The 55,320-nt window shown below is 66.4% G+C and carries 55 protein-coding genes and 2 pseudogenes; 18 read left to right on the forward strand and 39 right to left on the reverse strand.

Annotated features, from left to right (window positions below):
- Positions 1-100: 100 nt before the first annotated feature.
- The gene (locus tag F817_RS0111165) at positions 101-1,309 is read left to right on the forward strand and encodes an IS256 family transposase (RefSeq protein ID WP_024325948.1); all 1,209 of its coding nucleotides are present in this window, start codon (positions 101-103) and stop codon (positions 1,307-1,309) included.
- Positions 1,310-1,473: 164 nt separating this feature from the next.
- Here F817_RS0111165 and F817_RS0111170 read toward each other — a convergent pair whose 3' ends face one another.
- The 4 genes from F817_RS0111170 to F817_RS0111185 are packed head-to-tail and all read right to left on the reverse strand — an operon-like array spanning position 1,474 to position 5,778.
- Positions 1,474-3,120 carry a prepilin-type N-terminal cleavage/methylation domain-containing protein gene (locus F817_RS0111170; protein ID WP_024327731.1) on the reverse strand — a complete coding sequence of 549 codons (1,647 nt, stop codon included), beginning with the start codon at positions 3,118-3,120 and terminating at the stop codon, positions 1,474-1,476.
- Between the two features lie 53 nt (positions 3,121-3,173).
- Positions 3,174-4,373 (reverse strand): PilX N-terminal domain-containing pilus assembly protein, encoded by a 1,200-nt coding sequence (locus F817_RS0111175; RefSeq protein ID WP_024327732.1) that lies wholly within the window; start codon positions 4,371-4,373, stop codon positions 3,174-3,176.
- Entirely contained in the window at positions 4,370-5,248 is an 879-nt protein-coding gene (locus F817_RS0111180) for a PilW family protein (RefSeq protein WP_024327733.1), read from the reverse strand. Before F817_RS0111180 ends, F817_RS0111175 begins: the two co-directional genes overlap by 4 nt.
- Entirely contained in the window at positions 5,242-5,778 is a 537-nt protein-coding gene (locus tag F817_RS0111185; RefSeq protein WP_024327734.1) for a GspH/FimT family pseudopilin, read from the reverse strand. Before F817_RS0111185 ends, F817_RS0111180 begins: the two co-directional genes overlap by 7 nt.
- A 189-nt stretch (positions 5,779-5,967) precedes the next feature.
- Between F817_RS0111185 and F817_RS0111190 the strand changes: the two genes are divergently transcribed.
- Positions 5,968-6,399 (forward strand): type IV pilin protein, encoded by a 432-nt coding sequence (locus F817_RS0111190; RefSeq protein WP_024327735.1) that lies wholly within the window; start codon positions 5,968-5,970, stop codon positions 6,397-6,399.
- A 31-nt stretch (positions 6,400-6,430) separates the two neighbouring features.
- Here F817_RS0111190 and F817_RS0111195 read toward each other — a convergent pair whose 3' ends face one another.
- Positions 6,431-6,967, reverse strand: a complete 537-nt coding sequence (locus F817_RS0111195) for a Tfp pilus assembly protein FimT/FimU (protein ID WP_024327736.1) — start codon at positions 6,965-6,967, stop codon at positions 6,431-6,433.
- A 274-nt stretch (positions 6,968-7,241) separates the two neighbouring features.
- Here F817_RS0111195 and F817_RS0111200 point away from each other — a divergent pair, with 274 nt between their 5' ends.
- Positions 7,242-8,108: an SUMF1/EgtB/PvdO family nonheme iron enzyme gene (locus F817_RS0111200; protein ID WP_024327737.1), complete on the forward strand. Its 867-nt coding sequence runs from the start codon at positions 7,242-7,244 to the stop codon at positions 8,106-8,108.
- Positions 8,109-8,210: 102 nt separating this feature from the next.
- Here F817_RS0111200 and F817_RS0111205 read toward each other — a convergent pair whose 3' ends face one another.
- A complete protein-coding gene (locus F817_RS0111205) occupies positions 8,211-8,591 on the reverse strand; it encodes a type II toxin-antitoxin system VapC family toxin (protein ID WP_024327738.1) in 381 nt (126 codons plus the stop codon).
- Complete coding sequence (locus F817_RS0111210) at positions 8,591-8,833, reverse strand: type II toxin-antitoxin system Phd/YefM family antitoxin (RefSeq protein WP_024327739.1); 243 nt, start codon at positions 8,831-8,833, stop codon at positions 8,591-8,593. Before F817_RS0111210 ends, F817_RS0111205 begins: the two co-directional genes overlap by 1 nt.
- A gap of 203 nt (positions 8,834-9,036) precedes the next feature.
- Here F817_RS0111210 and F817_RS14335 point away from each other — a divergent pair.
- Together F817_RS14335 and F817_RS0111220 are read left to right on the forward strand one after the other, a co-directional pair.
- Positions 9,037-9,246 (forward strand): annotated as a pseudogene (locus F817_RS14335) (type II toxin-antitoxin system RelE/ParE family toxin); the annotation flags it as partial.
- 364 nt (positions 9,247-9,610) lie between these two features.
- A complete protein-coding gene (locus F817_RS0111220) occupies positions 9,611-9,910 on the forward strand; it encodes a HigA family addiction module antitoxin (protein WP_018144608.1) in 300 nt (99 codons plus the stop codon).
- A 58-nt stretch (positions 9,911-9,968) separates the two neighbouring features.
- Here the strand turns inward: F817_RS0111220 and F817_RS0111225 are convergent, their stop codons facing one another.
- Positions 9,969-10,508 carry a protein disulfide oxidoreductase gene (locus F817_RS0111225; RefSeq protein WP_024327740.1) on the reverse strand — a complete coding sequence of 180 codons (540 nt, stop codon included), beginning with the start codon at positions 10,506-10,508 and terminating at the stop codon, positions 9,969-9,971.
- Positions 10,505-10,936 (reverse strand): hypothetical protein, encoded by a 432-nt coding sequence (locus tag F817_RS0111230; RefSeq protein WP_024327741.1) that lies wholly within the window; start codon positions 10,934-10,936, stop codon positions 10,505-10,507. The genes F817_RS0111225 and F817_RS0111230 overlap by 4 nt, the downstream gene beginning before the upstream one ends.
- 136 nt (positions 10,937-11,072) lie before the next feature.
- On the opposite strand from F817_RS0111230, the gene nadA reads away from it, so the two are divergent.
- The gene (gene nadA / locus F817_RS0111235) at positions 11,073-12,155 is read left to right on the forward strand and encodes a quinolinate synthase NadA (RefSeq protein WP_024327742.1); all 1,083 of its coding nucleotides are present in this window, start codon (positions 11,073-11,075) and stop codon (positions 12,153-12,155) included.
- A 104-nt stretch (positions 12,156-12,259) separates the two neighbouring features.
- Here nadA and F817_RS0111240 read toward each other — a convergent pair whose 3' ends face one another.
- Positions 12,260-12,466: a hypothetical protein gene (locus F817_RS0111240; protein ID WP_024327743.1), complete on the reverse strand. Its 207-nt coding sequence runs from the start codon at positions 12,464-12,466 to the stop codon at positions 12,260-12,262.
- A 98-nt stretch (positions 12,467-12,564) separates the two neighbouring features.
- Here F817_RS0111240 and F817_RS0111245 point away from each other — a divergent pair, with 98 nt between their 5' ends.
- On the forward strand, positions 12,565-12,921 hold the full coding sequence (locus F817_RS0111245) for a hypothetical protein (RefSeq protein WP_024327744.1): 357 nt from the start codon (positions 12,565-12,567) through the stop codon (positions 12,919-12,921).
- A 206-nt stretch (positions 12,922-13,127) separates the two neighbouring features.
- Here the strand turns inward: F817_RS0111245 and F817_RS0111250 are convergent, their stop codons facing one another.
- Both F817_RS0111250 and F817_RS0111255 read right to left on the reverse strand, forming a co-directional pair.
- Positions 13,128-13,658, reverse strand: a complete 531-nt coding sequence (locus F817_RS0111250) for a hypothetical protein (RefSeq protein WP_024327745.1) — start codon at positions 13,656-13,658, stop codon at positions 13,128-13,130.
- A 127-nt stretch (positions 13,659-13,785) separates the two neighbouring features.
- Positions 13,786-14,367: a thioredoxin family protein gene (locus F817_RS0111255; RefSeq protein WP_024327746.1), complete on the reverse strand. Its 582-nt coding sequence runs from the start codon at positions 14,365-14,367 to the stop codon at positions 13,786-13,788.
- Between the two features lie 115 nt (positions 14,368-14,482).
- Between F817_RS0111255 and F817_RS0111260 the strand changes: the two genes are divergently transcribed.
- Positions 14,483-15,223, forward strand: coding sequence for a ferredoxin--NADP reductase (locus F817_RS0111260; RefSeq protein ID WP_024327747.1), 741 nt, complete (start codon positions 14,483-14,485; stop codon positions 15,221-15,223).
- A gap of 120 nt (positions 15,224-15,343) precedes the next feature.
- On the opposite strand, the gene F817_RS0111265 is transcribed toward F817_RS0111260, so the two are convergent.
- Complete coding sequence (locus F817_RS0111265) at positions 15,344-16,114, reverse strand: S9 family peptidase (protein ID WP_024327748.1); 771 nt, start codon at positions 16,112-16,114, stop codon at positions 15,344-15,346.
- 143 nt (positions 16,115-16,257) lie between these two features.
- On the opposite strand from F817_RS0111265, the gene F817_RS0111270 reads away from it, so the two are divergent.
- Positions 16,258-16,458 carry a YdcH family protein gene (locus F817_RS0111270; protein ID WP_017942660.1) on the forward strand — a complete coding sequence of 67 codons (201 nt, stop codon included), beginning with the start codon at positions 16,258-16,260 and terminating at the stop codon, positions 16,456-16,458.
- A gap of 306 nt (positions 16,459-16,764) precedes the next feature.
- On the opposite strand, the gene F817_RS0111275 is transcribed toward F817_RS0111270, so the two are convergent.
- Both F817_RS0111275 and F817_RS0111280 read right to left on the reverse strand, forming a co-directional pair.
- Complete coding sequence (locus F817_RS0111275) at positions 16,765-18,060, reverse strand: NAD(P)/FAD-dependent oxidoreductase (RefSeq protein WP_024327749.1); 1,296 nt, start codon at positions 18,058-18,060, stop codon at positions 16,765-16,767.
- Positions 18,061-18,077: 17 nt separating this feature from the next.
- Positions 18,078-18,389 (reverse strand): c-type cytochrome, encoded by a 312-nt coding sequence (locus F817_RS0111280; RefSeq protein WP_017942662.1) that lies wholly within the window; start codon positions 18,387-18,389, stop codon positions 18,078-18,080.
- Positions 18,390-18,614: 225 nt separating this feature from the next.
- Between F817_RS0111280 and F817_RS0111285 the strand changes: the two genes are divergently transcribed.
- Complete coding sequence (locus F817_RS0111285) at positions 18,615-18,923, forward strand: PilZ domain-containing protein (RefSeq protein ID WP_081644495.1); 309 nt, start codon at positions 18,615-18,617, stop codon at positions 18,921-18,923.
- Positions 18,924-18,947: 24 nt separating this feature from the next.
- Here F817_RS0111285 and F817_RS0111290 read toward each other — a convergent pair whose 3' ends face one another.
- Both F817_RS0111290 and F817_RS0111295 read right to left on the reverse strand, forming a co-directional pair.
- Positions 18,948-19,340 (reverse strand): DUF3775 domain-containing protein, encoded by a 393-nt coding sequence (locus tag F817_RS0111290; protein WP_024327751.1) that lies wholly within the window; start codon positions 19,338-19,340, stop codon positions 18,948-18,950.
- Positions 19,341-19,349: 9 nt separating this feature from the next.
- Positions 19,350-19,661: a DUF2288 domain-containing protein gene (locus tag F817_RS0111295; protein ID WP_024327752.1), complete on the reverse strand. Its 312-nt coding sequence runs from the start codon at positions 19,659-19,661 to the stop codon at positions 19,350-19,352.
- Between the two features lie 95 nt (positions 19,662-19,756).
- On the opposite strand from F817_RS0111295, the gene F817_RS0111300 reads away from it, so the two are divergent.
- From F817_RS0111300 to F817_RS0111310, 3 genes are read left to right on the forward strand one after another with little or no spacing between them, the layout of a single operon-like run.
- Positions 19,757-20,086: a PepSY domain-containing protein gene (locus F817_RS0111300; protein ID WP_024327753.1), complete on the forward strand. Its 330-nt coding sequence runs from the start codon at positions 19,757-19,759 to the stop codon at positions 20,084-20,086.
- A complete protein-coding gene (locus F817_RS0111305; protein ID WP_024327754.1) occupies positions 20,083-20,799 on the forward strand; it encodes a response regulator transcription factor in 717 nt (238 codons plus the stop codon). Before F817_RS0111300 ends, F817_RS0111305 begins: the two co-directional genes overlap by 4 nt.
- Positions 20,800-20,824: 25 nt before the next feature.
- Positions 20,825-22,159, forward strand: coding sequence for an ATP-binding protein (locus F817_RS0111310; RefSeq protein ID WP_024327755.1), 1,335 nt, complete (start codon positions 20,825-20,827; stop codon positions 22,157-22,159).
- A gap of 169 nt (positions 22,160-22,328) precedes the next feature.
- On the opposite strand, the gene F817_RS0111315 is transcribed toward F817_RS0111310, so the two are convergent.
- The 8 genes from F817_RS0111315 to F817_RS0111350 all read right to left on the reverse strand — a co-directional run bounded on the left by F817_RS0111315 (position 22,329) and on the right by F817_RS0111350 (position 35,472).
- On the reverse strand, positions 22,329-23,585 hold the full coding sequence (locus F817_RS0111315) for an FAD-dependent oxidoreductase (RefSeq protein ID WP_024327756.1): 1,257 nt from the start codon (positions 23,583-23,585) through the stop codon (positions 22,329-22,331).
- 25 nt (positions 23,586-23,610) lie between these two features.
- The gene (hrpA, locus tag F817_RS0111320; protein WP_024327757.1) at positions 23,611-27,552 is read right to left on the reverse strand and encodes an ATP-dependent RNA helicase HrpA; all 3,942 of its coding nucleotides are present in this window, start codon (positions 27,550-27,552) and stop codon (positions 23,611-23,613) included.
- Positions 27,553-27,554: 2 nt separating this feature from the next.
- Positions 27,555-28,139: an SPOR domain-containing protein gene (locus tag F817_RS0111325; protein WP_024327758.1), complete on the reverse strand. Its 585-nt coding sequence runs from the start codon at positions 28,137-28,139 to the stop codon at positions 27,555-27,557.
- A 3-nt stretch (positions 28,140-28,142) separates the two neighbouring features.
- Entirely contained in the window at positions 28,143-29,906 is a 1,764-nt protein-coding gene (gene argS / locus F817_RS0111330) for an arginine--tRNA ligase (protein ID WP_024327759.1), read from the reverse strand.
- Between the two features lie 88 nt (positions 29,907-29,994).
- Complete coding sequence (locus tag F817_RS0111335) at positions 29,995-32,199, reverse strand: primosomal protein N' (protein WP_024327760.1); 2,205 nt, start codon at positions 32,197-32,199, stop codon at positions 29,995-29,997.
- Between the two features lie 446 nt (positions 32,200-32,645).
- On the reverse strand, positions 32,646-34,034 hold the full coding sequence (locus F817_RS0111340; protein WP_024327761.1) for an NAD(P)(+) transhydrogenase (Re/Si-specific) subunit beta: 1,389 nt from the start codon (positions 34,032-34,034) through the stop codon (positions 32,646-32,648).
- A complete protein-coding gene (locus F817_RS0111345; RefSeq protein WP_017942675.1) occupies positions 34,031-34,342 on the reverse strand; it encodes an NAD(P) transhydrogenase subunit alpha in 312 nt (103 codons plus the stop codon). Before F817_RS0111345 ends, F817_RS0111340 begins: the two co-directional genes overlap by 4 nt.
- On the reverse strand, positions 34,339-35,472 hold the full coding sequence (locus F817_RS0111350; RefSeq protein ID WP_042799165.1) for an NAD(P) transhydrogenase subunit alpha: 1,134 nt from the start codon (positions 35,470-35,472) through the stop codon (positions 34,339-34,341). Before F817_RS0111350 ends, F817_RS0111345 begins: the two co-directional genes overlap by 4 nt.
- Positions 35,473-35,807: 335 nt before the next feature.
- Between F817_RS0111350 and F817_RS0111355 the strand changes: the two genes are divergently transcribed.
- The 5 genes and pseudogenes from F817_RS0111355 (at position 35,808) to F817_RS0111375 (ending at position 39,968) form a co-directional block, all read left to right on the forward strand.
- Positions 35,808-36,389, forward strand: a complete 582-nt coding sequence (locus F817_RS0111355) for an HNH endonuclease (RefSeq protein ID WP_024327763.1) — start codon at positions 35,808-35,810, stop codon at positions 36,387-36,389.
- A 114-nt stretch (positions 36,390-36,503) separates the two neighbouring features.
- Positions 36,504-37,598 (forward strand): ferrochelatase, encoded by a 1,095-nt coding sequence (hemH, locus tag F817_RS0111360; protein WP_024327764.1) that lies wholly within the window; start codon positions 36,504-36,506, stop codon positions 37,596-37,598.
- Between the two features lie 22 nt (positions 37,599-37,620).
- Positions 37,621-38,379, forward strand: coding sequence for a molybdopterin-binding protein (locus F817_RS0111365; RefSeq protein ID WP_024327765.1), 759 nt, complete (start codon positions 37,621-37,623; stop codon positions 38,377-38,379).
- A 117-nt stretch (positions 38,380-38,496) separates the two neighbouring features.
- Positions 38,497-38,757, forward strand: a pseudogene (locus F817_RS14345) (2OG-Fe(II) oxygenase); the annotation flags it as partial.
- Between the two features lie 215 nt (positions 38,758-38,972).
- The gene (locus F817_RS0111375) at positions 38,973-39,968 is read left to right on the forward strand and encodes a DUF4382 domain-containing protein (RefSeq protein WP_024327766.1); all 996 of its coding nucleotides are present in this window, start codon (positions 38,973-38,975) and stop codon (positions 39,966-39,968) included.
- Positions 39,969-40,129: 161 nt separating this feature from the next.
- Here the strand turns inward: F817_RS0111375 and F817_RS0111380 are convergent, their stop codons facing one another.
- The 14 genes from F817_RS0111380 to gspC all read right to left on the reverse strand — a co-directional run bounded on the left by F817_RS0111380 (position 40,130) and on the right by gspC (position 55,030).
- On the reverse strand, positions 40,130-42,469 hold the full coding sequence (locus F817_RS0111380) for a S8 family serine peptidase (protein WP_024327767.1): 2,340 nt from the start codon (positions 42,467-42,469) through the stop codon (positions 40,130-40,132).
- A 703-nt stretch (positions 42,470-43,172) separates the two neighbouring features.
- Positions 43,173-43,868 carry an outer membrane protein assembly factor BamD gene (locus tag F817_RS0111385; RefSeq protein WP_024327768.1) on the reverse strand — a complete coding sequence of 232 codons (696 nt, stop codon included), beginning with the start codon at positions 43,866-43,868 and terminating at the stop codon, positions 43,173-43,175.
- The gene (gspN, locus tag F817_RS0111390; protein WP_024327769.1) at positions 43,865-44,683 is read right to left on the reverse strand and encodes a type II secretion system protein N; all 819 of its coding nucleotides are present in this window, start codon (positions 44,681-44,683) and stop codon (positions 43,865-43,867) included. Before gspN ends, F817_RS0111385 begins: the two co-directional genes overlap by 4 nt.
- A 1-nt stretch (position 44,684) precedes the next feature.
- Positions 44,685-45,179 carry a type II secretion system protein GspM gene (gene gspM, locus F817_RS0111395; RefSeq protein ID WP_024327770.1) on the reverse strand — a complete coding sequence of 165 codons (495 nt, stop codon included), beginning with the start codon at positions 45,177-45,179 and terminating at the stop codon, positions 44,685-44,687.
- Positions 45,176-46,471 (reverse strand): type II secretion system protein GspL, encoded by a 1,296-nt coding sequence (gene gspL, locus F817_RS0111400; RefSeq protein WP_024327771.1) that lies wholly within the window; start codon positions 46,469-46,471, stop codon positions 45,176-45,178. The genes gspM and gspL overlap by 4 nt, the downstream gene beginning before the upstream one ends.
- A gap of 48 nt (positions 46,472-46,519) precedes the next feature.
- Positions 46,520-47,320: a general secretion pathway protein GspK gene (locus F817_RS0111405; protein ID WP_024327772.1), complete on the reverse strand. Its 801-nt coding sequence runs from the start codon at positions 47,318-47,320 to the stop codon at positions 46,520-46,522.
- Positions 47,317-48,003 carry a type II secretion system minor pseudopilin GspJ gene (gspJ, locus tag F817_RS0111410; protein ID WP_024327773.1) on the reverse strand — a complete coding sequence of 229 codons (687 nt, stop codon included), beginning with the start codon at positions 48,001-48,003 and terminating at the stop codon, positions 47,317-47,319. Before gspJ ends, F817_RS0111405 begins: the two co-directional genes overlap by 4 nt.
- Positions 47,990-48,382 carry a type II secretion system minor pseudopilin GspI gene (gene gspI, locus F817_RS0111415; protein WP_024327774.1) on the reverse strand — a complete coding sequence of 131 codons (393 nt, stop codon included), beginning with the start codon at positions 48,380-48,382 and terminating at the stop codon, positions 47,990-47,992. The genes gspJ and gspI overlap by 14 nt, the downstream gene beginning before the upstream one ends.
- A gap of 2 nt (positions 48,383-48,384) precedes the next feature.
- Complete coding sequence (locus F817_RS0111420) at positions 48,385-48,957, reverse strand: Tfp pilus assembly protein FimT/FimU (RefSeq protein ID WP_024327775.1); 573 nt, start codon at positions 48,955-48,957, stop codon at positions 48,385-48,387.
- Positions 48,958-48,965: 8 nt separating this feature from the next.
- The gene (gene gspG / locus F817_RS0111425) at positions 48,966-49,436 is read right to left on the reverse strand and encodes a type II secretion system major pseudopilin GspG (protein ID WP_018650543.1); all 471 of its coding nucleotides are present in this window, start codon (positions 49,434-49,436) and stop codon (positions 48,966-48,968) included.
- A 2-nt stretch (positions 49,437-49,438) separates the two neighbouring features.
- Entirely contained in the window at positions 49,439-50,668 is a 1,230-nt protein-coding gene (gspF, locus tag F817_RS0111430) for a type II secretion system inner membrane protein GspF (RefSeq protein WP_024327776.1), read from the reverse strand.
- A gap of 4 nt (positions 50,669-50,672) precedes the next feature.
- Positions 50,673-52,229, reverse strand: coding sequence for a type II secretion system ATPase GspE (gene gspE / locus F817_RS0111435; protein WP_024327777.1), 1,557 nt, complete (start codon positions 52,227-52,229; stop codon positions 50,673-50,675).
- Entirely contained in the window at positions 52,230-54,149 is a 1,920-nt protein-coding gene (gene gspD, locus F817_RS0111440; protein WP_024327778.1) for a type II secretion system secretin GspD, read from the reverse strand.
- Positions 54,146-55,030: a type II secretion system protein GspC gene (gene gspC, locus F817_RS0111445; protein ID WP_024327779.1), complete on the reverse strand. Its 885-nt coding sequence runs from the start codon at positions 55,028-55,030 to the stop codon at positions 54,146-54,148. The genes gspD and gspC overlap by 4 nt, the downstream gene beginning before the upstream one ends.
- Positions 55,031-55,320 lie beyond the last annotated feature (290 nt).

A 55,320-nucleotide genomic window follows, 5' to 3' on the forward strand; every position in this document is an offset into this window, starting at 1 on the left:
AGTAGTGTGCTGAGTTGTGTGCAGAAGCTGGCAGGAGGTGAGCGGCCATGGTATTCGGGCTGGTTAGCGACCACCGGAACCCCTCAAGGAGGGCGAGACCATGACCACTCACAAGAGCCAGGCTACTGCGGATCGCACGTCACTGCGAGCGCTATTGGGGACAGACGAGGAACTGATGCGCACGCTGGTGCGCGAGGCGGTCCAGCAGGTCCTGGAAGCCGAGATGAGCGACCAGCTCCAGGCGGCACCGGGGGAGCGCACCGAGGGCCGCCTGGGCTACCGGGCCGGGTACTACCCGCGCACCCTGATCACACGCGTGGGCAAGCTGGAGTTGCGGGTCCCCCGGGACCGCAACGGCCAGTTCTCCACCAGCCTGTTCGAGCGCTATCAGCGCTCGGAGAAGGCGCTGGTCTCGGCCCTGATGGAGATGTATGTCCAGGGCGTGTCGACGCGCAAGGTCAAGGCCATCACCGAGGAGTTGTGCGGTCACGGGTTCTCGGCCTCGGCGATCTCGACCATCAACCGGGGGCTGGACGGCCGCCTGGCGGAGTTCGCGTCGCGGCGCCTGGAGGAGCCCTGCCCCTATCTGATCCTGGACGCGCGCTACGAGAAGGTCCGCGAGGGCGGCGTGATCCGGTCCCAGGCGGTGCTGATTGCCATCGGTGTCAACTGGGAAGGCCGGCGTCAGGTGCTGGGGGTGGAGCTGGCCAGTCGCGAGAGCGCGAGCAGCTGGCGCGCCTTCCTGGAGCGGCTGCGCGAGCGCGGGCTGAACGGGGTCGAACTGGTGGTCAGCGACGAGCACGCAGGGCTGCGCCGGGCCATCCTGGAGATCCTCCCGGAAGCGGTATGGCAGCGCTGCTATGTGCACTTCCTGCGCAACGCCCTGGACCACCTGCCGCGCAAGGCCGACGACGACTGCCTGCAAGAGCTGCGCTGGCTCTACGACCGCCGGGATCTGACCGAGGCCCAGCGCGATCTGGCGGCCTGGCTGGAGCGCTGGCAGGCGAAGTATCCCCGCCTGTGCGACTGGGTGGAGGAGAACATCCAGGAGACCCTGACGTTCTACCGCCTGCCGCGGGCCCACCACAAGCACATGAAGAGCACCAACATGCTCGAGCGGCTGAACGAGGAGATTCGGCGCCGAACCCGAGTGGTCCGGATCTTCCCCAACACCCACAGCTGTCTACGTCTGGTGCGGGCTCTGGCCGTCGAAATCCACGAAGGCTGGCTGGAGGACAACCGCTACCTGAACATGGATCTGCTCAAAGAGCACAAGAAAATCCTGCTCCGGCAGGCCGAGGCCGCCTGAGCCATACCGACCAACCGAACATGGCCGACTCACTTCTGCACAACTTGACGCACACAACCCGCCGAGGCAAAAGGCAAGGTTTGACCCCGAAGCTTGACCCTGGCAGCCAGGGCTTGACGTTGCTGGGGATCAAAAGCATCTGTCCCCGTAAAGTCTCCACTTATTCAGCAGTCGCCTGCTTCCTCGCGGATCCGGATTTCGTTCAGCTCAAGCATTTCGGACTCGACCACATCCTTGAAATGTATGGTGTTGTTACCGGTTCGTTCAGCGGACCCTTCGGTATTTCCGGTATCAGCATTCACAAAGGTCTGGGAAAAGGAGCAGAGTGCGCCTCCGTGCGTGAGCGTCATATCGCCAAACCAGTCACCGCCGGTCCAACCTTCGCGGTCAATGTTGCAAGTGAAGCTAACAATAGCTTCCGATTGCGGGTGCGCATCCCTGTCAAGCACGCATGTCCCGCCATCGAACTGGATTGCCGAGACGGTCCAGCCTTCGTTATGAGTGTTGTTGACTCCATAGTTGATATCTCCCACAACCTTGGTGATAACCGTGGGTTCTGCATCCGAGTCATCGGGAAGTGTGTCATCCCCGCAGCCTACTCCATCAGGGTGGAGGCAGTAGTTGCGGCCAGCGTTCCCAATGAACGCTCCTTCGGAGGCTTCTAGGACACTTTCGCAGTTTGCTTGCCCCGTAAGGTGGCTAGACATGAAATGGTGGCCGGCGATGGTTTGGGCAACATAGGAAGGGTTCTCACTGTCGGCCTGGGCAGGTTCGCGCCCCATGCCGACCGCTACGTAGCCGCCTGAGCCATCTTCGACAAAGGCTCGATATCGCCGGATTGTGCTCAGGCGGGCCTCGCGGCTATCCCATGCAGCGGTTTCTGCCGCCGTGTGGTCACCGACGCAAATCCGATCCTGATTGGCGGCGCTGTCTAGGCGAACGACCCCGACGTTGCCGTACCAGCCTTCGCCGATGTAGCACTGATAGTAGAAATACTTGTAGCCCGAGCTCGCGTCCACGAACGGTTCGACTGGCTGCCCTGCCAACTCATTCCCGCGCCTCGTGCAAAGCCCCGCATCGGAGGTCAGGACCCGGGTAAGCTGTACGTTGATGTTGTTACTAAAATAGAAACGACCGCTGACGGTGCTGAAAACCTCGCCTGGGTTCGTCGTTTCCATGGTCATCAGGACCTCGCCGTCGCGAACGAGCTGGACGGTTCCTTCGCCATCGCTCCGCATTTCGGTGCCGTCCTCAAGCGTGGTCCCTTCGATCACATTTGTCGTGGTGGTAATATCAGCCCCTTCCAGAATGTCATCACCGCCCATCCGGGCTCGGCCTGTCGGACGTTCGACAAAGTTTCCGCCATTGCCGTCGGCATCGGCAATGGCGACACTGGTACGAGGGTTCGTCCAGGTGACGGTGCTGTCGAGCGTTATGCTCTGGGGGTTGCCTCGCCGGTCAGTCCATTGGGCGGTGACACTTGGGTCAAAGGAGTGAAAATTGCTGCCTGTGGGCAGGTTGTCCCAAGTAAGTGTGATGGTTGCGTTTTTGCCTTCATACGGCGGTGTGTTTCGCGCATCGTCGATACGATCCAGAAGGTCATCGAACGTGACCGCGTTGCGCAATTTTTCCACTTCGCTTTCGATGACCTGAACGGCTTCCGCGCGAGCTTTGGAGTCCCCTGCGTTTGCCATCAGCTCGCCATGGAGCCTTGCAATCGCGAGCAGCCCAATGGAAACGATAGCGAGTGCCACCAAGGCCTCAATGAGCGTAATGCCTCGGGCGGAGCGATGATTGTCAGGTTTGCGCATGTTGCGTACTCCCAGTCCGCGTTCGGCAGACAGATACGAATTCAAGGGCCAGATCACAGTTCAGACCAATCTCGCCAGGTTCCTGAAAGAACACCGCTTGCCCCGAGGTTGCCAGCTCCGGAGGCTGAGATTGGATCGTAGATAAACGATGGGGTGCCTCCGATATCGGCGGTTTCGCCCTCGATGACCGATGCCCCATAGAATTTCGGTGTGCCATTGGCGCGCAGATCGCCCCGAACGTATAGGACACCGTGCATCTCGAAGTTCCCGGTTACGTCGGCATTTCCGTCGACGACTAAGACCACGGGCGCCTCGCGCGTTCCGACCGTACCGTCGAGCGAGGCGTCGCCGTCGAACCAGATCACCTCGTTGGTCATCCCGTCGATACTTTCCGGGTCCCTTTCGGTCACAACTGAGTCGCGGTAGCTTTCCGCATCCTGCCCCATAAAGTTCAGGAAAAACTGGTCGTTCGTCAGAGAAGCAAGCTGGAGGTCCCCGGCAATAACGTCGGGGCCCACCATGTTGGCGTCCGTGGTGCATTCCCAGAATGGATCTGACGTATTGCAATTCGGGGGTTGTGGGAGGGCAGGAATTGGATCGTTGTCCGACGGGCGCGCTACATCCTCGTTGCGTATGAATGTGTTCCCGGGGTTGCCTGTCACGTCCAGTTCGCCGCCTGACCAGATCGTCAGGTTGTTATAGGCGTTGAAGACACGGGCACGTCCGTTGGTATCCACGCCCCCTCGAGTGATCAGAGGATTCGTGGGTGGGTCGGCCAGCGAAGGCGCGCCACGCACACCGATCGTGATACCCTTTCGAGCAGTGAGGTCGTCGCTCCAGCCACAGGACCAAATGACGGTATCCCGCAGGTTTTCCGGCGGGCCGCCGGGGATCGCCGCGGCAAAGTTCGCGGGGTTACCCGGGCATGTTGGTATGTTCCCGATCTGGTCAGGCGCGACGTAGGCCGCTCGGTACCAGGTTGCGCGGCCGTCCGGAGTATAATCTCTTCCGAATTGCTGGGTTACATCGTCATTATCGATCGCGAATGCAATGGCTTCATCGATACCTGCCTGGGCCGCATTGCCAGTCAGTTTCATTCGAACCTCGTTCGCGGCCATGCGCTCTTCAAGAATCGAGGTTTGCGCCGTAAACAGTACGGTGAGGGTGATGGCGACCATGATGATCAATGCAACCAGTAGCGTCGCCACCCCCTTCTGCCGGGATGGCATGGTCTTGAGTTGCGTCGAAATCATGGTTCGATCCTCGCGAAAATGCGGTTGTTTCGGACGCGGATGGTCTCGTCAAAATTCACCGATGTCCCGGAATTTCTGCGGTCATTGGCGGCTAGCAACAATCGGATCTGTCGGCTCTCGATGTAAATGTTGCTCTCGCCTGATTCAACTTCTTTAGAGTAATAATCTTCGCAGAAGGCGGTTGCTCCTGCTCCAGCCTGGTCAAAAGCGTCTATCGGAGCGTTCGCTCCAGAGCTGATATCCAGTGTGGTGTTGAGGCAGGAGGAATCCTCTGAGCTGAACGTCATCTCTGTGACGTTCGTGGTGGCCGGATCGCTGAGATCCTCCCAGCGCCCGGTAGTGCAACTTGTGGTATTGGTTACGCTTCCATCGACGAGCATCTGGATCGTGCCGTCATTGGGATTTTGTCGGTACCCAAAAATAAACTGGTCACCCTCGGCGACTAGGTCACTCAGGTCATTGTTCATGTTGTAAGGCGTACCACCCATGGGGTCGTAGCGGAATGTGGGGTCATAACTGAACAAGATGCAGTTTCTGCTACCGCCGCCGAAGTCATGAATGGCGATTTCGCGATCAATCTCCATAAAAGGGTTGCCCATGGGGCCCGCAAGACGGCTCGGATGGCTGTAGCCAGCACGGCGCAAATCGGTGGCGATGAAATCCATGGGGATGCGCGTGTCTTGCATAACGCGAGCCTCAGTGACCACGAACGCGCTGCCGCGGATTACCGTGATGTACAGGGCGGTGACGCCGGCGATTACGATTAGGCCGACCACAATCCCGATCATCAGCTCGACCAGGGTGAACCCCCGGCTACTACCGGAGAAATGTCGCGGTAGCCGCGAGAAGCGGTTTGTTTGCACAGGTGTCAACATTCGCTGTAGGCCCCCATGGCGCGATTGGTGCCGCAGGCACGTGGCCGTCCAATCGGGTTGATCTGAACTTCCATTCCGAAGCTGTCGGAGGTGAAGGAGAGATTTTGACGGTCGTTGGGATTGAGGAGCGCTCCACGAACGTTGTCAAACTCGATCTCTTGGTCGCCCGTCATGGTGACCCCTCGGAAGCCGTCGTGGGTTCGAGTGCGCTCCACTGGCGCCTCGCCGCCCGCCATGACGATGGTGCAAGAATCCGCCACCATGCAGTCGCAGCCCGCGGTATCGGAGATCGCGTGGCACCAACTGTCACCGTCCACCTTGCTGACAAAAAAGATGTTCTGGCCTTGCTTGATGGCCTCGGTGCGGGCCATCTGGATCTGGTCGAGGGCACTTTCGGCGGCACCGATTACGCGGCGCTGCTCGGCCAGGTTGAAGGCCGGAGCAGTCAGCGTGACGAGGACCACCAGCACGGCGATGGTGATCATGAGCTCGATCAGGGTGAAGCCGAAGGGTTTTTGCGGTGCGGCCATGCGCGGTCCCCGGGCAGGAGGAAGGGAGGTCTCGACTCCCATTATACGGTTTGGGGTATCTTGGGCATGCCGTCTGGCTACCGCTCGTGGTGCGAATGCTTCCACTCGCGATATTGACAGGGCTAGCTGGCGGGCGATTGTGGTGGAATCGGGTTTGGCGAAAACGGAAGTGTCCGAGGGGATAGAGCGATGAAGGCAGCAAACACGAAGGCGCTGGGATTCACCCTGATCGAGCTGATGATCGTGGTCGCGGTCGTGGCCATCCTGGCGGCAATCGCATATCCGTCGTATCAGAACTACATCCTCAAATCGCAGCGCGCCGATGCGCACGATGCGCTGCTCCGTATCCAGTTGGAACAAGAGCGCTGGCGGGCCAACAACGCTACGTACGCTACTATGAGCGAACTGGGTGGGTCTGAGAATTTCAACAATGAGAATTACACCCTGAGTATCACCGGCCCTGACGGCGATGGCTCACCGAGCGGCACCGGTTACCAAGCGGTCGCCTCTCCACAGGGGCGTCAAACCAATGATTCAAGGTGTCAGACGATCACCCTCGCAGTTACCGGCGGTTCGGCCGTACGCGGCGGGACTCCAGGAGGAGAGGAGGAATGCTGGTGAGGTGCTGCCCACCTGGCTGTCTGAACCGGATTTATGGCTCGATCTTACAGTCTGACTGCGGTTCACTTCGCGGCCGCCCGATGCTGCTGACGATCACGCGGCGCCCCTCCTCGGCGCGGCCGCATACGGTGAAGCTTCCCATCTGCAAGGCGCCACTGGTGCGCTGCGTCGTTCCGCGGGGCACGTACGAGACGTAGTCCCGAACCGGTGAGTTGCCGCTGACCTGGACGTTGGCCAAGTTCGGGGCAGCGTGCCCGATCAGCGGATCGCCGTCGGCTCGGTCCCCCGTGTTGCCTCGATCCGCAAACCAGATCCAGCCATCTGCCCAGTCGCCGTCTTCGCGGCAGGTCTCGCCGTCGCTGGACGGGCACAGGGTGACGCGCTCGTTGCGCTTGATCGCCTCGCTGCGTGCAAGATGCATGGCGTTGAGCAGGCTGTTGGTGGCGCCGATGACGCGTTGACGCTCGAGCATCTGGCCGAAGCTAGGGGCGGCGAGCATGGCCAGGATGGCGAGCACGCCCAACGCGACCATCAGCTCGATGGCCGTGATTCCTTTGCAAGTCTGCATCGTCGTCTCCTCCCTGAGATCGCGTGCATGCGAGAGCATAGACGAGCGCGGCGCCCGAGGCCACGGGCCAGGTCGGGTGGTGCTGGAACGTTGCGGGCGACAGGTTGCCTACAAGTCAGAGGTTCCGGCAGGCATGCTGGCGATGGTGCTGACTGGATGCCGCGGATGCGACCGGAGATTGCTTCGCTTCGCTCGCAATGACGGGCCGGGGGCTCCGTAATGACGCGGCGTGGCAGGTGCAGCGAAATTGAAGGTGCTGGAGGTTAGCAGGCTCATGGTGAAGGACGTGCAGCGGATGGATCAGGCGGATCTGCTGGATTTGCAGCAGCAGGCGGCGCGTCAGGCGGGGGTGTCGGTTGGGTTTCGTGACGACGCGCGTTCCGGCGCGTCGACGCCGGAGCTGCAGGTGATTCCGGCCGGGGAGTTCGAGATGGGTTCGGATGCCTCGGAGTACGGCCATCAGCCGCATGAGGCACCGCGGCGCTACGTGGCGCTGGAGCGACCCTTTGCGCTGGGGCGCTATCAGGTCACCCGCGAGGAGTGGGAGGCTTTCCAGGCGGCGACTGGCTGGGAACCCTGGGAGTGGCTGGTGTGGCCCAGCACCCCGCGCATGCCGATCTTCAACATCAAGCCGGACAGCATCCAGCAGTATCTGGACTGGCTGAGCGAGGAGACGGGCAAGCGCTATCGTCTGCCGACCGAGGCGGAGTGGGAATACGCCTGTCGGGCGGGCACGCGCACGCCGTTCGCCTTCGGCGAGGTGGTGGGGTGCCGCGACGTGCACTTCAATTCGCTGTTTCCGTACGAGGAGCGGCGCCAGCGGCGCAGGTGGTATATCCCGGCGTGTTTCCCGTTGTCGCGCCCGCTGGATGTGGGCAGCTTCCAGCCGAACCTCTGGGGGCTGTACGACATGCACGGGAACGTGCAGGAGTTCACCTCCACCCCCTGGCACGACGGACACCAGTCGCTGCCGCGTGACGGCGTCTATCGCCGAGACCCGGAAAACGAGTGGGTGGTGACCAAGGGCGGCTCCTGGTTCGATGCCGCCGTGAATACGCGCAGCGCGGCCCGCCGCCGCCGCAACATCGACGAGATGGATACCAATCTGGGCTTCCGCGTCCTGCGCGAGCTGGACGATTAGTCACTTCGCCCGAGGGCTATGCGTTTCGCTGCGCTCAACAGCATCCTACGCGGGGCTGGCTGGACGTAGGGTGCACTGAGCGAAGCGAACTGCACCGATCCGTTATTCGGGTCGAAACAGGTGTATTTCCAAACCCTCAATGTGCCGATAGTGCCGATCGTTGGCCGTGACGAGTGGCAGGCCCAGCTGTGTGGCGGTCGCCGCGATCAGCGCATCGGCCATCTGCATGTTGTGGCTGAGGGCGTAGGTCTCGACAAGGAAGGTTGCGCGGTTCGAGATGGCTTCGCTTACCGGTTGGATGCGGGCGTCCCAGTACTGGATGGCTTGGCGCAGCGCGCGGAATTCGGTCTGGTCGCGCAGGCCCTGGATGAGCTCCATGTAGGTTACGGCGGACACCGTGAATCCGGGCGAGCGGTCGAGCCATTCGCCGGCTTTCTGATTCCCGCGCAGATTCCAGATCAGGACATCCGTGTCCACTAGCATTACTTGAATTTCCTCGGTTGCCGGATTCGTCGGACGTGTTCGTCAACCGAGCCTTGCTGGTCTCGCCAGAGTCCAAACAGTGGATTGTGGGCGGCGCGTGCTTGCGGGGCCGCGGCGCTCCGGTATGGGACCAATTTGGCGCGCAGGCGCCCTCGATACGTGATTTCGATTTCCTCGCCCCGGTCCACGGCGGCGAGCAGTTCGCGGCTGTGCAGGCGCATGTCCTTGGTGGTGGCTTCCATGGCGGCCTCCCTTGGTTACACTTTGAAGTGTAACTTGTGCGCGTTGGGGGTCAAGAAGCTGGGTTGCTGGCCACGGCCATTTTGATGCGTTTCGCTTCGCTCAGCAGCATCCTACGCAGGGCTGGCTGGACGTAGGGTGCACTGAGCGAAGCGAGCTGCGCCATTGGTTTGCTGCTTACCGTTAAGCGTTATATCATGTGCCCATGATCAGAAGCTTTCGGTGTAGGGAAACCCGGGCGCTGTTCGAAACGGGCAGAAGTCGACGTTGGTCAAGCGTCCGAACGATCGCGGAACGCAAGCTGATTCAGCTTCAATCGGCGGAGACGCTGCAGGATTTGCGGTCACCGCCGGGAAACCGGCTGGAACCCCTGTCTGGTGACCGCGTGGGACAGCACAGCATTCGCATCAATGCCTAGGGAAACACTGATCAATGTACGCGCTCGCGTTGGTGCCCCCTGTTTTCCGAGACAAGGCGCGTCGCGCAGTGCCGTAGTCATTCTACGGCCAAGCGGCGTAACGCCGGATCGGGCAACAGGGGGCACCAACCCCACAGGGGCTCGGCCGCTTTTGCGCGCGCACGGCGTTGCGGCTCCCTTGTGCAGAGTGACTGCACGGCAGTCGCCGCGCCTTGTTCGCGTGCAAAAGCGACTCGAGCGCGAGTGCGTACATTGATCAGTGTTTCCCTGGTGGCGCATTTGTTTCCGGTGGACGGACGAGGGTGCCGAGGACGTGGAGATCGTCGATTACCACTGAAGGGTTCGCGAAGGAGGTTAGAGCATGACTACAAACGGTATGCGGCCCATCCATCCAGGCGAGGTCCTGCGCGAGGAGTTTCTTGCTCCGCTAGGGCTTAGTGTGAACGCGCTTGCCGGGGCATTGCACGTGCCGACGACGCGCATGAATGACATTGTGCGCGAGCGCCGGGGCGTCTCCGCCGACACGGCCATGAGGCTGGCGCGTTATTTCGGTACTTCCGAGCGTTTCTGGCTGAACCTCCAGGTTGAATACGAATTGCGGCGTGCCCAGATCGAACTCGCCGACCGCGTGCGTAGCGAGATCGAACCCCGCGCCGCGTGATCACGGTTGGACGCAGGGTGCACTGAGCGAAGCGAACTGCACCGTTTGCATGAAGGCGCTACAGCCAGCGGGCGAGCCAGAGGCGCAGGCGGAGCTCCAGCGGTGGGGCGTAGCCCTGCTTGCGGAAGACGATCTCGCCGTCGGGGTTGATGATGAAGGTCGCTGGGACGCCACGCACGTTGTAGCGCGCGGCGAGGGCGCCCTCCGGGTCGTTGATCACGGCCAGTTCGCGCTCGCGTTCGTTCAGATGGTCGAGTACCTCTTCCTTTACGCCAGACTGCATGGCGACTGTCAGCACTGGATGGCTTTGCGACAGGCGTACGATCTCGCCTTCCTCCAGGCGGCAGATCGGGCACCAGGTGGCCCAGAAGTGCAGCAGCATGGGTTCGTCCGCGTAATCCGCCAGTGTCACGGGCGTGCCGTCCAGCAGCTGGGCCTCGAACACGGGGGCCGGGCCCTCGACCATGTCGCGCGCCATCCAGGCGCGCACGGCCAGGAAGATCACCAAGGCCAGGCCGATCTGGATGCCCCAGCCGAGCGCGCGGCGGCGTCGGGAGGGCTTGGGGCGTTTCGGCTTTTCGGGCTGTTTTTCGGTCAACGGATCATCTCGGCTTGTCCGGGGCGGGCGCGGGTGCCCCGCTTCTTGGGGCCCTTGCGCACGGCGATGCGTACCAGTTCGTCCTCGTCGTCCATCAGGCGTTCCCGCTGCGCGTCGGTAAGCAGCGGGTTGCGCGCGACGAAGTAGCGCAGGTTGGGGTCGCGGTCGTTCACGCAGGCCTCCACCTGTTCCGGCGTCAGGTCCGGGCGCTTGGCGCAGTTCAGGCGTACGGTCTGGTTGGGGTCGGCCAGCAGCAGGGCGACCTCTTCGGGTGTCAGGTCCATACGGCGGGAGAAGTAGGCCTTCACCTGGGCGTGCTGGTCGCGTACCAGCAGCGGCCGCCAGGGGTCCTCGAGGTCCGCGGACAGGGCCAGGTCCATGCGCTCTTCAAATGACAGCGCCTTGTATTGGCGGGCAAGCGTCTCCATCGGACGGGCATTATAGGGGGGTGGTTGGGTTCCGGGTGTACGCCCCCACAATCTGCAGGAACGACACCATGCGAAAGCCTGTCGTACCATAAGCAGACTGTAATTTTCTCCGACCGCGTCGGGGAGCGAGGAACGCATGAATGCACCGGTAGCCGACAAGCCGCTTTATCACGTCCCGACCACGGCACACGTGACGGCCTCGCTGCATGCGTTGAGCGATGCTCAGCGCGACGAACTGGTGCGCCGTATCAAGCGGCTGCTGATCGAGCGCAACGCGGTGCTGGTTGCGCATTACTACGTGGATGAATCCCTGCAGCGTCTGGCGGACGAGACCGGCGGCTGTGTGTCCGACTCCCTGGAGATGGCGCGCTTCGGCAAGGAGCACCCGGCCGAGACGCTGGTGGTGGCCGGGGTGCGCTTCATGGGCGAGACCGCCAAGATCCTGAGCCCGGAAAAGCGCGTGCTGATGCCGACGCTGGAGGCCGAGTGCTCGCTGGATCTGGGCTGTCCGGCGGACGAGTTCGCGAAGTTCCGCGCGCAGTATCCGGACCACACGGTCGTCGTGTACTCGAACACATCGGTGGACGTGAAGGCGCAGGCCGATTACGTCGTCACCTCCAGCATCGCCGTACCGCTGGTCGAGCACCTGCGTGATCAGGGCAAGAAGGTCCTCTGGGCCCCGGACAAGCACCTGGGCGACTACATCCGCCGCACCACCGGCGCCGACATGGTGCTGTGGGACGGTTCCTGCGTGGTCCATGACGAGTTCCGGTCCTGGGCGCTGGAAGATCTACGCGGGCGCCATCCCGGCGCCGCCGTGCTGGTGCATCCGGAGTCGCCGCGCGAGGTGATCCACCAGGCCGATGTGGTCGGGTCCACCAGCCAGCTGATCGCCGCGGTGAAGGATCGCCCGGAACAGGAATTCATCGTCGCGACGGACAAGGGCATCTTCTACAAGATGCAGCAGGCGGCGCCGGACAAGAAGCTGATCGAGGCGCCCACTGGTGGCCACAGCGCCACCTGCACCAGTTGCGCGCACTGCCCGTGGATGGCGATGAACGACCTGGTCTCGCTGGCCGAGACCCTGGAGGACACCGCCGAACCGGCAAAGAACGAGATCTTCATCGACGAGACCGCGCGCCAGAAGGCCCTGGTCGCCACCCAGCGCATGCTCGACTTCGCCGCCGAACACCGCAAGGCCACCGAAGGCGACGCCTGATGTCGCATATCCGTAGGAGCCTGCTTGCAGGCGAATGCCCCTGCCAAAGTTGGATGCGGACAAGGGCTTCGCCTGCAAGCAGGCTCCTACGATGGGGTTGCTGTTTATCGGTCGTTAAGCCACGCGGCCCACTGCGAGTGGGTGGAGGCGTCCACGCCGGCAGCTTTTGCTTCCTGCTGCAGGAAGGTCTGCAGATCGGCCATCAGTTCGGAATCCATCAGCTCGGGCTCCAGCGTCAGCTGCGCGTGCAGGGTGCTGTAGACGAGCTTCAGTTCATTCACCGGGTAATGCGACCAGTCGAGGTGGGCCATGGTGTCCGTTCTCCGTATGCGATGGGTGATCAGTATCTACCAAGCCAGCTTGGCGTTGGTGGCGGTCGCCGGACAAATGGGCTTGCGGAGCGTCGGAGATGTTTAAGCGCCGGGCGCATTTGCTGGTGGCGGCCGAGCGACCCGACGGGCGTGCGGCGCGCGTGGCCGAGCTGGCCGCCGCGGCCGAGTTCGAGGACTGGATCGAGGTGCGCCCGGCGCGGGCCATGGCCGAGGTTGCGGACGAGGATCTGGCCTGGGCCGATCTGCTGGTCGCGGTCGACGCGGCGGCTGGTCGCGCCATGCCCGCGGAGCGCCCGGCCGCCTGCCGTCCTAAATACTGGAAGCTGCCGGGGGAAACCGGGGCGGCTTTCGATCTGCAGACCCTGGAGGCGTTGCGCTGCATGGTTGGCGGTATGCGCATGCTCGCGCGCGTGGATGCCGAAGACGAGGCCTGAGGTGATGTAAGGGGACGCGGCAACCGCCATCCGAAACCGGCCGTTCGCATCCTGTGTCATCCCGGCCGCCGCGAAGCGGAGAGCCGGGATCTCCGGTGGTTCCGGTGGCTTTGGCGTATGAGATCCTGGATAACCGCTGCGCGGTTTCCGGGGTGACGACGAAAGGGGGTCTGGTCGAGGGTCAGGTCGGGCCGGGTACGGAAGCGTTATTCTGGATGGTAGGGCGTCGGCGCGCGGGCATGGAGCTGGGCCAGGTGGTCCTCGTATAGCGCCCAGATGCGAGGGGCGATGGCACCGCGCGAGCCGGGGTAGGTCAGGCGGTCGGGGTTGAAGCTGATCAGGCGTTCAATCTCGGTGCAGCGCAGTTCCTCGTTGATCACGTTGAAGATCAGGATCTGTGTGCCCTGGTCGGCGATGGGCAGCAGCGCGCCGATGATGCCGGTGTCGTTCAGCCCGGGTTCGCCGCGGGCATCGCCAAGCTCCGCGGGCGGACGGACCAGGGTGCCCAGCAGCTCCTGATAGGCCTGATCGCAGGCGTAGCAGATCTCGGGTGCGCGCAGTCCCTGTACCCGCGCACAGGCCTGCTGCACCGTGGTGTCGGGCAGAGCCATGCGTTCCGGAGGGAGCGCAATGCGGTTGCTCTCGCCGTTCGGCAGCAGGCGCGGCACGGACTCCTGGCAGGAGGGGCAGCGCCAGGTGGCAACCCGCGGCCCGTCGATTACGTTGCTGGGGGGCATGCGACGACCATTATTCGGGGTGTCGGGTCAGTATACGGCGCGCGATCGCGCGTGCCCGCCCCCGCAAGGCCGGCTGCTGGCAGCGCCGGTCCCGTGACGAGCCCCCTTTTCAAGCGGCGTGCCCGTCTCAGCCGTAGTAGTCCGGCTCGTTGCCGGGGCGCCACTTGATGTTGCAGCCGAGGCTCGGATGCTGCGGCTCGGGCGCCGGCTGGCCGGCGAGCAGGGCGTCGCTGGCCGCGCGGAGGTCACGGCCGGTCACTGGCGTGTCGGAACCCGGGCGCGTCTCGTCGAACTGCCCACGGTAGAACAGCTTGCGGTCGGCATCGAACAGGTAGAGGTCCGGGGTGCAGGCGGCGTGGTAGGCCCTGGCGACGGACTGGTCCTCGTCCAGGCAGTAGGGGAAGTTGTAGCCGAAGCGGCGGGCATCATCCTTCATCTTGTCCGGCGCGTCGTCCGGCACGGCCTGGATGTCGTTGGAGTTGATCGCGATCACCGCGATGCCCTTGTTCGAGTATTCGCGGCCGTAGCGGGCGAATTCGTGACGGATCAGCTGCACAAACGGGCAGTGATTGCAGATGAAGGCAATCATGTAGCCTTTCGCATCGGGAAAGCTGTCGAGGCTGATGGTCTCGCCGGATACCACGTCCGGCAGGGAGAAGTTCGGTGCCTCGGTGCCGAGTTCGATCATCTGCGAGGGGGTGCGGGCCATGACTGCTCCAGTAGTCGGATTTGCGACAATTATACGGCGTTGGCCGGGGATGCTTGAAACCTTCCGCACGCGCCAGCACTCTTTCGAATAATACCTGAGCAATGGAGTAGGGAATATGGGCTGGGTGACCGGTGTCGTACAGGAGCGGAAGCAGTGGACGGATCGCCTGTTCTCGCTGCGCGTGGATGCCGAGGTCGAACCGTTCAAGGCGGGGCAGTTCAATCGCCTGCGCCTGGAGATCGACGGGGAGATGGTCGGCCGGCCGTATTCCTACGTGAACGCCCCGGACGAACGCCCGCTGGATTTCTACCTGATCACCGTGCCGGATGGTCCGCTGTCCAACCGCCTGGTGCAGCTGGAGCCGGGTGATACGGTGGAGTTGATGCCGCGCGCGACGGGCTTCTTTACCCTCGACGAGTTACCGGACAGGCGTGACCTGTGGCTGCTCTCCACCGGTACCGCGCTGGGGCCGTTCCTGTCCATGCTGAAGACGGATGCCCCCTGGGAGCGCTTCGAGAACATCCGCCTGGTCCACGCGGTTCGCCAGGTGGAGGAGCTTACCTATCAGGACACGATCCGGCAGTTCCAGGAACGTGACCCGAAGCAGTTCCAGTACATTCCGTTTGTCAGCCGCGAGCCGTTCCCGGGCGGGCTCGAGGGCCGTGTACCGGCCGCGATCGCCGAGGGCCGCCTGGAGCATCACGCGGGCCTGAAGATCACGCCGGAGCACTCCCAGGTGATGCTGTGCGGCAACCCGGCCATGGTGCAGGACACCACCGCCATCCTGAAGGAGCGCGGGCTGGAGAAGAACCGCCGGCGCAAGCCGGGGCAGATCACGACCGAGAATTACTGGTAGGCCCCCGGATATGTAGGAGCGTGCTTGCACGCGAAGCCCCTGCCAAAGTCGGAAGTGGGCAGGGGCTTCGCGTGCAAGCACGCTCCTACGAGTATCAAGCCCCCGGGGCGGGCCCCGGTTCTAGTCCAGCAGGTTCGCCGACCAGGCGCGGATCAGGCCGGCGACGTAGCGGGTGTGTTCCGGGCGCGAGAGCAGGTGGTCGGTCTGGTGCAGGGCGACGAAGCTCTTGGGGTGGTGGGCCTGCTGGAAGATCTTGCGGGCGTGATCGACGCTGACCACGGTGTCGCCCGGTGCGTGCAGCAGGAGGAGCGGCTGCTTCAGGGTCTCCAGGGCGTGGTCCAGGGTCGGTTCCTCGATCGAATCGATGAAGGCGCGACCGATCTCCACCGGTCGCCCGCCGATATTGATGCGCGCGCAGCCCTCGCGCCGGATTTCGTCGGCGGTGTCGCCGAACAGGTGGGCGACATGTCCGGGCCGGCTGGGGGCAGCGATGGTCACGATGCCGTCGAGCGACTCGCGCTGAGCGCCGACATAAATCGCCATGGCACCGCCGAAGCTGTGGCCGATCAGCAGGTTGGTATGCCGCCCTGTGTGGGTTTCCAGCGCCTCGATGGCGGAGTGCAGGTCCTCGCAATAGCTCTCCAGCGTACTGTCGCGGAATTCGCCTTGCGAGTCGCCCAGCCCCATGAAGTCGAAGCGCAGCGTGGCGATACCCTCCTCGGCGAGCGCGCGTGCCAGTCGCACCGTGGCGGGGAAATCCTTGGAGCAGGCGAAGCAGTGCGCAATGCAGGCCTGGCCGCGGATGGCCTCCGCCTCGGGCGCGACGACCACGCCGCCCAGCCGGGTGCCGCGCGGGGTCTGGATGGTGAGCGACGTGTTGTGAACCGCCATCGGGTAGGCTCCGGTAACAAGGGAGGGCTGGCTATGGTCCCGCCGGGGACGGTCTGCGATCATACGGGTTTGATGATCCGAATGGCCACGCGGGGAGTCCCCCGGTACACGGCCACCACTTCACGGGACCACTGGGGGCCGGCTTGGAAACCGAGAGTCAGATTCGCGCACGCCTGGCCGAGCTGGAGGCCGAGCACCGGGCCCTGGATTCCGCGATCGGCGTGATGCACGAGCAGGCCGCGCCGGACATCTTTGCCATCCAGCGCCTGAAGAAGCGCAAGCTGCAGCTCAAGGACGCCATCCAGCGTCTGCGCAGCCGCCTGATCCCCGACCTCAACGCCTGAACCGTCTTGATTCACCACGAAGTACACGGGGACACGCAGGAGAGAAAAGCGCCTGACAGGAAGATTAGAAGACGCGAAGAAAGGCAAGGCTATTGGTCTTGGGTCAAGATCGATCTGGTAAGCGTTCACCCGTCGGTCGGGTCTGGGGCTCACGACCAGCCGCAAAACAATCTGTTTTTCTTCCGCTCTTCCATCCTTCCTGTTAACCGATCTTGAACTTGCATTTCCTCGCGCGCTTCGTGGTGAGCAAAAAAAACGGCGCCCGGAGGCGCCGTTCGAGTGTGTTCCGTACAGGAACGCCGGGGACTAGCCCCAGATGTCGTTGGTGATGCCGGCGTACCAGGCCCGGGTGTATTCCGCCTCGCGGCGGCGGAAGCTGGAGCTGGCACCCGACGGGCTGACGCCGCCGGCACCGGATACCCCGGCCATCGCGCCGTCCTGGTACTGGTAGACCGCGGCCACGCTGATTGCGTAGTCCGGGGTGACCAGGCTGTAGCAGGTGTTGGCGGAGGAGGGGTTGATCGGCTCCTGACCCGAGACCTCGCGCACGATGGCGGCGGCCACGATCTTGCCCTGGTTGTTGGCCGAGTGGCCGGACTTCGGCATGGCGCCGGCCACGCTGGCATCCCCCAGGACGTAGATGTTGTCGTCCATCTCCGACTTGAAGGTCAGCTGGTCGACCGGCACCCAGCCTTCGTCGTTGGTCAGGCCCACGTCATGGGCGATCTGACCGGCACGCTGGGCCGGGATGAAGTTCAGCACGTCGGCGCGGACGCGTTCGAAACCGCTGTCGGCCAGTACGGTCATGTTGGAGACGTCGATCTCCTCGGCGCGACCGCCATCGGAACCGGCGCGCCACTCGATCATGTCGCCGTAGTGTTCGGCCCAGCCTTCCTCGAACAGGCCCTGCTTGGAGAAGCCATCCTTCGGATCGAGGATGATGATCTTGGAACGCGGCTTTTCCTGCTTGAAGTAGTTCGCGACCAGCGATACCCGTTCGTACGGCCCCGGCGGGCAGCGGAACGGGTTGGGCGGAGCGACCATGACGAACACGCCGCCGTTCGGCATGTCGCGCAGCTGGGAGCGCAGCAGCTCGGTCTGCGAGCCGGCTTTCCATGCGTGCGGGATCCGGTCGGCATCGGACTCGGAGATGCCTGGCATGTCGTCGTAGCGGAAGTCGATGCCCGGGGACATCACGAGCTTGTCGTAGCTCACGCGGTCGCCTCCGCTCAGGCGCACGCTGCGCGCGTCGGCGTCCACCGCGGTGACCCGGTCCTCGATGATTTCGATGCCGTAGTCGTCGCGCAGGGTGTCGTAGCCGTGGGCAATGTCGTCCATGCCGGCGAAGCCGCCGATCACCCAGTTACTGCCGTAGCAGGTGTAGTAGGTGGCGTTCGGCTCGATCAGCGTGACTCGCATGTTGGGCGAGAACTGCTTGATGTACTTCGCGGCGGTGGCACCGCCGGAGCCGCCGCCGACGACGACCACATGGGCCTTGTCGGCTCCCCGCATGCCGTTGGCGGCGCAGCCGATACCGGTGAAGGCCGCGGCACTACTGATGCCGGCGACCTTCAGGAAATTGCGTCGAGTAAAGTCTTGCATAATTGGATTCCCCCTGATCAGAAGCGGCTGAAGTAGCCGGCCATCGCTTCCATTTCCTCGTCGGTGTAGCCCTTGGCGTGACGATCCATGATCGTCGCGTCGCGGTCCCCGTCGCGGAATGCCTTCATCTGGCTCACGATGACGTCAGCGGGAATGCGGTTCAGGTCAGGAACCCCGCTGTCAGCAGCGGCTGCGTTGTGACAGGCCTTGCAGGAGGCGGCCATCAGCTGGCCCCGGGTGATTTCGTCGTCGGCGAGGGCCTGGGTAGCAGTGCCCGCCATCGCCAGAGAGGCGGCAAGCCCCACCAGGTACAAATGCGATTTCTTCATTGAAACGGACTCCTCCGTTAGAAGTGGCTTTTTGCGAGCGACAGCTGTGACGTACTGCCTTCATCCTTTGGCCCGGTGTGATGATCCGGGTTGTGATTCGCGCCATCGGGTTCGAGCCCGATAGTTGCGCCTGATCGCGAAAACGAACGATCATGCAGACCGTATAGCACAGAAAAAACGCCTTTTCGATACATTGCAAAGGCAACTGCGGTCAGGAGGAGTGCCATGACAGGGGAACGACGGCGTCATCCACGGATCCCGATGACGGTCGAGGTTGTGGCCGAGTGCGAGAGCGGGGACAAGGTCACCCTTACCACCAACGACATCTCCGGCGGCGGGGCCTTCCTGGAGTGGGACGATCCGGAAAACGCCTGCGTGGGACATCTGATGAAGCTCGCCTCGGACGACGAGTTGATGCTGCAGGTGTTCGGCGTGCTGGGTGATGGCGGTGAGGCGCCGCGGGTGAAGGCCCAGGTGGTGCGGGTGATGGATGGCGGCATCGCGGTGCGTTTCGACCCCGAGGAACTGGAATAGGCAGGCGACTGCCCCGAGCGCGCGTTACGCCTCGCGCTCGATCTGTTCCAGGCCTGCGGCCCACTCGTCGGCGATCAGCGGATTGGTCAGCAACCAGTGCACGGTGTCCGGGCTCCAGTCGTCGCGCGCCTCCTGCAGCGCCGTATCCCAGTCCGTGACCGCGTAATCCCCGCGCCCGACGCCACTGAGCGCCTGCAGCTCCGCCTGCTGTTCGGGGCCCAGGTCGCGTAGCGTACCCTCGAGTTCCTGCAGGGTCAGGTCGCTGGCGTGGTCGGCCAGCACCTGCAGGGCCCAGTCGTCGTCGCTGCCTTCGGCCCCGGTGTCCGGGAAGACCACATCCTCCTTGGCGTGGAATTCCCGTGCGGCCTGGATTAGTCGTTCCATGGTCTCGCCGGTGATGCCAAGGGAGACGGTCATCGTCGGGGGCTAGTGGGACGGGGTCCGCTCCTGGGCGAGGACCCAGGGCGCGGCCACGATGGCGGTGAAGATCGGATCGTTCGCGGCCCAGCGGCGGGCATCGTCATCCGAGGCGCGCGCGACCTGGTCATTGGCCAGCCATTCGCTCACCTGTTGGGTGGCGTCATCGCGGAAGGCGCGGGCCACCTCGATCAGGTCCAGTTCCGGCGCCACGCGGATCACCACGCCGCGGGCAAAATGCGGCATGAGTTCCTTCCACGGCAGTGGGCCGGCCTCTTCTTCCAGCGGGATTTCGGGTTGTTCGGCAGGGGCGTCGTGCATGACGGTTCCGGTCGGTTTCAGATATCGTTCAGGCTAGGCCGATACCCTTGCATCTTCAAGACCTTTCCACGCAAATGCCCGGAGGATGCGCCGACATGCGACCTACGCCGGATCTGCAGCCCGGACACCGCGTGTGGCACCTGATGCGGCCCCGCACGGGCCCCGTGCTGGTGCTGGCCACGCTGCTGTTTGTCGCGCTCCCGGCCCAGGGCCAGTTCAACACCGATGACCCCGAGGCCGCCGTCTGGGATCTGGACGAGGCCGTCGCCCAGATCGAGGCGCATTACCCCGGCCGGGTGCTGCATGCCCGCGAGGACGTGAGCCGCTACGGGGCGCGCCTGTTCGTGATCCGCATCCTGACCAACGACCAGCAGGTGCGTACCCTGCGCATCGAGGAAGGTACTGAAGTGGAGCTCCCGGAATGAACCTGCGCGTGGTACTGATCGAGGATGACGTCGCCCTGCGCAACCAGATCGGCGAGGAGCTGGACCGCAGCGGCTGTCGCGTGGATACCGCCTCGGATGGCGAGACCGGGCTGTACCTGCTGACCGAGTACCACTGCGATATCGCCGTGGTGGATCTCGGCCTGCCGGGCATGGACGGGCTCGACGTGATCCGCAAGGCGCGCGAATCGAAGCCGCGCCTGCCCATCCTGATCCTGACCGCGCGCGATCGCTGGCAGGACAAGGTCGAGGGCCTGGAGGCCGGTGCCGACGATTACCTGGCCAAGCCGTTCCATATCCAGGAGCTCCTGGCCCGGCTACGTGCCCTGGCACGGCGCAGCCTGCAGTCCGGCCAGGAGCGTCTCCACTTCGGTCCGCTGGTGATCGACACTGCCGGCGACGAGGTCTGGCTGAACGGCGAACCGGTGACCCTGACCACGTTCGAGTACCGCCTGCTGATGACCCTGGTCCGCCAGCCCGGCCGGGTGCTCAGCAAGGACGCGCTGGCGGATTACCTCTACGATCACGACGAGGATCGCGAGAGCAACGTGATCGAGGTGCTCATCGGGCGCCTGCGGCGCAAGCTGGATGCCGACGGCAGCCTGGGCCTGATCGAGACCCTGCGCGGGCGTGGCTACCGCTTCGCCCGCGAACCCGACGCCGCGCCGGAAAACGAGTCGGACAGCGCCCGATGAGTCGCCGCGAGGCCGCCCGGTCCGCATGAGAGCGGTCCTGCGCCAGCTGCGCGGCAGCCTGGTCCTGCGGCTGGCGGGTGTCACGGCAGTCACCGTCCTGATCTTCTCGCTGCTGACGGCCTGGGTGCTGGAGGCGGGGTTTCGCGACAACGCCGCGGATGCCGTGGAAACGCGGCTGGAGGCCCAGGTCCTGTTGTTGATGGGGCTGGCCGAGGTCATCGGGCCGGCCGATGTCCGGGTCCCCGAGATGCTCCCGGAGAGCCGCCTGCAGCTTCCGGTCAGCGGCCTCTATGCCCGCATCCTCGGCGAGGAGGGCCAGACCCTTTGGCGTTCGCCATCGGCCGTCGGGGTCTCGCTGCGCGACTGGTCGGAAGACGAGTACTTCAGTTTCAGCCTGCCGGTGCAATGGGAGCTGGAAGGGGACCAGGTGGGCCTCACCTTCCAGATGCTGGAGGACCGCGAGGCCTTCAACGAGCAGGTCGAGCAGTACCGCACCAGCCTGTGGCAGGGGCTGGGCGCGATGACCCTGTCGATGATCCTGGTGCTGTCCCTGGCGCTGTGGTTCTGGGGGCTGCGCCCGCTGCGCCAGGTCAGGCGCGACCTGGACGCCCTGCGCCACGGCGATCATGCCCGCCTGGCCGGGGACTACCCCACCGAGGTTCGCGCCCTGACCGGCAGCATCAACGACCTGGTCGAGTTCGAGCGGGCGCGCCTGGCGCGCCAGCAGAATGCCCTGGCGGACCTGGCCCACAGCCTGAAGACCCCGATCTCCGCGCTGCGCCTGAATCTCGAGAGTAGTCGCCCGGACACCGACGACATGCAGCGCCAGGTGGATCGGCTGCAGGGCATCGTCCAGCACCAGCTCAATCAGGCCCAACGGCTCGGCCCGGCTCCGTTCCAGGCCGCCGAGCCGCTGGCGCCGATCATCGAACGGACGGGACAGGCGCTGGGCCGGCTCGCGGCGCAGGAGGGGGTGGCGCTGGAGACCGATCTGGCCCCGGGCTGCGCGCTGCGCATGGACAGTGGCGCGATATTCGAGCTCCTCGGCAACACCCTGGATAACGCCATTCGCCATGCGACCACGCGGGTCCGCGTGACCACCCGCTGCCAGCCGGGCGAGGTGATGCTGATCATCGACGATGATGGCTCCGGCATTCCGCCGGCCGACCGCGCCCGGGTGCTGGAGCGCGGCCAGCGCGCGGATACCCGCGGTGGCCAGGATGACGGCCCAGGCGAGGGGCAGGGCCTGGGACTCAGCATCATCCACACGCTGGTCACGGACCACGGCGGGACGCTGTTCATCGAGCAGGCCCCGGAGCTCCATGGCGCGCGCATCCGCATGGTGTTCTCCGCGTCCTGAAGACAGTGCGGACGGAGTCGGGGCTCTCCCTTGATGCGTTTCGCGGTGCTCAACGCATCCTACGAGGATCCCTAATGGCACCCCGCCGCTTGGCATCGTGCACCGTAGGATGTGTTGAGCGTAGCGAAACGCATCGACCAGGGTGTGTCGCTCCCCAAACCCTTCGAAGTCAGAGCGTCAGGCCGTCCAGCGGCATCGCCGGGGGCTCGTCGAGCACGCTGTCGCGCACCAGCGCCGCGGCGCCGCAGGCGAAGGTCCAGCCGAGGTGGCCGGAGCCCGTGTTGAGGTAAAGCCCGGGCACCGCGGTGGGTCCGAGGATCGGGGTCCCGCGCGCGCTCATCGGACGCAGGCCGGTCCACGGCGCCATCGCCCCGGCGTCGAAGGCCCGGGGCAGGCCCGTCAGCGTGCGCCCGCACTGGTCGAGTACGTTGGCCGCGCGCGCGGTGTTCAGATGGCGGTCGCGGCCGGCGAATTCCGCGGTGCCCGCCAGGCGCAGTCGGTGGCCCAGCGGCGTCATCACGACCTTGTTGGCATCGTCGATGATCGGCAGGTTGAGGTGGCAGTCGGGATTCATCGGCAGGGTTAGCGAGTAGCCCTTCACCGGCGCCACCGGAAGGCGCAGGCCCAGCGGGTGCAGCAGGTCGGGGGCGTGATAGCCGTTGGCCACCACGCAGGCATCCGCCGCGATGGGCCCCTCGGAGGTCTCCACCGCGTTGATCCGGCCCTGGTGGGTGCGCAGGCGCCGGACCGTGACGTTCGGGTAGTAACGGATCCCGCGGCGCTGGCCGATCGTCAGCAGCTGCTCGGTGAACCGGGCGGCGTCACCGATGGCATCACCCGGGAAGAACAGCCCGCCGCACAGGCGGTCGCGCACCGGCGCCAGCGCCGGTTCCTCGGCGACGATTCGCTCCACATCCCAGTTCTCGAAGCGGACGTCTTCGTCGCGCATCGACTCGCTGGCCGCGCGATTGTGAGCCTGGCTGGCGGGGTCCTGGAAGAGCTTCAGGATGCCGCAGCGGCGAAAGTCGAACGCCAGCCCCTCCGAGGCCAGTTCCCCTTGCAGGCGATCGATCTCCCTGAGCGAAAAGGCGGCCAGGCGCGCATTCAGGCGGGTGTGCTGCTCGAACAGCGAACGGCGGCTGTGCCACAGGAAACGCAGCCCCCAACCGGTCAGCCCCGGCAGGGCGTGCGGGCGCAGCAGCAGCGGCGATTCCGTGTGGCCCAGAAAGCGCAGAAGGTCCAGGCCCACGCCGGGCGTGTTCCAGGGTTCGGCGTGGCTCGCGTGGAGCATGCCGCCGTTGGCCTGGCTGGAGCCGGTCGCCGGGGCGGGGCCGGCATCGACCAGCACCACCTCGGCTCCGGCCTCCTGCAGGTACCATGCGGTGGTGACGCCGATCACTCCGGCCCCGATTACGACTACGCGCATCCGTTGCTTCCCCTATCAAACCGATTCATGTGCCACTGGCCAGTTGTTGGATCAGTGTCGCGTATTCGCGTTCCAGGCGTTTGGGGGAGACTTTCTCGCGCGTGCCCAGCTCCTGGGCGAACTGCGAGACCCGGAATTCCTCGATACGGTAGCGAAAGGCCAGGACACCCGGATGGTCCGGTGCCCGTTCGACCAGCTCCTGCGCCTGCTGCCACAGGGGTTCCACGGCGACGCGCCGGGCGCGGTCCTTGTCGGGCGCCTGGGTCAGACGTTCCAGGCGTTTCTCGATCGCCTCCAGATAGCGCGGCAGCTCCGGCAGCACGTCGTGCGGGATGCGCAGCAGGAAGTCGGCCGGCACCAGGGCGTCGAGCTGCCCGCGGATGTCGCGTGCGGCCTCGATCCAGGACAGCGGCAGATCGCCCTGCAGGCGGGTGCGCAGGTCGTGCCAGCGGCGCAGGATCTCGGCGGTCAGGCGCGAGAGCTCCATCACCGTGGGCGAGAAGCCGGGCAGCGCTTCGTCCAGCCGCCGGGCGAACGCCTCGGCGTCACGCGGCCAGGGCTCGGCCAGGAACGCGCGGTCGGCGGCGGCCTCCAGGATCTGGTCGCGCAGGGCCTCGCAACTGCCCAGCGTCGAGTAGTTCAGGCAGGCACGTTCGATCTCCGGGAGCTGGCGGCGCAGGTCGCGCGCGGTCTTGCGCGCGCCGAGCAGGAACAGCCGGCGCAGGCCCGCGCGGTGGGCGCGCTCGGCCTTCGCGGGGTCGGGCTCCAGCTCCAGCGAGACGGAGTCGCCGCGGTCGACCAGGATCGGAAAGGCCCGCAGTTGCGCCCCCTGGTGGTCGAACTCGACGCTCTCCGGCAGGGCGCCGAAGTCCCATTCGGTGATGCCCTCGCGGGTGACCTCGTCGGGACGGCTGGCGTCGAAGTGGGCCTCGGCGCTGTCGCCCAGCTGGCGCTTCAGCGCGGCCAGGTCGCGGCCGCTGGCCTGCTCGTTGCCCTCTGGGTCGAGGATGCGGAAGCGCATCACCAGGTGCGGCTCCAGCGCCTCCGGGCGCCAGGCGTCCAGCGGGATCTCGGTGCCGGTCGTGGCGCGCAGGGCCTCGGCCAGCGCCGGGATCAGCGGGCCCTGGCGGTGTTCGATGCGCTCCAGGGTGGCCTGCGCGAAGTCCGGGGCGGGCACGAACTGGCGGCGCAGGCCCTTGGGCAGGCTGCGCAGCAGCGCGGTCACGCGTTCTTCCAGCAGCCCCGGGACCAGCCAGTCGCCCAGCCAGTCGGGCACCGCGTTCAGCGCGGCAATGGGGATGGTGACGGTCACGCCGTCGTCCGGCTGACCCGGTTCGAAGCGGTAGGCGAGTGGCAGGCGCAGGCCCTCGATCTCCAGGTGGTCGGGATAGGCCCCCTGGGGGAGCGCGGTGTCCGGCTCGTTCAGCAGCTCCGCACGGTCGATCCGCAGGGCGTCGGGGTTTTGCTTCTCGGCCTTGCGCGCCCAGGTCTCGAAGCGCGTGCCGTCGGTGATCTCGGCCGGCAGGCGGGCGTCGTAGAAATCGAACAGCCGGTCTTCCTCCACCAGCAGGTCACGGCGGCGCCCGCGCGCCTCCTGCTCGGCGATCTCGGCAACCGCCGCGCGGTTGGCCTGCACGCCCTTCGAGCGGGTGCGCAGCTCGCCGCCGACCAGCCCCTCGCGGATCAGGATGCGCCGTGCCTCGGCCGGGTCGTGTCTGGCGAAGTCCACCGGCTTCTTCGGCGCCACGACGAGGCCGTAGAGGGTGATGCGGTCGAAGGCCCCGACGCGTCCGCTGCGGCGCTGGAAGTGCGGCTCGAAGATGTGGTGCTTGAGCAGGTGCGGGGCAGCGGCCAGGATCCAGTCGGGCTCGATGCGGGCGTTGTCGCGGGCGTAGACGCGCGTGGTCTCGGCGATCTCCGCGCTCATCACCCAGGCCGGTTTCTTTTTCGCCAGTACCGAGCCGGGGTGGATCTGGAAGCGGCGGTTGCGCGCGCCGAGGTAGTCGCCGCGCTCGGTCTTCTGCCCGATCTGGCTGACCAGCCCGGTCAACAGGGCGCGGTGCACGGGCTCGGCGTCGGCGGGCTGGTGGTTCGGCTTCAGGTCCATCTCGCGGGCCAGGCGCAGGAGCTGCACGCGCAGCTCCTGCCATTCGCGCATGCGCAGGAAGTTCAGGAAGTGCTCGCGGCACCAGCGCTTCAGGGCATTCGAGCCGAGGTCCTCGCGCGCCGTGTGCCAGGCGTCCCACAGCCGCAGCATGCCCATGAAGTCGGAGCCCTCGACCTGGAATTCACGGTGGGCCTGGTCCGCCGCCTGGGTGGCCTCGGCCGGGCGCTCGCGCGGGTCCTGCAGCGACAGGAAGGCGGCGATAGTCGCGGTCTCGGTCACGCACTGATGGTCGGTTCCGGCCAGCAGCATCGCGCCGTGGCGTGGGTCGATGGGCATGCGCGCCAGCTGGCGGCCGCGTGGCGTGATGCGCCCGCGCGTGTCTACCGCACCCAGTTCTTCCAGCAGGCGATAGCCGTCCTTGACCAGGCGCGGGTCGGGCGGGTCGACGAACGGGAACTGTCGCGGCTGGCCGAGCTTCAGCGCGGCCATCTGCAGGATCACCGACGCGAGGTTGGAGCGCTGGATCTCCGGGTCGGTGAACGGCGGGCGCAGGTTGTAGTCGTCCTCCGCGAACAGCCGGATGCAGATGCCCGGGCCCAGGCGGCCGCAGCGCCCGGCGCGCTGGTCGCAGGCGGCCTGCGAGATTGGCTCGAGGCTCAGTCGCTGCACCCGCGAGCGCCAGGAATAGCGCGAGACGCGGGCCAGCCCCGAGTCGATCACGAAGCGGATGCCGGGCACGGTCAGCGCGGTCTCGGCGACATTGGTCGCGAGCACGATGCGCCGCCCGGCGTGGGACTGGAACACGCGCGCCTGCTCGCGAGCGGACAGCCGCGCGTACAGCGCCAGGACCTCGGTGTCGGCGCGTACCTGGCCGCGCAGGGCCTTGTGGGCGTCGCGGATCTCGCGCTCGCCGGGCAGGAACACCAGGATGTCGCCGGGGCCGGCGCGTTCGCATTCCGCCACCGCGTCGCGGATGCCGTCGAACAGGTCGCGTTCGCCGCGTTCTGTGGATTCGTCCTCGCCGGCGTCTTCGGGCTCGATCGGACGGTAGCGCAGCTCCACCGGGTAGGTGCGCCCGGCCACGGTCAGGATCGGCGCGTCGTCAAAGAACTGGGACAGGCGCTCCGGATCCAGCGTGGCCGAGGTGATGATGATGCGCAGTTCGGGGCGCTTGTGCGACAGGCGCTTGAGCACGCCCATCAGGAAGTCGATGTTCAGGCTGCGTTCGTGCGCCTCGTCGACGATCAGCGTGTCGTAGGCGCGCAGTTCCGGGTCGTGCGCCAGTTCCGCCAGCAGCATGCCGTCGGTCATCAGCTTGACCCAGTTGTTCGGTCCGGTCTGGTCGGAGAAACGCACCTTGCAGCCGACCGTGGAATCCCGGTCGCCGCCCAGCGTGGTGCCCAGTTCCTCGGCGATGCGGCTGGCCACCGAGCGTGCGGCGATCCGGCGCGGCTGGGTGTGGCCGATCAGCCCGGCCTCGCCGCGCCCGGCCTCCAGGCACAGCTTGGGCAGCTGGGTGGTCTTGCCGGAGCCGGTCTCGCCGCACAGCACGAGCACCGGGTGCTCGCGGATGGCGGTGACGATGCGCTCACGCTCGGCGTGGATCGGCAGGTCGCCGGCGTAGACGGGTTGCGGGCGCAGACGGGCGCGCTCGTCGCTGCCTGCCTGGGGGCCGGCTCCCTCGGTGGTGGCCAGGCGTTCGGCGAGGGAGCGGGCCATGCGGTCGCACGGCTGCCCGCGCTTCTGGCGCTGGCGGGCCCGGCGCAGGAGGTCCGCGAGATCCTTGCGTTCGCGGCCGGCAGGCAGCGCCTCGATACGGGCCGCGAGGGCGTCGAGATCCGGTGCGGGGGCCGGTTTCACGCTCAGCCCTGGTAGCGCAGACGCAGGGCCTCGATGTTCTCCGTGCGCAGACGCTCGAGTGCCTGGCGCACGCGGTCCTCGTCGCTGAACGGGCCGAGGTAGACCCGGTACCAGGTCTCGCCCTGGATCTCGACCTCGTGGACCTGCGGGTCGAGGCCGAGCAGGGTCAGGCGGGCCTTCATCTCGTCGGCCTGGGCAAAGCGCCGGAACGAGCCGGTCTGCAGGACGACCGGTTCCCCCTCGGCGGGCGACGCAGCCGGCGGTATGGACGGGGCGGGGGCGTCACGACCGGAATCCGGCACGCGGATCTCGTCCTCGGGCAGCAGCTCGTAGTAGCGGAACCGGGGTTCGTCGTCCGACGGGACGGTCTCGCGTTCCACGGGGGCCGGGGTCGGGGCGGCGGTCTCGGTTGCCGGGTCGCCGAACAGCGCGCCCAGGTCCGGCGAGCGGTCGGCGCCCTGCAGATACAGCACGGCGGCAATGCCCAGCCCGATCAGCAGACCGATCACCATCCATACCCAGCCGGGAATCGGCCGCGAGGCCTTCCGCGGGGCGGACTTGCGACGGGTCTTGCGCGCCTGGGCCATGGTCTACATCCGTTCCGGGGCGGTTACGCCCAGCAGGCGCAGGCCATTGTGCAGGACCTGCTTGGCGCCGGTCAGCAGTGCGAGGCGTGCGCCGATCACGGCGGCATCCTCCGCGTTCAGGAAGGGCACGGCGTTGTAGTAGGCGTGGAAGCCGGCGGCCAGCTCACGCAGGTACTGTGCGATCTGGTGCGGTTCGCAGGCCTCGGCCGCCGCCGCGATCACCTCGGGGAAGCGGTCCAGGCGATCCAGCAGGTCGTCTTCCTGCGGCTCGGTCAGGCGCGTGCTGAGGCCCTCCGCGTCGGCCGCGGCCGGGGCGTGCCCGCGCTCGGCGGCGGTGCGCAGCACGCTGGCGATGCGCGCGTGGGCGTACTGGATGTAGTACATCGGGTTGTCGTTGGACTGCGACTTGGCGAGGTCGAGGTCGAAGTCCAGGTGCTGGTCGCAGCGCCGCTGCACGTAGAAGAAGCGCGCGGCATCCGAGCCGACCTCGTCACGCAGTTCGCGCAGGGTCACGAACTGCCCGGCACGGGTGGACATCGGCAGGCGCTCGCCACCGCGGTAGAGGATCGCGAACTGCACCAGCAGTACGTCGAGGCGGTCGGCCTCCAGGCCCAGGGCCTGCAGGGCGGCGCGCACGCGCGGGACGTAGCCGTGGTGGTCAGCGCCCCAGATGTTGATGACGCGCTCGAAGCCGCGCTGGAACTTCTCGCGGTGGTAGGCGATGTCGGAGGCGAAGTAGGTGTAGTCGCCGTTCTCGCGGCGCACCACACGGTCCTTGTCGTCGCCGTAGTCGGTGGAGCGGAACCACAGGGCCCCGTCCTGCTCGTACAGCGCGCCGCGCGCCTGAAGATCCTCCACCGCGGCGTCGATCGCGCCGGAGTCGGCCAGGCTGCGTTCGGAGAACCAGCACTGGTACTCCACGCCGAACTCCCGCAGGTCGTCGCGGATGTCGTCGAGGATCGCGTTCAGGCCGCAGTCGAACACCTCGCGGTAGAGCGTCTCGCCCAGCAGCTCGCGGGCGCGGGCGATCACCGCGTCGATGAAGACCTCCTTGTCGCCGCCGTTGGGCTCGTCCGCCGGGAGATCGCGGGTGACGGCCTCGGCCGGGTGCACCGCCTTGTCGCCGACTTGCGCGGTCAGGGTGTCGGCGACCGGGTAGATGTAGTCGCCCCGGTAGCCATTGGCCGGGAACGGTACCTGTACGCCGTGCTGCTCCAGGTAGCGCAGCCAGACACTGGCGGCGAGGATGTTCATCTGCCGCCCGGCGTCGTTCACGTAGTACTCGCGAGTCACGTCGAAGCCGCAGAAATCCAGCAGGTCGGCGACGGTAGCGCCGAAGGCCGCGCCGCGGCCGTGACCCACATGCAGTGGCCCGGTGGGGTTGGCGGAGACGAACTCCACCTGCACCGGGCGTCCGCCGCCCACGCTGGAGCGGCCGAAGTCGTTGCCCTGGGTGGCGACACGGCCCAGCACCAGCGTGCGGGCATCCGCGGCCAGGCGGAAATTGATAAAACCGGGGCCCGCGATCTCGGTGGCGGCGAGGCCGGGCACCTCGGGCATGGCGGCGCACAGGGCCTCGGCCAGATCGCGCGGCTTCGATTTCGCCGGGCGTGCCAGTTGCATCGCGAGGTTGGCGGCGAAGTCGCCATGTTCGCGGTCGCGGGCACGCGTGACCTGTACCTCGACGCCGTGGTCGGCGGGTACGCGGCCCTCGGCCACCAGGGTCTCCAGTGCGGCCGCGAGGGCCTCGGTGAGGGTGTCTTTCAAGAGGGGCTCGATCCGTCGTGTAAAAAGGGCCGCATTCTAACCCGGAAGCGCGGGGCGTGCCGCCCCGGGACATCGACCGGGACCGGGGTCAGGCGAGCGAGACGGGGTCGATGTCGATGGCGATGCGGGTACCGCGTGGGAGGTCGTCGGCCTGCCAGGCGTGGCGTGCCCGGGCCAGACTCTGGTGCAGCGGGTTGCGGCGGGTGGACTGCAGCAGGATCTGTTCACGGAAGCGGCGATTGACCCGGTGGCGGGGCGCCGGGGCCGGGCCGAGCACGCGCAGGCCCTCGGTGGCCGCGTTGCGCAGGTGGGTGGCGATACGCTCGGCATGACGGCGGGTGGTCTCGGCATCGCCGGCTTCGACCCGGACCAGCGCCAGGTGGCCGTGGGGCGGCATCCCGGCCGCCTCGCGCTCCTCCAGCAGGGGCGCGACCATGGCCGGGTAGTCGGCGGCGTTCAGGCCGCGGATCAGGGGGTGGTCCGGGTGGCCGGTCTGCAACAGGACACGGCCGCCGCCGGAGCCACGGCCGGCGCGTCCGGCGGCCTGCACGATCAGCTGGAGGGTGTTTTCGGTCGCGCGCAGGTCGACGCTGAACAGGCCCTGGTCGACATCGATCACGCCGACCAGGCCGACCTGCGGGAAGTCGTGGCCCTTGGCCAGCATCTGGGTGCCGACGACGATGGCGGCATCCAGTCGGCGGATGCGGTCCAGCGCCTCCTCCAGTGCGCCCTTGTGGCGGATGCTGTCGCGGTCCAGGCGGATCAGGGGAATGCCGGGGAAGTGCCGCGCCAGGGCCTGTTCCAGACGCTGGGTGCCGAGGCCGCGCTGAGCGAGCGGTTCGGCGCATTCCGGACAGCGTTCGGGCCGCAGTTCGTGGTGGCCGCACAGGTGACACACCGCGCGTGGGTTGTGGGCGTGGATGGTCAGGCGCGCATCGCAGTCGGGGCATTCGGCCACCCAGCCACAGGCGTCGCAGGCCAGCACGCGGGCAAAGCCGCGCCGGTTCAGCAGCAAGAAGCACTGGTGGCCGGCGGCCAGGGTCTGCTGCATGGCATCCAGCAGCGGGTCGGTCAGGCCTTCGTCCGGGGCATGCACTCGGGTGTCGACGGTCTCGACGGTGGGCGGGTGAGTCCCGTCCGGGCGCGTGGTCAGGCGGGCGTGGCCGTAGCGCCCGGTGGTGGCGGCGTGCAGGCTCTCCAGGGTCGGCGTGGCCGAGCCCAGGACGACCGCGGCCTGTTCCAGCTGCCCGCGCTTGATGGCCAGGTCACGGGCGTTGTAGCGAAACCCGTCCTGCTGCTTGAAGGCGCTGTCGTGTTCCTCGTCGACGATGATCAGGCCGAGGTCGGGCAGGGGCGTGAACAGTGCGGAACGGGTGCCGACCACGATGCGGCGTTGCCCCCGGCGGGCGGCCTCCCAGGCGCGCAGGCGCTCGCCCTCGGCCAGGCCGGAGTGGAGCAGCGCGACCTGGCCGGGGAAGCGCTGCTGGATGCGCGCGCTGAGCTGTGGCGTCAGGGCGATCTCGGGGATCAGGAACAGGACCGCGTGGCCGTGTGCCAGGACGCGTTCGGCCATCTGCAGGTAGACCTCGGTCTTGCCGCTGCCGGTTACGCCCTCCAGCAGCAGCGGTGCGCTGGTTCCCGACGCGAGGGCGTCGACGGCGGCGCGCTGGTCGGGGGTCAGTGCGTGGTCGCTGATGTTGGGCGGCGGGGGGTGTTCGGGGTCGGGCGTAGTCGCCTCGAGCCAGCCGCGTTGTGCCAGGGCGTGCAGCTCGCGCGGGGCGAGTTGCAGTCCGGTGGCGGCGGCCAGCGTGGCGCGGTCCAGTGCCGCTGCGGCGTTTTCGTTTCCCAGTGTCCGAAGGACGGCCTGCTGGCGTCTTCCGCGCGCGTCGCCATCGGCCAGCGCCCGGGCGCCCTCGGGCGTCTTGCGCCACAGCGTCTCCGGCGTGAGGGCTGGCAGCGGGTCCCCGTGCCGGACGGCCGGGGGGAGCGCGCCCAGCAGCGCCTCGCCCAGAGGGTGGTGGTAGTAACGGGCGCCGAACTGCAGGAGTTCCAGCAGGCGCGTCCCCAGAAGCGGCTCGGCCTCGGGGGCCTCGAGGATGGCTCGCAGCCGGCCGGACGGTACCTCGCTGGTGGAGGCTAGTTCGACGACCACCCCGATGGTGGTCCCGCGGCCGAAGGGCACACGGACCCGCTGCCCCGGTGCGAGCGACAGGGCGTCGGGAATGCGGTAGTCGAACAGCCGGTCCAGGGGGCGATCCAGCGCGATACGGGCGATTCGGGGCGCGGCAGGCATGCGCACAGTCTACTGTGTCGGGCCCCGGGGAGGGGGAGTGGCCGCCGCGCTGCGGATGGGATGTGTTATCCACAAAAGCTGTGGATAACTCTGTGGGCGAAACGGTGAGAGTCGTCCTAAATGCTTGTTACTGCAGGGGGCGGCTTGGATTGGGCAAAAAGCGACCAAGCGATATTTATATAAAATAAACAGCAAGTTACGATACTTATGTGAGATGGGCTGCATGCTATGTGCGCTAACCGGGGTGCGATCGCGGCGCTTGTGGGTAGTATGTACAGAGGGTGTACAGATTTCCGCTCCCAGTCCCGTGTCCGGGCGTGTGTGTCAACCCGGTCCGCCGTCCCCGTAATGCGTGGTGAACCAACAAAAAAACCCGGCACCGCAATGCGGTTGGCCGGGTTTCGGTTGCGGGTCCCTTTGCGGTTCCCGCGGTTGGGTCGGGCCGACTAGCCGAGCGCCTTGACCGAGGCCACGAGTTCGGCGGCCACCTTCTGGCCGTCGCCGTACAGCATCTGGTTGTTGTCGGCGTAGAACAGGTGGTTCTCGATGCCCGAAAACCCGGAGCCCTTGCCGCGCTTGACGCAGATGACGTTCTTCGCCTGGTCGGCGTTCAGGATCGGCATGCCGTAGATCGGCGAGTCCGGGTTGGTCCGGGCCACCGGGTTCACGACGTCGTTCGCGCCGATCACCATCGCAACATCCGCGGTCTTGAACTCTTCGTTGATCTCGTCGAGGTCGAAGATGATGTCGTAGGGTACGCCGGCCTCGGCCAGCAGCACGTTCATGTGTCCGGGCATGCGGCCCGCGACCGGGTGGATCGCGAACTTCACGTCCACGCCGCGCTTCTGCAGCAGCTGGGTGAATTCCCAGATCTTGTGCTGCGCCTGCGCCACGGCCATGCCGTAGCCCGGCACGATGATCACCTTCTCGGCGTAGGCCATCATGATCCCGGCGTCGTTGGCCTGGATCTCCTTCATGGTGCCTTCGATCTCTTCTTCGGCACCGCCGCTGCCACCACCGAACTGGCTGAACAGGATGTTCTTGATCGGGCGGTTCATTGCCTTGGCCATCAGCTGCGTGAGCAGCGTGCCGGCCGCGCCGACGACGATACCGGCGATCATCAGCGCCGGGTTGTCGAGCACGATGCCCTTGAGGCCGACCGCGAGGCCGGTGAGGGCGTTGTACAGCGAGATGACCACCGGCATGTCGGCGCCGCCGATCGGCAGGGTCATCAGGACGCCGAAGGCGAGCGACAGGACGAAGAACAACAGCAGCGTGGCCGAGCCAATCTCGCCGCCGCCGGTCGCCAGCATGAAGCCGAGGATCACGGTGATGGCGAAGATGGCGATGTTCACCACCTGCTGGCCCGGGAAGTGGAAGGTCTTCTTCATCAGGCCCTGCAGCTTGGCGTAGGCCACCAGCGAGCCGGAGAAGGCGACCGAACCGATCAGCGAGCCGGTCGTGGCGATTGCCAGACCGGTGTTGCTGACGGTCTCCGGGGTGGCCTGCAGCAGGTAGATCGCGCCGATGCCGGCCGCGGCACCGCCGCCCATGCCGTTGTACAGCGCGATCATCTGCGGCATGTCGGTCATCGCGACCTTCTTGCCGCTCCACCATGCGAGGCCGCCACCGATGGCGATACCCAGGATGATCAGGGTGTAGTTCACGCCCCCGGAGACTTCCGGGTGCACGAAGGTGACGAGCGTGGCGATCACCATGCCCACGCCGGCCCAGATGATGCCCGGCCGCGCGGTGGTCGGCGAGGACATCTGCTTGAGGCCGACGATGAACAGTACCGCCGCCGCAAAATAGGCGAGGTTGATGATCATGCTCATGCGTTATCTCCCTTCTTGTCGTCCTTCTTGCTGGTCTTGAACATCTCCAGCATGCGTTCGGTGACGACGTAGCCACCCACGGCGTTGCCCGCGGCCAGGATCACGGCGACAAAGCCGATGGCCTGTTCCAGCGGGGTGGTGGCATGGCCGAGCGCGACCATGGTCCCGACCAGCACGATGCCGTGGACGAAGTTGGAACCGGACATCAGCGGGGTATGCAGGATGACCGGGACCTTGGAGATGATCTCGTAGCCGGTGAAGGCCGCGAGCATGAAGATGTACAGCGCGATAAAGCCTTCGATGATCATGAGTTCGCTCCCTTCAGGGCCTCGCGGGTGGCCTCGTGCACGATCTCGCCGTCGCGGGTCAGCACGCTCTTGGCGATGACCTCGTCATCCCAGTCGGGCTGGAACTCGCCGCCCTCGGCGATCATCGGCGTGAGGAAATTCAGCAGGTTCTTGGCGTACATCTCGGAGGCATGCAGCGGGACCTGCGAGGGCACGTTCAGCGGGGCATGGATGATCACGCCCTTTTGCCGGCTGGTCTTGCCCGGCTTGCTCAGTTCGCAGTTGCCGCCCCCCTCGGCCGCCAGGTCGATGATGACCGCGCCCGGCTTCATGCCCTCGACCATGGTCTTGGGGATCAGCTTGGGTGCGTCGCGCCCCGGGATCGCGGCCGTGGTGATCAGCACGTCGGCCTTGGCGATGTACTCGCCCAGCGCGTCCTGCTGCTGCTGTTTCTCTTCCGCGGTCAGTTCGCGGGCGTAGCCGCCCTCGCCTTCGGCGGAGACGCCGAGATCCAGAAACTTCGCGCCCAGCGACTCGACCTGCTCCTTGGTGGCGGAGCGCACGTCATAGGCCTCGACCATCGCGCCCAGACGCTTGGCCGTGGCGATCGCCTGCAGCCCGGCGACGCCGGCGCCGATCACGATCACCTTGGCCGGGCGGATGGTGCCGGCCGCGGTGGTCAGCATCGGGAAGAAGCGGCAGGACAGGTCGGACCCCATGATCGCGCCCTTGTAGCCGACCACGGCGGCCTGCGAGGACAGCACGTCCATGCTCTGGGCGCGCGAGATGCGCGGGATCAGCTCCATCGCGAAACTCAGGATCTTGCGCTCCTGCATCGCCTTGACCACGTCCGGGTTGCGGTGGGCGTGGAACAGGCTGACCACGGTCGAGCCCTCCGGCAGCTGGTTGATCTCCTCGACCGTCGGCGGCGCCACGCGGACCATCAGGTCCGACTGGCCGTAGGCGGTTTCGGTGTCGACCACGGTCGCCTTGTCATAGGCCGCGTCCGGGAAATGGGCGTCGGAACCGGCACCCTTCTCCAGCTGCACGGTGATGCCCATATCGCTGAACTTGGCCGCTACCGACGGATCCAGGGCCACGCGGCGCTCGCCGCTGGCGGACTCCTTGGGAACGGATAATTTGATTGCCATGCGCTCTCTCCCCGGGCCAAGCGCCCCCTATTCCCTGTGGGGCGATCAGCCGCGCTCGCGGGTGGTGAAATCGGATGCGGCCCGCACGAAACAGGCGAGCCGCACAAAAAACGACCCGCGAGTGTAGCGGATCCGGGCTCGTGCTTAAACCGTGTCCGCCGCTTGCGGGGGCTTGTTCCGGTCGGGCGAGCGTACGATACCTCGGGTCATGGCGTTGTAATTGCTTTGTTCCCGAAGGCTGTTTATTGTTTTTCGGGTAAAAGTGAAGGGGGCATGGATTTGTTCACTCGCACCCCGCGTGAGCAAATCCGTGTTTCCTTGAGACGGGACGGGTCATGTTGCCGAACGAGCATCAGGTCCTGCGCACGGATGCCGCGGGCATGCCGCTGGAGTGGATCGGCCTGGAGCAGGCCGTGCGCCTCTACTATACCGAGCAGGTGGCCTACACCTGTGGCAGCCCGCTTTATCGCATGCGCGGCGGCGTCAACGCCCGCACCGGGCTGCGGTCCAGGGTCGAGGTCAACTCGATCATCGCCACTCACGGCACCCGCCAGTCCCGCTTCAACGACTACATCCCCCCGCTCAACAACACCACCCTGTTCCGTCGCGACGCCCACCTGTGTCTCTACTGCGGCCATTCATTCGCGGAACGCGACCTGTCCCGGGACCATGTGACGCCGATCAGCCAGCATGGCGAGGACACCTGGACCAACGTGGTCACCGCCTGCAAGCGCTGCAACAATCACAAGGCCGGGTTCACGCCGGAAGAGGCGGGGATGCAACTGCTCGCCATCCCGTTCACCCCCACCCACGCGGAATACATCTTCCTCAAGGGCAAGCGCGTGCTGGCGGACCAGATGGAATTCCTGCAGGCACACTTCCCGCGTACCAGCCCGTTGCGGGGGCGTAGCGTCTGATCCGTCCCGGGCGCGCGCCCACTCGTGCCCGCGGGTATCCTTGGCGTGTGAACCAAAGCGACGCTCCGTGACTCCGACAGGGAGTCACCGTCCCCCATGCCTGCAAGGAGCCCCATGAAGTACTTCGGAGAAGCGGACTATCGCCACGGCCAGGCGCGCGGCGTCGGCGTCTTGCTGACCAATCTGGGTACGCCGGACGAGCCCACCGCGCCCGCCCTGCGCCGCTACCTGAAGGAATTCCTGTGGGATCCGCGCGTGGTCGAGGTCCCGCGCCCGATCTGGTGGCTGATCCTGAACGGCGTGATCCTGAACATTCGGCCCAAGCGCTCGGCGGCGAAATACGCAACGGTCTGGACGGACGAGGGCTCGCCGCTGCTGGCGATCTCGAAGCGCCAGGTCGAGGGCGTGCGCCGCCGCCTGGCCGAGCAGGCGGACGAGGATGTCCCGGTTGCCCTGGGCATGCGCTACGGTAATCCCTCCATCGCCGCCGGGCTGGATGAGTTGCGTCGCCAGGGCGTGCGCCGCGTGGTCGTCCTGCCGCTGTACCCGCAGTACTCGGCAAGCACGAATGGTTCCACATTCGATGCGGTGGCCGACGTGCTCAAGGGCTGGCGCTGGGTGCCGGACCTGCAGTTCATCGCCGCCTACGACGCCCAGCCCGGCTATATCGAGGCCCTGGCCAATAGCGTGCGCGAGCACTGGAAGGCGCACGGCCAGGCCGATCGCCTGGTGATGTCCTTCCACGGGATCCCCAAGCGCTACCTGCTGCAGGGCGACCCCTACCACTGCCTGTGCCATGCCACCGGGCACAAGCTCGCGCAGGCGCTGGGCCTGAACGACGATCAGTGGCAGGTCACCTTCCAGTCGCGGTTTGGCCGCGAGGAATGGCTGCAGCCCTACACCGACAAAACCATGGAGGCCTTGCCGGGGCAGGGCGTGCGGTCGGTGGACGTGATCTGCCCCGGCTTCTCCGCGGATTGTCTCGAAACCATCGAGGAAATCGGCGACGAGAACCGCGAGATCTTCCAGGAGGCCGGTGGCGAACGCTTCCACTACATCCCGGCGCTGAACGACCGCGCGGATCACCTCGACTTCCTGGCCGGGCTGCTGCATCAGCACCTGGCGCCGTGGCTCAATGATCCGGACAACGCCCCCGAGGCGCGCGCGGCCGCCCGCGAACGGGCGCTCGCGCTGGGCGCCAAACAGTAACGCGGCAATGGAACGACCCGTGATGGCCGAACGGGAGCCGGGCGAGATCGAGATCGGCGCCGTGATCGTTGGCGACGAACTCCTGAGCGGCAAGCGCCGCGACCGGCATCAGGCGCACCTGACCGAGGCATTGGCGGAAAAGGGCCTGGAGCTCGCCTGGCTCCGTATCGTCGGCGACAACGCCCGGTTGCTGACGCGGACCTTTCGCGAAACCGTGGCGAGCGGCGCCGAGGTGTTCAGCTTCGGCGGTATCGGCGCCACCCCGGACGACCGGACCCGCGCCTGTCTGACCGAGGCCCTGGGCCGGCCACTGGTGCCGCACCCGGAGTTCATGGCCATCCTCGAGGAGCGCTTCGGCGCCGAGGCCTGGCCGCATCGCGTGCGCATGGCGCAACTCCCCGAGGGTGCCAGCCTGATCCCCAATCCGGTCAATGGCATCCCCGGGTTCAGCTGCGAGCGCCACCACTGTGTCCCCGGCTTTCCGGCCATGGCCGAGCCGATGGCGCGCTGGATCCTGGAGCAGCGCTTCCCCGGGCGCGATGCGGCGGCCGGGTCGGTCGAGGAGACCCTGCGCCTGGAGAACGTCACCGAGAGCCGACTCGTCCCGGTGCTCGAGGCGATGGAGGCCGCGTTCCCCGACCTGCGCATCTCCTGCCTCCCGCGCATGGACCGCCAGGCCCCGCAGGTCGAACTGGGCCTGCGCGGCCCGCGCGCCCGCGTCACCGAGGCCCAGGCCGCCCTGCGCCAGCACCTGATCGCCAGCGGCTTCCTGACGCACTGAGCGAGCCGGGGAAGGACGCCCCGAAAGGGGCTTGCGGAGGGCTCGTTCCCGGCATATTGCTTCGGCAGGCACTTGCCTGCGTGCCGAAGCGGCGGTCCGAATGGGCGCCCCCTGCACGTGAATTTGCCTCTCCCGCCGCCCGAGTGGCCATCCCCCACCGAGATCGATCCGGCCTGCCTGCCGGGGCCGTCTGATGTTGCATTCCCCTGAGCCCGCGAGCCGGATGGCTGGCTGGATGCCCCGGCGCGCGATCAGTTGATCGTCCGGCCCGATTTCCTGCCCGCGGAGACGGTCGATGCCCTGTGCGACGAGGTGCGCGCGGTGCGGCTGGAGCAGGCGCGGATCGGGCGTGCCGGGGAGCGCCATCGCGGACGATCCAACCCGCATGCCCGCCTCGACCGCTTCTGAACGTTGGGCATCCATGCCACTCGATGCATGGTCCCGCAGACGGGATCGTTCAGGACGGGCGAAGCGACCGGCGTCTTCCTGTGACCTGTTTCAGGTTTCTCTGGTCTCCAGCGGTTTTTTACTCCATCGGGGCCAACTAACTGGCTACGCTGGCACTGGACGTTTCTGGCTAGAGGGAGACCGTGATGCACAAGATTGGCAATTTGACTCGTTTGGTGGGTTTGGGGATTGCGAGTGCGGGGCTCGTCGCTTGCGGTGGCGGTAGTAGCGGCGCCGGGGATAGTGGTGGCACCGGACAGATGAGCCTCGCCGTCACGGATGCCCCGGTGGATTCGGCCCTCGGGGTCGTGGTCCGCTTCACTCATGTCGAGCTGAAGCCCGAGGATGGAGAAAGCATCCTGATCGACGTCAGTGAAGAAGGGGAGCCCGTACGAGAGATCGACCTGCTGACTTTGCAGGGAGAGGCATTCGAGACCCTGTTCGAGAATGAGGAGGTTCCGGCGGGTGACTATGCGTGGCTTCGTTTCCATCTGGAAGAGAATGATGATCAGGCGAGCTTTCCGGGCTCCCAGGGCGATATCGCGACGACTTCGTACATCCAGTTCGATGGCTACAGCGATAACTTGATCATTCCGGGGGGTAATCAGGCCGGATTGCAACTCAGCAGCGGTTTTTCGGTGCCGGAAGACGGCCAGGTCTCCTTCACCGTGGACTTCGACCTGCGCAAGGCTATCAAGGAGGATTCGCGCGACGGCTTCCATCGCATGCGCCGATCGCTCCGGCTGGTCGACAACAGCAGCGTCGGTAGCATAACCGGTACGGTGGATCCGACTATTGTCCCGGGAGACAGGTGCGAAGAGCGCGAAGAGGGGTTGCGCGCCTGTCCAGGAGTCGCGGTCTATGTCTACGAGGATCATGATCGCGAGCCGCGCGATCTGCGCGATGACGAAGACGATGCGGTGACCACGGCGAACGTGTATTACCGCCATGTGGAGGCGACCGGTGACTGGGAGTACCGCTACACCGCTGGCTTCCTGGAGGCGGGCGATTACACGGTGGCGCTGACCTTCGAGGCGGGCGAGGACGATCCGGAAGAGGCCACTCCGATCGAGTTCGTCGATCAGGCCAACGCCGAAGTCGAGGCGGGTGAGACGACGGAAGTGAATTTCCCGGATAGCTAGGATCGGCGTCCGAGTGGGGCACGGCTTATCGGCCGCTGCCCTGCAGTAGGGGGAAGCCACAGGGGCGCTGGGTTCTCACTCGGCGCCCCCTTCTGTTGGTGGAGGTGAATCGGTCCCCGCGTCCCGGTGATCCCGTTCACCCCAGGCGCTGGGCAACGGGGCTACAGGGGGAAACCACCGTCCGAGAACGGCCGCCAGGCGATTCCGAAGTCGAGGCCGGTACGGTCGCGATCCACTCGGAAGGTCTCGCGGGCTCCATGTTGGGGCCAGGCCCCGCAGGCCTCGGCGCTGGCACAAATCCGGCCATCGCCCGCGATGTTGGTGCCGGCGACCACGCGATAATCCCCGGCGGGCACCCCTTCGAAGCGATAGCGGTAGGTCCCGAACTGGGGTTCCAGGGCCGTTTGCGCCACGACGCGATCGTCGCGGTCGAGCAGGAGTACATACACCCGTCCCACGGTATCGCGCTGTGGGTCGCGCTCGGCGACCCGGATGCCGACCGGAATATCGCGCGGGTCACCGCTGTCGGCGGTGATGCGCAGGCGAGATTCGTAGTCGCCCGGGCTCAGCGCATCGCGCTGTCCGTAGACGCGATAAAGCCCCAGGCCGTCTTCGTTGACGTCGTGCGGTTCCACGGTCACCCATGGTGCATACGTAGCGACGTCTTCAATCTGCAACGAGCCATCGCCTCCGTTGCGCAGCCGCAGATTCAGGCTCGTTCCGGTGAAGCCGAAGTTAAGGCTTTGTGGGGATGCCGAGATCCGGGGTGCCAGCTCTCCCGCGCCGGCCCGGGCCGCGATCTCCTGGACCGCCTGATGCGCGTCGATCTCGCCCCACCCGGTTTCCGGTTCCCAACCCGTGGGCCCCAGGTCCTTGGTGAGCGCGCCCGATTCGAGCAGCTCCAGCAGCAATCCCGGGGAGAGCTCCGGATTCACCGCGCGGCCCAGCGCAAGGACGCCGGAAACGACCGCTGTGGACATTGAAGTGCCCTGGAGGAATGCGTAGTCCGATTTCCCGGGGCCGAAGGTGCTCAGGATGGCGTCTTCGGAGCGGCCGTCTCGGATGAGACCGGTACCCCCGGGGGCCACCAGGTCCAGGCGAGAACCATAGTTGCTGTACCAGGCGCGTTCGGCGTTGCGATCCGTGGCGCCCGCTGCCAGTACCGATTCGTAGGCCGCGGGGTAGCCGACCGTGCTGGTTCCGTCGTTGCCCGAGGATGCGACCACCAGGATCCCGAGCTCGCGTACCTCCTGCAACAGTTCATCCGCCTCCGCGCTGTAGCCACCGCCCCCGAGGCTCAGGTTGATGATGTCGGCCGGCTTCTCGGGTACGGTGCCGGAGTCGTTCGGCAGGCCCGCGGCATAGCGAATTCCCTGTAGCGTGTCGTTCAGGGTCCCGGTCCCGTTCAGGGTCCAGACGGGGAGGATGTCCACCCCCCAGGAAATGCCGGCGACACCGAGAACGTTGTTGGTGGCCGCCCCGATGATCCCGGTGACGTGCGTACCATGCCAGGAACGTTCTTCATCACAGGTGCTGTCTGCCGGATCGCAGACAAACCGCTTTGTCGGGAACAGCCGGTCCGCGTCCAGGTCTTCGTGCTCGCGGTAGACGCCGGTATCGATGACGGCCACGACAACCTCTTCGTCTGCTTCCTGGCCGGTGGTGATGTCCCAGGCTTCCGGCAGGTTGATGGCATCGTGGAACCATTGATCTCCCCAGTGTGGGTCGTTGGGCGTCGTCCGCAGGGGAGTCATTCGGTAGTTGGGCGATGCCGAGACGATATCCGGCTGCCCCCGCAGCGCCTTGATGACGCGCAGGGTGTCATGGCGAGCGGCTTGTTCCGGGGTGCGCCAGGCCACTGCCGGCGAGATCGAGGGCGTATGCAGGCCCAGCGTACTGATGACTGCCTCCGCATGACCCTCGGGGATGCGCCAGAGCTGCTCGCGTCCCGGCGCCCCGGAGGCCCTCTGCAGGCCCATGTCGGCCGGGGTCTTTCTCTGTGCAAAGGGACGCATCTCGTCCGCGCTGCGCACGATGATCTCGCCCGGCACAAAGTCATCCGCCACACGCAGGCTTGCCGCATGCGCGGGGTCCAGCAGCTGCGACGAGTCGAGTCGCAAATGGTACGCGGACTGGCCCGAATAGGCCGATACCCGGACATAGTAAAGCCCGGCCTCGGGTGCGACGACGCGTTCGAAACCGTCGATCCCGATGGAGGCATCCACCAGCATCCCGTCTTCATCAATCAGGTACAGGTCGAGATCGGCCCGTGCGGGATCCGGGAACTCCAGCAAGGCCTGGTCGCCGGCCTCGAACTCGGCCACGAATATGTCATCCGGGTCTCCGGCCGAGCCGAAGCGGCTGTCGGTCAGGGGGCTGGCCACAAACCCGCCGATGATGGCGGGCATGCGCACCGCTTGCGCATTGGCCAGGTCGTTATTGCTCGAGATCCGGCTTTCCGGGTCGTTCGTATCGGAATCCACATGGTGCAAGGCCTGCACCTCGATGCTCCCGGATACGACGAAACCCCCACTGGATGATCCGCCGCCCCCACCCCCACACCCGACCGCCAGAAGCGTCGAAGACAATGCCAGTGCGATCCATGCGAAGACCTGCCGCATCGACCGCGCTGGGTCATGGCGATGCACGTCGCCATTTGATGGGCGCAATGACCGCTTCACTCCAAAGCTCCTCCGGATCACCAGAATGTTCGGGGATATCGGCGATTTCGACTCACAATCGGTCCCTCATTCCCCGCGGACCGCAGACGCGACAAGGAACGTGCCTCGACCAATCAAGAATCGCAGGTTCGGGCGGTGTGTGGCCGTCAACCCCTGCCCGATGCGGTCTATCAAGAGTGGCCTTCCGACCGGATGCGGTCTGTACGCGCGGCCACTGATTCAATTCGTCGTTGTTTTCTCGGGGGCTGATTCATTCGCACAGGTTCAAGTGTAAAGACTGGAAGCGAGAATGGCCGCCGGGGAGGCAGGGCCTCGCGGCTGTAGGGGTTGTCGTGGCGACGCGCTGTGGCGGGTCGTCCGGCGATATCGGTTCTGCAAACGGCAGCAATGGCGATGGTTGGCGGCTCGTTCTCGTCCCTCGCAACGAAGGAGGAGGAAACTCTGCGTGATTGCGGGGCCGGTTACCGGCGTTCGGGAAAACCCGGCGGGTCATTCCGGCGGTTGGGGTTCGTCGCCTGGCCGGTTAGTGCCCGGCATCGTCTTCGCCGGCGTCACGTGCCTCGAGTCTCTCGGCGGCGGTTTGTGCGGCCGTGGTACCCGGATAGTAGTCGCGCACGTACTCGATCCGTGCGCGAGCCTCGTCTGCGTGCCCGGCCGCGGCGGATCGGTCGGCGATCTCCAGTTCGATGCTGGCCAGGTTCTCGCGCATGCGGGCCAGGCGTGGGGCAATGGACTCCGCGTACTCCGACATGGGGTAGTCGTTGAGGAAGGCGGCAAGCTGGAGGAAGACCTGGCGGCCCTGCTCGCTGCGTTGTTTCGGCGGTGCGGACGTGGCCCGGTTCCACGTTCCCAGATGCGCCAGGGCACCGAGATACGCGGCGTAGTCGATATCCGGATGATCCGGGTTCTCCTGGCGGATGGTATCGGTGAGGTTGCGGGTGCGCGCGAATTCCCCGCGCTGCAGGCATACCCGGGCGACCGACAGGCGGACGTCGACCGAGGCGGGTGCGTCGGCAGAATCCAGCGCACTGTAAGCCGCACGGCAGTCCCCGCGTTCCAGGGCATAGCGGATATCCTCTGGCGGGGGCTCGGACCCGTTTGGCTGGGTGGTGGCACAACCCGCCAGCATCAGGCCGAACAGTGCGCTGGCGGTCAGCGCGGCGGTTGGGGGCGCAAGCCGGAACCGGCGGGGCGTTATCGGGTTTCGTTCGGGTGTCACGGGGCTGATCCTGCGGTCCATAGATACCGTCCCTGGTCGTCACGGCGGAGATTGTTTTCGAGTAGGCGCTGGATGGCGGCATCGGCGTGGGCGCGCGGGTCCAGCAAAACCCGCGCATCCATGCCCGGGGGATCCGTACGCAGGTCCAGGCGAATCGTGCCGGTGATGCCCAGTTCGGCATCTGGCGAGGCATCCAGACCGATCCCCAGGCGCTGGTCCTCTTCGCGCAGGGTCGCGCGTTGCTCGCCCAGGGGCAAGGGGCGGGGGAGGCCCGCGGCCGCTTCCTGCCAGTTGACCCGCCCCGAGGCGTGTTCCACCGTTCCGTCCCGATGGACCCGGAGGTGCAGGCCGCTGGTCTGCAACCGGCCGTCCAGAACCAGGGGGATGCCCGTCTCCCACTGATGCAGGGCGGCCGCGGGCAGGGTCCCTTCGAGCCCGGAGAGCTGCACGCTGTCGAGGCCGAGCCGGAGCGCTCCCCGGAGTTCGCCGCCGCCGGGCGGGGCCCAGTGGATGTCGGCGCCCAGCCCCCCGCGCAGAAGCTCGCCGGGTCGCACATCCCAGTGCAGTCGGCCCATCGGCCCCACCGGTGATTGAACCCCCTCGACGCTACCCTGCCAGAGCGATCCGTGCACCCGTTCCCAGGTGATCGTGTCCGGCAAGCCGGACCATCGCTCGGCACCCGCCAGTGCGACCGAGGCGGGCGCGCGCACGATCAGCGCAAGCAGCAGGACGAGAACAAAAAATGCCCCCAGCGAGAACCATGCAGGGCGACCCCGTTGGCGTTCATTGGCGCGGTTTTCGGGGGCGACGGTCACGCTACGACTCGCGGGTCAGAAAGAGTTCGGCATTGATGCGCCCCGGTTCGGCGATGCGTTCCAGCAAGATGCGTTCGGGCACGACACCGTCTTCTTGTTCCAGCTCGCCAAGCCAGCGCATCAGGTCGCTGTAGGGCGCCCCCTCGAGGTGCAGGGTCACGCCGGTATCGCCAGGGCGCGCGCGTGCCAGGTACTCGCCGAGACCGAATGCCCGCGTGGAGGCATCCACGTGGGCGATTAGCGAGCGGCCTTCAAGGTTCGGACGTTGATTGTCCTGTGTCGGTTCGCGGCTGCGGGCGGCCGCGACCTCGGGGGCGTTGGCCTGCATCCAGGCGAGCTCCGCGCGCGCCTCGGCGAGTCGGTCGCGGGACTGTTCGCGGCTTTCCAGCAGGGGCTCGACAACGCCCAGAAACACCACCGCGATCAGCAGGACCAAACCACCTGCCAGCAGGATCCGTTGCTCGCGCGTCCGCAAGTCGTCCCAGTAGGCCTTCATGGTTCCTTCTCGATGGTCATGCGTGCCCGGACACCCCGCTCGCCGGTTTCGGCCGAGACGATCCGGACGCGCGCGGACATGGCTTCGCGCAGGGACTCGCGCAACTGTTCCAGTTCCGCGATTCCGCTGCCCTCCAGCTCGAGTTCAAGGCGAGCCGGGTCGCCCCGCAGGCGCTGCAGGGTCAGGTCGCGCGGGGCGAGGCCCTCCATGATGCTGGCAATGGCTTCGCCGAGGGGGTTGTGTACGGTCGGGGTCGACGCGCCTGGCTCGGCCTGTCCCAGCAGGCTCTCGAACTGGGCCACGGGGTCGACCATGCGGGCCTGCGGAAGGGTTTCCTCGAACAGGGCCGCGATGTCCCGTTCGGTCGCCCGGTATTCCCGCTCGAGCTGCCAGGCCTCCAGCCACACGGACCCAAGCCAGACGGCGGCCAGCACGAGCGCCAGTGCCGCCGGTGCGCGCCATGGTGCGGGAAGGGCGCCGAGCGAGGTCGGGCTTTCGGCGGAAGATGCGAAGTCGAAGGCCAGTGCAGCCCGGACGGCGCGCTGCAGATCGGGTGGCGGCAGGCTTCCCGATTGCACCCCGGCCAGCAGGAGTTCGAGGACGTCGCCGGACCATTCGGGTGGGGGCTGGAGGGGGGCGCGTGGGTCGGATTCGGTGGCCGGATCCACCACATGAACGGCGCCCTGAGGCGGCTGCGCCTCGGCGCGGGCGTCATCGGGGGGCGTGGAGGAGGATGCACGCTGCTGCAACCACCAGCTGGCGACTTCCCGGGGCATCGCGAGGGGTTCGGCCTCGGGCGAGAGCACGATGCTGCGTTGCGTTCCCGAGAGCAGGAAGACCTGATCGCCCGGGTCCAGGCTTCGCAGCAGCGCAATATCCGGGATCATGTGCGATACGCGGATGCCGTGCTCGCGAAGCCAGTCTTGCCAGCGATCCAGGTCCCGATGCGCGACCACGCCGGCCAGGGTGTCGGTGCCGTGGCGAGGGCCGGCAACGATCCGGAGCTGTTCCAGGTCCTCGCTGAGACGGTCCTCCAGGGCGAACGGAAGCGCGCGGCGACGCACGCGGCCCGATTTCCCGGGCACGAACACCCGATGGAGAGGCGCGCGTTCCCCGGGGAGCAGCGCAACCGCATGGTCGTCCGCGGCGAGCAGGGCGCGCAGCTCGTCCGGTGCCGCCTCGCCCTGATCCGCGAGCGCGCCGTTCCTGCGCAGCCGCAGCCAGCGCAGCCGAAGCGGCGTGTCCGCGCCGAGCATCTCGGGCTCTGGCAGCTGGAAGAGGAACCAGTTCATGCGGGGTCCGGTAAGGGAAAAGCGTCTGCAGGCATCCGGTTTTCTTGTTCAGGGTTCGCAGGGAGCGTGTTCGCGAAGAATGGTACGCCCGTTGGGACCATCGAGGGTCGCGCAGTGAAAATAATCCCGTCCGGCGATGCGGACAACCAGTTGCAGACGGAAATAGCGAATGTCGCGGCTCTGTTCGGTCGCCTGACCCAGCGCCGCGGCGTGGACGGGGTCCGGGGCGCGTTCCATGTCGATGGCGTTGTCGGTGCCCGGCCGTGCCACGACCCAGGGTGCCAGTGCCTGCCAGAGGTCCGGATCGAACCCGTGTACCTGAAGCAACTCCGACGCGAGGCGCATCGGGCGGTTGCCGCTGAGCCGGGGCGGTTCCAGACCGCGGTATACCGGGTCGTCCGTTTCCGGGTTCATCCAGTCATGTACGGCGACCGCCAGGCGTTGGGCGTTACCCGACTGACCCTCGGTTGCCGCGAGGGCGTGCTCGATCAGGCCGGCGAAGGCCTCAAGGGGCGGGTCATCGGCGCGCCCGAGGCTGTTGAGGTTGAAGCGGCAGTGAAGGTTCTCCAGGCGGGCGCGCACGCCGACACCCTCGACCTCCAGTGGCAATGTGGGAGACGCGCAGCCCTCCCAGGGAAGATCGTCGTAATTGGGCAGCCTCTCCAGCATGTGCAGGGCGACGGTTTCGGCCCCCTGGGTCAGGTGCCGCGCCCGATCCTGGTCCTGGATGGTGGCCGCGCGGAAGACTTGCTGATTGTCGCGCATGGTCATGGTGACCGCCGTTACGCTGGCGATCGCGACCACCAGCAGGGCGGTGATCAGCGCGGCACCTGAATTTCTCCCCCTCACTGGACCCCCGGCAGGGCAATGCGGCGCTCGACGGGGCCGAGCCCCGGCACGACCAGGCGGACGATCACCTGCGCCGGTCGGCGGTCGCCGCCATCCAGCGGCGGCCAGCTGTCCGTGACCTCCTGGGTGTCGCCATCGACAAAGTCGAAGCGGATCTCCAGTTCATCGCCCGTGTCCCGCGCCATCCGGCCGTTCGCCGTGGACGCTCGCCCGGCGTGTGCATCCCGGCCCAGAAACAGGCGCACCTGCTCGGATTCCGGCAGGGCGCCGTCCAGCACCGGCCAGGTAACCCGCTCCAGCCCCCGCTCACTGACTCTCCAGGCGACCCGCGCCAGGCGGCCGTGTTCCCCGCTTCCCGCGCGTACCAGTTCCAGTTGTCGCGGGTCCGTGACCGGGCTGTAACGCAGGGCGGGGAGGCGATCGCCGTAGCCGTCGCGGGGGTGCAGCTCGATGCTGTGGCGCAGGTCGCGTTCCAGCACCGCCAGTGTGACCTGAAGCTCCGCCAGGCGCTGGCTCTGGGCCTGCGTGGCATGGTCCGCCATCAGCACTGCACGTAGTCCGCCGATGGCCAGCACGCCAACGGTGGCGAATACGGCCACGGCTACCAGCAGCTCCAGCAGGGTAAAACCGCGCGAGGCGCCGAAAGAGCATGACCGATGTGCCGGCACGTCAGGGCAATGCATAGCCGGTCGTCTGGACGAGAGGATGGTCGGGGTCGCCATCGAGCGGCCACACCCGGACCTCGATACGGCGAACCGCCGGCAGCTCCAGCGGGGCGTCGATGATCGTATCGGTGATCTCGATGCGGGCCTCCCATTCGCGGTCCGCGAGTGTGGACTGGATGCGCTGGGTGCCGACATCGACTCGCCGCAGCCCGGCCTCGTAGTCGGCGAGCAGGTTGCTGGCCACCCATCCGGCCAGCGTGCGTTCCTGCAGGTAGGCGGTATTGCGCGCGTGTTCGCTGCCCGCCTTGATGAGGGCCCCGAGGGCGACGCCGAGCACCACCAGGGCAATCAGCACCTCGAGGAGCGTGAATCCGCGCCGTGCGCCGCGTGCCAGCATGGCTAGTTGGGCTGTGCCGGACGGGCCATCAGCAGGTGGCGGGGCTCGCCGCCTACCGGTGGCGGATGTTCGAAGGCCTGGATGGGTTGACCCCGTTCGGCCCGGAGCACGAGACCGCTTTGCCCGTCGGGGTGTTCCAGCACCAGTTCAAAGGGTTCGATGTCGCCGCTGCTGCTGATGGCGATGCGGTTGTGTTCCGGCCCTTCGCGGAGGCTGCTTCGCCGCCCGTCCACGTAAAGCCGTGGTTGCAGCCCGTGTTGCCGAAAGTCCCGCGGACCCAGCGGCCCCCGCTCGATCGGTGTCCAGGTGACCTGGGCATCGTCGATCCACTGGCGCTCCAGGATGACCAGCCCCTCGGTACCAATGCCGATGGACAGCGCCTGGCCGGTCAACAGGGTGTGTTCCCGGGCGAGTTCGATCTGGCCCGCCAGCTGGCGAGCGGTCTGTTCGAGGCTTCGGCTGCCCAGCTGGCTCATGGACAACACGCCGATGCTGGCCACCACGCCGATCACGAACATCACGACCAGGAGTTCGATCAGGGTAAAGCCGGTGGGGCGTGCGCGGCGGGTCGCCATTGGCGTCCTCAGAATTCGTCCATGTTCCAGTTGCCGATCTCGCCCTCGATCCCCTCGCCACCGCGGCGTCCGTTGGCGCCGTAGCTGAAGACGTCGAAGTCGCCATGTCGTCCGGGGTTCAGGTATTGATACGGATTGCCCCAGGGGTCGCTCGGCAGGCGGTCCATGTAGCCGCCCTCGCGGTACTGGGGGGCTTCCGGCCCGCTGCGCGGTCGCTCCACCAGCGCATCCAGTCCCTGGTCGGTGGTCGGGTACCGGAAATTATCCAGACGGTAGAGATTCAGGGCGCTCTCAATCGTGCGGATATCCTGCTTGACCTTGGTGATTCGGGCGTCGTCCGGGCGGTCCATTACGCGAGGGACCACGATGGCCGCGAGGATGCCGAGGATGACCACCACCACCATGATCTCGATCAGGGTGAAGCCCCGGGTACCGCGGAATCCGGTACGCGCAAGGCAGGCAGAGCGCGGTTCTTGCATGTTCAATTCACCAGCTGGTTGAGTTCGAAGATCGGGAGCAGGATGGCGAGGACGATGGTCAGGACGATGCCGCCCATGGTCAGGATCAGCAAGGGTTCGAACAGTCCCATGCTGACGCTGATACGGGATTCGACCTCCTGTTCCTGGGTCTCGGCGGCCCGTTCCAGCATCTCGGTGAGCCGCCCGCTGGACTCTCCGCTACGGATCAAGTGTACGGTGATCGGCGGGAAGTATCCCGTCTCTTCCAGGGCCTGACCAATGCTGCGGCCCTCGCGGATTCGCAGCGAGGCATCCTCCACCGCGGCGCGCATGGGGCGGTTTCCAATGACCTCGGCCCCGGTTCGGAGCGCATCCAGGAGGGACACCCCGCTGGCGGACAGGATGCTGAGGGTGCGTGCAAACCGGGCCGTGTTGAGCCCCCGGACCAGGCGCCCCACGAGCGGAAGGCGCAGTACCAGCCGGTCGAAGCGCATGCGCGGCCCGGGTTTGCGCAGCCAGTGGACCATCAGCGCCACGAGCATGCCCAAAGCGATCAGCGCGTACAGGCCATAGGTTCGCAAGAGATCACTGGTGCTGATCAGCATGCGGGTCAGTGTGGGCAACTGCTGGTCCAGGCCCTCGAAGACCTGGACCACTTCGGGTACGACATAGACGACCAGGCCCACGGTTACGCCCAGCGCCACAAGGGTCAGGATGACCGGATAGATCAGTGCGAGCATGACCTTTTGCCGCAACGCGTGGCGATTCTCGAGGTAGTCGGCCAGGCGCTCCAGTACCAGGTGCAGGTGCCCGGAGGCCTCCCCGGCCGAGACAGTGCTGCGGTAAATCTCGGGGAATACGCGCGGGAACGCGCCCAGCGCCTGGGCCAGCGAGTGTCCCTCCATGACCCGGGTACGCACGGCACTCAGGATGTTGCGTACCTTCTGTTTCTCGGACTGGCGTGCGACGGTCGTCAGCCATTCCTCCACCGGCAGCCCTGCGCGTGCAAGCGTGGCCATCTGGCGTGTTGCGAGTGCGAGGTCGAGTGCCCCGATGCCGCCTGCACCACCGCGTCGGGAGTGGGTCCGGCTGCCCCGGGTGGCGGCCGAGGATTCGCCGATCTCGAGCAGATCCAGCGGGGTCAGGCCTTCGCTGCGCAACTGGGACCGGACGCTGCGGGCGGTATCCCCCTCGGTTACGCCCTTGCGGGTTCGGCCGGCTGCGTCGAGCGCCTGGTATTCGAAGGCGGGCACGGTCCTAGCCCTCCTCGGTGACGCGCAGCATTTCCTCGAGGCTGGTCGTGCCGTCGAGAACCCGCCGGCAGGCATCGGCGCGGAGACTCACGCTGTTCTCGCGCGCGGCCCGGACCATGGCCTGTTCGCTGGCGTTGTCATGAATCAGTGTGCGCAGGCGTTCGTTCACCTCCACCAGCTCATAGATGCCGGTCCGGCCGCGATAGCCGAGTTCGTTGCAGCTCGGGCAGCCGTGTGCACGGTAGAGGGTGGGAGGCTCCGTGTCGGCTACCCCCAGCAGTTCGCATTCCCGTGGCGATGCCGGGTGGGGTTCGCGGCAGTCCTTGCAAAGGACCCGTACCAGCCGCTGGGCGAGAATCCCGTTCAGGGTCGAGGAGAGCAGGAAGGGCTCCACGCCCATGTCGCGCAGGCGCGTGATGGCCCCGATCGCGGAGTTGGTGTGCAGGGTGGAAAACACCAGATGCCCGGTCAGGCTCGCCTGCACCGCGATCTGGACGGTATCGACATCGCGGATCTCGCCGACCATCACGACATCCGGGTCCTGGCGCAGGATGGCGCGCAGCCCGCGCGCAAAGGTCATGTCGATACGGCTGTTGATCTGGGTCTGGCCGATCCCGTCGAGGTAGTACTCGATCGGGTCTTCGACCGTGAGGATGTTGCGGCTGCGGTCGTTCAGCCGCGTCAGCGCCGCGTACAGTGTGGTGGTCTTGCCCGAGCCGGTCGGGCCGGTGACCAGCACGATGCCGTGCGGCCGGGTCACGATGCGTTCCAGGGCGGCATGGGTATCCGCATCCATGCCCAGGTGGGTCAGGTCGAGGCGGCCGGCCTGTTTGTCCAGCAGTCGCATGACCACGCGTTCCCCGTGACCCGAGGGCAGAGTGGAGACGCGCACGTCCACGGCGCGGCCGGCGACCTTGAGCGAGATGCGTCCATCCTGCGGCAGTCGCTTTTCCGCGATGTCCAGCCGCGCCATTACCTTGATGCGCGAGACGATGAGTGGGGCCAGACCCGCAGGCGGGGTGAGGATCTCGCGCAAGACGCCGTCCACGCGCAGGCGGACAGCCAGCCGGCTCTCGAAGGGCTCGATGTGGATGTCCGACGCGTTTTCCCGTACCGCCTCCGTCAGCAGCGCATTGATGAGTCGGATAATCGGGGCATCGTCTTCGGCTTCCAGGAGGTCCTGCGGTTCGGCGAGGGACTCCGCCACGCTGGACAGATCGAGATTGTCATCAAGCCCCTCCATCGATTCCATCGCGCGCGAGCTGGACGACTCGTAGCGCTCGCGCAGCCGCTGTTCGAAGGTCTTGTCATCGACGGTCTGCAGCGCGAGGGGATCGGGGCTGCGGCGGCGAAGTTCCAGGAGCCCTTGCGGATCGGCGTCGTGGCGCAGAAAGACCTGGCGTTGGCCCTCGATCAGATCGCCGGGCACGGCGCCGACCCGGCGGGCGAAGGAATAGCTCACCGCGAACGTACCGGCCACCGGCGTCCCGGTCGCATTCGGTTCGTCCGACACGTGTTCCCGGATCGCCCCCCCGCTCATGACCGGGTTGCCCCCGGCCAATCAGTCACGCTTGCCATGGACATCCTCGAAGCTGGGCGGGAGCTGGGTCAGGCGATCCCATTCCGGCAGGACGGGGCTTCTGCGCTGCTGGGTGCGCGCCTGCTCGCGCAGCTGCTCGCCGCGGATGAAGCTGTACTTCTCGCTGGTCAGCTCGGCGCCGCGGGCGCTGTCCCGGACGATGCGCGGGTGCAGGAACACCATCAGGTTCCGTTTCTCGGTCTGGTTGCGATCCGCCCGGAAGAGCCGTCCGAGCCCGGGGATGCTGCCCAGTCCGGGGACACGCGCTTCGCTGTCCGTTTGCTGTTCTTCAATCAGCCCGCCGAGTACCAGCATGTCGCCGTCATCGATCAGGACGTGGGTCTTCAGGGTCCGGGTGTTGGTAATGAGGTCGGCAGCGTCGGAGGTACCCGGTGCCAGCTGCGACACCTCCTGTTCGATCTCAAGGCGTACGGCATTGCCCTGGTTGATCTGCGGCCGCACGCGAAGCTTCACCCCGACATCCTCGCGACGAATCGTGTCGAAGGCCTGGCCCGAATCCTCGATCGAGCGCCCGACGATGAACGGCACGTTCTGGCCCACTACGATCTCGGCTTCCTCGTTGTCCAGCGTCAGAAGACTGGGGGTGGACAGGATGTTGCTGGAGGTGTCGCGTTGCAGCATGTTGACCAGTGCCGCGATCCGCGTGCTTCCGGTCGACCCCACGCCCCCGGCGGTCAGGCCGTCCCCGATGTCCGGGGGAGACGACACGCTCCCGTCCAGGAACCCTTCCACGCCCGCGGCGAGTTCGAGGATCCCGCGTGACCCGGGGCCGGAAAAGTTGAGGACCCCGGCCCCGCTATTTCCGATGGCGCCCCACTGCACGCCGAGGTCCTGCACGCGATCCGACGAGACCTCCGCGATGACGGCTTCGACCAGGACCTGCGCCCGGCGGATATCGAGCTGATCCACGATGATGTCGAAGTCGCGGATGAAGTCGGAGGGGCCGTAGGTCACCACCGCGTTGGTGGACTCGTGTGCCTCGATATGGATCCCGTTTCCACCTCGTCCATCGGCGTCGATATCCGGGCTTTTCTCGGCGATGTTGCGCAGCAGTTCGGCAACCTCCTCGGCCCGCGCATACTTCAGGTAGTGCACGCGTGCGTTCCCTTCTTCCATCTCCCGGTCAAGCTGGGCGATGAGCCCGCGCAGGCGCAAGCGAGACTCCTCGCGCCCGGAGAGGATGATGGCGTTGCTGCGGCGATCCGCCAGGACCTGGGGTGTGGCGAGCTCTCCCGTGCCCTCCCGGGCCAGAACCTGCAGCTGCTCGGCGAGTTCCCCGGCGCGGGCGTGACGGAGCTCAATGACCTCGAAATCGTCCGCGAATGGCCGGTCCATGCGTTCGACGAGGGCGCGGATGCGATGCACGTTGCTGCGCGTATCCGAGATCAGGAGCGTATTGGGCTCGGTGGCCGCCGCGAGATGCCCCCCTTGCGGGATCAGCGGACGCAGGACGGGAACGAGCTGGGCGGCAGAAACGTGTCGCAACGCCATCACGTGGGTGACGATGCTTCCGCCACGCACATCGGCGTCCGGTTCTGTCTCGATATCGAGGACCGTGGGGGCATCCTGCTTCGCCTGCGCGTCGGGCACGATGCGGGTGGACGATTCGCCCGGAATGGCCGCGAATCCGTGGATCTTGAGGATGTCGTGGAACAGATCCATCAGTTCGTCCCGAGGCACGGGGCGGCTGGAAACGACCGTGATGTTGCCGCGCACCCGTGGGTCCACGATGAAATTGGTCCCGGTTTCCTCGGACACAAGATCGATCAGGTTGCTGATACTGGTGTCGCGCAGATTGAGCGTCAGCTCGTCCGCCGCGACGGACCCCGCTGCGCAGAACAGGGACAGTGCGAGGGCAATAAGGCGGAGTCGGAGGCTCATTCGGTTAACTCGATGGTCAGCGGCAGGGTCTGCCCGTCGCGTTCTATGGTGATGTTCACCCGGTCGGAGTCGCCGAGTCCAGCGAGGATCTGTTCGGGGTCGTCAATGTCGCGGACCTGCTGCCCCTGGACCGAGGTGATGATGTCGCCTTCCTGAAGACCGGCGCGCTCGAACTCGCGCTGGTTGCGCGTCGGGGTGACTCGAATCCCCAGCAGCGCGCCATCCCGCAGTACGGGCTGGGCGCGCAGCGAATTCATGGCGCGCTGCGGGTCGTCGAGCCAGCGGGATCGGCTGATGTTAGCCGTGATCGGCGCGGGGGAACCGGCGGTTTGTGACGAGCGCTGATCGGTATCGGAGCGGCCGCTATCGACTCGCAGTTCGTCGCCCCGCGGGAGCCGTAGGGTCTCCAGCCGGCCTTCGCGCTCCAGGATGACCCGGTCCGCGTGTACCTGGTGCAGCGTCGCCAGCTGGTTCCCGATGGTATCGCCCACATGGTAGAGCTCGACATTGGCCCGCCCTGCGGAAATGATCGCGCTGCCGTTGCCCTGTCCGGTCGCCAGGATGCCGAGCAGCTCCAGACTCAGGCGGGTCTCCGGCGCGTTCTCGATGGCCTGTGGGGCGGTTTGCCTGAGGCTGCCGAAGGGGGAGAGCTCGGCGCTTCGGGTAAAGCCGGACCGAGGCGGGGCAACGGCTTCGGGCGACCGGTCGGTACGACTGGTGGTTGTCTGTTCCGCGTGGTCCGTGGTGACCGACGGGTAGGTGTACCCCGGAACGGCGATCGACCAGACCAGACCGGCGATCAGCCATGCCGTAGCCGCCAGCAGCCCGGCACTGAGCATCCAGGGAAGGGGGAATGGCACAAGTCGGGGCGAAGGTGGCATCGTCAACGGCGTTCGCGGGTTATTCGAGTGTCTGGGCCCGGCGGTTCTCGCTGGGTCGGATCGGATCGCGCCTCGCAAGGCGCCCTGGAAAGACACGGATTAAAGTCCGCGCGCGCCGGTACCCAGGTTCCCCGATCCTGCGTTGCTCAGCATGACGCTTTCGCCACGCGGGGTCGAGTCCCGGGCCATGCGGCTTCCGGGTTCCCGAATGACGCCCCGCGCCCGGTCTGGAAGTGGGCGTTCGTCCTGACGACCATGGGATGAGGCCGCGCCGGCCGGTGGAGTGGAGC

This window comes from Thioalkalivibrio sp. AKL19, assembly GCF_000420165.1.
Taxonomy (GTDB): Bacteria; Pseudomonadota; Gammaproteobacteria; order Ectothiorhodospirales; family Ectothiorhodospiraceae; genus Thioalkalivibrio.

Excerpts from the sequence above, each read along its gene's own strand:
- F817_RS0111165 (WP_024325948.1), top strand. The coding sequence starts at position 101 with ATGACCACTCACAAGAGCCAGGCTACTGCGGATCGCACGTCACTGCGA.
- F817_RS0111170 (WP_024327731.1), bottom strand. The coding sequence starts at position 3,120 with ATGCGCAAACCTGACAATCATCGCTCCGCCCGAGGCATTACGCTCATT.
- F817_RS0111175 (WP_024327732.1), bottom strand. The coding sequence starts at position 4,373 with ATGATTTCGACGCAACTCAAGACCATGCCATCCCGGCAGAAGGGGGTG.
- F817_RS0111180 (WP_024327733.1), bottom strand. The coding sequence starts at position 5,248 with ATGTTGACACCTGTGCAAACAAACCGCTTCTCGCGGCTACCGCGACAT.
- F817_RS0111185 (WP_024327734.1), bottom strand. The coding sequence starts at position 5,778 with ATGGCCGCACCGCAAAAACCCTTCGGCTTCACCCTGATCGAGCTCATG.
- F817_RS0111190 (WP_024327735.1), top strand. The coding sequence starts at position 5,968 with ATGAAGGCAGCAAACACGAAGGCGCTGGGATTCACCCTGATCGAGCTG.
- F817_RS0111195 (WP_024327736.1), bottom strand. The coding sequence starts at position 6,967 with ATGCAGACTTGCAAAGGAATCACGGCCATCGAGCTGATGGTCGCGTTG.
- F817_RS0111200 (WP_024327737.1), top strand. The coding sequence starts at position 7,242 with ATGGTGAAGGACGTGCAGCGGATGGATCAGGCGGATCTGCTGGATTTG.
- F817_RS0111205 (WP_024327738.1), bottom strand. The coding sequence starts at position 8,591 with ATGCTAGTGGACACGGATGTCCTGATCTGGAATCTGCGCGGGAATCAG.
- F817_RS0111210 (WP_024327739.1), bottom strand. The coding sequence starts at position 8,833 with ATGGAAGCCACCACCAAGGACATGCGCCTGCACAGCCGCGAACTGCTC.
- F817_RS0111220 (WP_018144608.1), top strand. The coding sequence starts at position 9,611 with ATGACTACAAACGGTATGCGGCCCATCCATCCAGGCGAGGTCCTGCGC.
- F817_RS0111230 (WP_024327741.1), bottom strand. The coding sequence starts at position 10,936 with ATGGAGACGCTTGCCCGCCAATACAAGGCGCTGTCATTTGAAGAGCGC.
- nadA (WP_024327742.1), top strand. The coding sequence starts at position 11,073 with ATGAATGCACCGGTAGCCGACAAGCCGCTTTATCACGTCCCGACCACG.
- F817_RS0111240 (WP_024327743.1), bottom strand. The coding sequence starts at position 12,466 with ATGGCCCACCTCGACTGGTCGCATTACCCGGTGAATGAACTGAAGCTC.
- F817_RS0111245 (WP_024327744.1), top strand. The coding sequence starts at position 12,565 with ATGTTTAAGCGCCGGGCGCATTTGCTGGTGGCGGCCGAGCGACCCGAC.
- F817_RS0111250 (WP_024327745.1), bottom strand. The coding sequence starts at position 13,658 with ATGCCCCCCAGCAACGTAATCGACGGGCCGCGGGTTGCCACCTGGCGC.
- F817_RS0111255 (WP_024327746.1), bottom strand. The coding sequence starts at position 14,367 with ATGGCCCGCACCCCCTCGCAGATGATCGAACTCGGCACCGAGGCACCG.
- F817_RS0111260 (WP_024327747.1), top strand. The coding sequence starts at position 14,483 with ATGGGCTGGGTGACCGGTGTCGTACAGGAGCGGAAGCAGTGGACGGAT.
- F817_RS0111265 (WP_024327748.1), bottom strand. The coding sequence starts at position 16,114 with ATGGCGGTTCACAACACGTCGCTCACCATCCAGACCCCGCGCGGCACC.
- F817_RS0111275 (WP_024327749.1), bottom strand. The coding sequence starts at position 18,060 with ATGCAAGACTTTACTCGACGCAATTTCCTGAAGGTCGCCGGCATCAGT.
- F817_RS0111280 (WP_017942662.1), bottom strand. The coding sequence starts at position 18,389 with ATGAAGAAATCGCATTTGTACCTGGTGGGGCTTGCCGCCTCTCTGGCG.
- F817_RS0111285 (WP_081644495.1), top strand. The coding sequence starts at position 18,615 with ATGACAGGGGAACGACGGCGTCATCCACGGATCCCGATGACGGTCGAG.
- F817_RS0111290 (WP_024327751.1), bottom strand. The coding sequence starts at position 19,340 with ATGACCGTCTCCCTTGGCATCACCGGCGAGACCATGGAACGACTAATC.
- F817_RS0111295 (WP_024327752.1), bottom strand. The coding sequence starts at position 19,661 with ATGCACGACGCCCCTGCCGAACAACCCGAAATCCCGCTGGAAGAAGAG.
- F817_RS0111300 (WP_024327753.1), top strand. The coding sequence starts at position 19,757 with ATGCGACCTACGCCGGATCTGCAGCCCGGACACCGCGTGTGGCACCTG.
- F817_RS0111305 (WP_024327754.1), top strand. The coding sequence starts at position 20,083 with ATGAACCTGCGCGTGGTACTGATCGAGGATGACGTCGCCCTGCGCAAC.
- F817_RS0111310 (WP_024327755.1), top strand. The coding sequence starts at position 20,825 with ATGAGAGCGGTCCTGCGCCAGCTGCGCGGCAGCCTGGTCCTGCGGCTG.
- F817_RS0111315 (WP_024327756.1), bottom strand. The coding sequence starts at position 23,585 with ATGCGCGTAGTCGTAATCGGGGCCGGAGTGATCGGCGTCACCACCGCA.
- F817_RS0111325 (WP_024327758.1), bottom strand. The coding sequence starts at position 28,139 with ATGGCCCAGGCGCGCAAGACCCGTCGCAAGTCCGCCCCGCGGAAGGCC.
- F817_RS0111335 (WP_024327760.1), bottom strand. The coding sequence starts at position 32,199 with ATGCCTGCCGCGCCCCGAATCGCCCGTATCGCGCTGGATCGCCCCCTG.
- F817_RS0111340 (WP_024327761.1), bottom strand. The coding sequence starts at position 34,034 with ATGAGCATGATCATCAACCTCGCCTATTTTGCGGCGGCGGTACTGTTC.
- F817_RS0111345 (WP_017942675.1), bottom strand. The coding sequence starts at position 34,342 with ATGATCATCGAAGGCTTTATCGCGCTGTACATCTTCATGCTCGCGGCC.
- F817_RS0111350 (WP_042799165.1), bottom strand. The coding sequence starts at position 35,472 with ATGGCAATCAAATTATCCGTTCCCAAGGAGTCCGCCAGCGGCGAGCGC.
- F817_RS0111355 (WP_024327763.1), top strand. The coding sequence starts at position 35,808 with ATGTTGCCGAACGAGCATCAGGTCCTGCGCACGGATGCCGCGGGCATG.
- hemH (WP_024327764.1), top strand. The coding sequence starts at position 36,504 with ATGAAGTACTTCGGAGAAGCGGACTATCGCCACGGCCAGGCGCGCGGC.
- F817_RS0111365 (WP_024327765.1), top strand. The coding sequence starts at position 37,621 with ATGGCCGAACGGGAGCCGGGCGAGATCGAGATCGGCGCCGTGATCGTT.
- F817_RS0111375 (WP_024327766.1), top strand. The coding sequence starts at position 38,973 with ATGCACAAGATTGGCAATTTGACTCGTTTGGTGGGTTTGGGGATTGCG.
- gspM (WP_024327770.1), bottom strand. The coding sequence starts at position 45,179 with ATGAAGGCCTACTGGGACGACTTGCGGACGCGCGAGCAACGGATCCTG.
- gspL (WP_024327771.1), bottom strand. The coding sequence starts at position 46,471 with ATGAACTGGTTCCTCTTCCAGCTGCCAGAGCCCGAGATGCTCGGCGCG.
- gspJ (WP_024327773.1), bottom strand. The coding sequence starts at position 48,003 with ATGCATTGCCCTGACGTGCCGGCACATCGGTCATGCTCTTTCGGCGCC.
- gspI (WP_024327774.1), bottom strand. The coding sequence starts at position 48,382 with ATGCTGGCACGCGGCGCACGGCGCGGATTCACGCTCCTCGAGGTGCTG.
- F817_RS0111420 (WP_024327775.1), bottom strand. The coding sequence starts at position 48,957 with ATGGCGACCCGCCGCGCACGCCCCACCGGCTTTACCCTGATCGAACTC.
- gspG (WP_018650543.1), bottom strand. The coding sequence starts at position 49,436 with ATGCAAGAACCGCGCTCTGCCTGCCTTGCGCGTACCGGATTCCGCGGT.
- gspD (WP_024327778.1), bottom strand. The coding sequence starts at position 54,149 with ATGAGCCTCCGACTCCGCCTTATTGCCCTCGCACTGTCCCTGTTCTGC.
- gspC (WP_024327779.1), bottom strand. The coding sequence starts at position 55,030 with ATGCCACCTTCGCCCCGACTTGTGCCATTCCCCCTTCCCTGGATGCTC.